49 protein-coding genes (1 of these 49 running past the window's edge) are annotated in these 57671 nt (G+C 61.1%); 20 read left to right on the top strand and 29 right to left on the bottom strand.

From position 1 onward, the window contains the following. On the top strand, nt 1-783 hold the 3' portion of the coding sequence (locus PH558_RS12025; RefSeq protein WP_095433113.1) for a Gfo/Idh/MocA family protein. 480 nt of this gene lie to the left of the window's left edge; 783 of the gene's 1263 nt are visible here — the last part of the coding sequence; its start codon lies beyond the left edge, outside the window; it ends in the stop codon at nt 781-783. A gap of 31 nt (nt 784-814) precedes the next feature. On the opposite strand, the gene PH558_RS12020 is transcribed toward PH558_RS12025, so the two are convergent. From PH558_RS12020 to PH558_RS12005, 4 genes are all read right to left on the bottom strand, one after another. Continuing rightward, the gene (locus tag PH558_RS12020; RefSeq protein WP_095436071.1) at nt 815-1402 is read right to left on the bottom strand and encodes a transglycosylase SLT domain-containing protein; all 588 of its coding nucleotides are present in this window, start codon (nt 1400-1402) and stop codon (nt 815-817) included. A 217-nt stretch (nt 1403-1619) separates the two neighbouring features. After that, on the bottom strand, nt 1620-2645 hold the full coding sequence (locus PH558_RS12015) for a hydroxyacid dehydrogenase (RefSeq protein ID WP_095433112.1): 1026 nt from the start codon (nt 2643-2645) through the stop codon (nt 1620-1622). Further along, a complete protein-coding gene (locus PH558_RS12010) occupies nt 2642-4498 on the bottom strand; it encodes a DUF2264 domain-containing protein (RefSeq protein WP_285204525.1) in 1857 nt (618 codons plus the stop codon). The genes PH558_RS12015 and PH558_RS12010 overlap by 4 nt, the downstream gene beginning before the upstream one ends. A gap of 41 nt (nt 4499-4539) precedes the next feature. After that, the gene (locus PH558_RS12005) at nt 4540-5562 is read right to left on the bottom strand and encodes a LacI family DNA-binding transcriptional regulator (protein WP_285204520.1); all 1023 of its coding nucleotides are present in this window, start codon (nt 5560-5562) and stop codon (nt 4540-4542) included. A gap of 151 nt (nt 5563-5713) precedes the next feature. Here PH558_RS12005 and PH558_RS12000 point away from each other — a divergent pair, with 151 nt between their 5' ends. After that, nucleotides 5714-7009 carry an ABC transporter substrate-binding protein gene (locus tag PH558_RS12000; protein ID WP_285204515.1) on the top strand — a complete coding sequence of 432 codons (1296 nt, stop codon included), beginning with the start codon at nt 5714-5716 and terminating at the stop codon, nt 7007-7009. Between the two features lie 255 nt (nt 7010-7264). On the opposite strand, the gene PH558_RS11995 is transcribed toward PH558_RS12000, so the two are convergent. From PH558_RS11995 to PH558_RS11950, 10 genes are all read right to left on the bottom strand, one after another. Beyond that, the gene (locus PH558_RS11995; RefSeq protein ID WP_285204513.1) at nt 7265-8119 is read right to left on the bottom strand and encodes a 5'-nucleotidase, lipoprotein e(P4) family; all 855 of its coding nucleotides are present in this window, start codon (nt 8117-8119) and stop codon (nt 7265-7267) included. Between the two features lie 285 nt (nt 8120-8404). Further along, nucleotides 8405-10135, bottom strand: coding sequence for an ABC transporter substrate-binding protein (locus PH558_RS11990; RefSeq protein WP_095433107.1), 1731 nt, complete (start codon nt 10133-10135; stop codon nt 8405-8407). Between the two features lie 126 nt (nt 10136-10261). After that, complete coding sequence (locus PH558_RS11985) at nt 10262-10549, bottom strand: DUF2160 domain-containing protein (protein ID WP_069611580.1); 288 nt, start codon at nt 10547-10549, stop codon at nt 10262-10264. Between the two features lie 12 nt (nt 10550-10561). Next, complete coding sequence (locus PH558_RS11980) at nt 10562-11434, bottom strand: carbohydrate ABC transporter permease (RefSeq protein ID WP_285204983.1); 873 nt, start codon at nt 11432-11434, stop codon at nt 10562-10564. Nucleotides 11435-11481: 47 nt separating this feature from the next. Continuing rightward, on the bottom strand, nt 11482-12354 hold the full coding sequence (locus PH558_RS11975; protein ID WP_069611582.1) for a carbohydrate ABC transporter permease: 873 nt from the start codon (nt 12352-12354) through the stop codon (nt 11482-11484). A gap of 2 nt (nt 12355-12356) precedes the next feature. Continuing rightward, nucleotides 12357-13427, bottom strand: a complete 1071-nt coding sequence (locus PH558_RS11970) for an ABC transporter ATP-binding protein (protein ID WP_285204507.1) — start codon at nt 13425-13427, stop codon at nt 12357-12359. Nucleotides 13428-13436: 9 nt separating this feature from the next. Next, complete coding sequence (locus tag PH558_RS11965) at nt 13437-14519, bottom strand: ABC transporter ATP-binding protein (protein ID WP_285204504.1); 1083 nt, start codon at nt 14517-14519, stop codon at nt 13437-13439. Between the two features lie 773 nt (nt 14520-15292). Then, the gene (locus PH558_RS11960) at nt 15293-15934 is read right to left on the bottom strand and encodes a ThuA domain-containing protein (protein WP_015341580.1); all 642 of its coding nucleotides are present in this window, start codon (nt 15932-15934) and stop codon (nt 15293-15295) included. 24 nt (nt 15935-15958) lie between these two features. Continuing rightward, entirely contained in the window at nt 15959-17059 is a 1101-nt protein-coding gene (locus tag PH558_RS11955; RefSeq protein ID WP_285204503.1) for a Gfo/Idh/MocA family protein, read from the bottom strand. Nucleotides 17060-17099: 40 nt separating this feature from the next. Beyond that, nucleotides 17100-18302, bottom strand: a complete 1203-nt coding sequence (locus tag PH558_RS11950; RefSeq protein ID WP_095433100.1) for an ROK family transcriptional regulator — start codon at nt 18300-18302, stop codon at nt 17100-17102. Between the two features lie 221 nt (nt 18303-18523). On the opposite strand from PH558_RS11950, the gene PH558_RS11945 reads away from it, so the two are divergent. The 4 genes from PH558_RS11945 (at nt 18524) to PH558_RS11930 (ending at nt 22770) form a co-directional block, all read left to right on the top strand. Then, nucleotides 18524-19825, top strand: a complete 1302-nt coding sequence (locus PH558_RS11945; protein WP_285204500.1) for an ABC transporter substrate-binding protein — start codon at nt 18524-18526, stop codon at nt 19823-19825. 72 nt (nt 19826-19897) lie between these two features. Then, nucleotides 19898-20836, top strand: coding sequence for a carbohydrate ABC transporter permease (locus tag PH558_RS11940; RefSeq protein WP_095433098.1), 939 nt, complete (start codon nt 19898-19900; stop codon nt 20834-20836). After that, a complete protein-coding gene (locus tag PH558_RS11935; RefSeq protein ID WP_285204497.1) occupies nt 20829-21677 on the top strand; it encodes a carbohydrate ABC transporter permease in 849 nt (282 codons plus the stop codon). Before PH558_RS11940 ends, PH558_RS11935 begins: the two co-directional genes overlap by 8 nt. A 22-nt stretch (nt 21678-21699) precedes the next feature. Then, nucleotides 21700-22770, top strand: coding sequence for an ABC transporter ATP-binding protein (locus PH558_RS11930; protein WP_285204495.1), 1071 nt, complete (start codon nt 21700-21702; stop codon nt 22768-22770). On the opposite strand, the gene PH558_RS11925 is transcribed toward PH558_RS11930, so the two are convergent. From PH558_RS11925 to PH558_RS11905, 5 genes are all read right to left on the bottom strand, one after another. Continuing rightward, on the bottom strand, nt 22767-23144 hold the full coding sequence (locus PH558_RS11925; RefSeq protein ID WP_095433096.1) for a DUF427 domain-containing protein: 378 nt from the start codon (nt 23142-23144) through the stop codon (nt 22767-22769). The genes PH558_RS11930 and PH558_RS11925 overlap by 4 nt on opposite strands. A 122-nt stretch (nt 23145-23266) precedes the next feature. Next, a complete protein-coding gene (locus PH558_RS11920; protein ID WP_483314146.1) occupies nt 23267-23923 on the bottom strand; it encodes a TetR/AcrR family transcriptional regulator in 657 nt (218 codons plus the stop codon). 162 nt (nt 23924-24085) lie between these two features. Then, complete coding sequence (locus PH558_RS11915) at nt 24086-25957, bottom strand: M23 family metallopeptidase (RefSeq protein WP_285204492.1); 1872 nt, start codon at nt 25955-25957, stop codon at nt 24086-24088. A 132-nt stretch (nt 25958-26089) separates the two neighbouring features. After that, on the bottom strand, nt 26090-27448 hold the full coding sequence (locus tag PH558_RS11910) for an Nramp family divalent metal transporter (RefSeq protein WP_113407916.1): 1359 nt from the start codon (nt 27446-27448) through the stop codon (nt 26090-26092). Between the two features lie 476 nt (nt 27449-27924). Then, nucleotides 27925-28674 carry a tryptophan 2,3-dioxygenase family protein gene (locus PH558_RS11905; protein WP_285204484.1) on the bottom strand — a complete coding sequence of 250 codons (750 nt, stop codon included), beginning with the start codon at nt 28672-28674 and terminating at the stop codon, nt 27925-27927. A gap of 149 nt (nt 28675-28823) precedes the next feature. Between PH558_RS11905 and PH558_RS11900 the strand changes: the two genes are divergently transcribed. Next, the gene (locus PH558_RS11900) at nt 28824-29294 is read left to right on the top strand and encodes an Lrp/AsnC family transcriptional regulator (RefSeq protein WP_285204482.1); all 471 of its coding nucleotides are present in this window, start codon (nt 28824-28826) and stop codon (nt 29292-29294) included. Between the two features lie 95 nt (nt 29295-29389). On the opposite strand, the gene PH558_RS11895 is transcribed toward PH558_RS11900, so the two are convergent. Continuing rightward, nucleotides 29390-30004 carry a single stranded DNA-binding domain-containing protein gene (locus tag PH558_RS11895; RefSeq protein WP_285204480.1) on the bottom strand — a complete coding sequence of 205 codons (615 nt, stop codon included), beginning with the start codon at nt 30002-30004 and terminating at the stop codon, nt 29390-29392. A 312-nt stretch (nt 30005-30316) separates the two neighbouring features. On the opposite strand from PH558_RS11895, the gene PH558_RS11890 reads away from it, so the two are divergent. After that, the gene (locus tag PH558_RS11890) at nt 30317-30469 is read left to right on the top strand and encodes a hypothetical protein (RefSeq protein ID WP_168192536.1); all 153 of its coding nucleotides are present in this window, start codon (nt 30317-30319) and stop codon (nt 30467-30469) included. A 17-nt stretch (nt 30470-30486) separates the two neighbouring features. Here PH558_RS11890 and hutC read toward each other — a convergent pair whose 3' ends face one another. Further along, the gene (gene hutC, locus PH558_RS11885) at nt 30487-31206 is read right to left on the bottom strand and encodes a histidine utilization transcriptional repressor HutC (RefSeq protein ID WP_113407996.1); all 720 of its coding nucleotides are present in this window, start codon (nt 31204-31206) and stop codon (nt 30487-30489) included. Between the two features lie 79 nt (nt 31207-31285). Then, a complete protein-coding gene (locus tag PH558_RS11880) occupies nt 31286-32629 on the bottom strand; it encodes a formimidoylglutamate deiminase (protein WP_285204479.1) in 1344 nt (447 codons plus the stop codon). 101 nt (nt 32630-32730) lie between these two features. On the opposite strand from PH558_RS11880, the gene hutI reads away from it, so the two are divergent. From hutI to hutU, 3 genes are read left to right on the top strand one after another with little or no spacing between them, the layout of a single operon-like run. After that, nucleotides 32731-33999: an imidazolonepropionase gene (gene hutI, locus PH558_RS11875; RefSeq protein ID WP_095433091.1), complete on the top strand. Its 1269-nt coding sequence runs from the start codon at nt 32731-32733 to the stop codon at nt 33997-33999. After that, entirely contained in the window at nt 33996-35531 is a 1536-nt protein-coding gene (gene hutH / locus PH558_RS11870) for a histidine ammonia-lyase (RefSeq protein WP_285204478.1), read from the top strand. The genes hutI and hutH overlap by 4 nt, the downstream gene beginning before the upstream one ends. Before the next feature lies 1 nt (nt 35532). Then, nucleotides 35533-37218: a urocanate hydratase gene (gene hutU / locus PH558_RS11865; RefSeq protein WP_285204476.1), complete on the top strand. Its 1686-nt coding sequence runs from the start codon at nt 35533-35535 to the stop codon at nt 37216-37218. Between the two features lie 19 nt (nt 37219-37237). On the opposite strand, the gene PH558_RS11860 is transcribed toward hutU, so the two are convergent. Further along, a complete protein-coding gene (locus PH558_RS11860) occupies nt 37238-37624 on the bottom strand; it encodes a type II toxin-antitoxin system VapC family toxin (protein WP_285204475.1) in 387 nt (128 codons plus the stop codon). Next, nucleotides 37621-37884: a type II toxin-antitoxin system Phd/YefM family antitoxin gene (locus PH558_RS11855; RefSeq protein ID WP_285204474.1), complete on the bottom strand. Its 264-nt coding sequence runs from the start codon at nt 37882-37884 to the stop codon at nt 37621-37623. Before PH558_RS11855 ends, PH558_RS11860 begins: the two co-directional genes overlap by 4 nt. Before the next feature lie 90 nt (nt 37885-37974). Between PH558_RS11855 and PH558_RS11850 the strand changes: the two genes are divergently transcribed. From PH558_RS11850 to PH558_RS11835, 4 genes are all read left to right on the top strand, one after another. Beyond that, nucleotides 37975-38538, top strand: a complete 564-nt coding sequence (locus PH558_RS11850) for a HutD/Ves family protein (protein ID WP_285204959.1) — start codon at nt 37975-37977, stop codon at nt 38536-38538. An 80-nt stretch (nt 38539-38618) separates the two neighbouring features. Beyond that, nucleotides 38619-39281: a sulfite oxidase-like oxidoreductase gene (locus PH558_RS11845; RefSeq protein WP_285204473.1), complete on the top strand. Its 663-nt coding sequence runs from the start codon at nt 38619-38621 to the stop codon at nt 39279-39281. A gap of 190 nt (nt 39282-39471) precedes the next feature. Next, the gene (locus PH558_RS11840; protein WP_285204472.1) at nt 39472-40911 is read left to right on the top strand and encodes an MFS transporter; all 1440 of its coding nucleotides are present in this window, start codon (nt 39472-39474) and stop codon (nt 40909-40911) included. 102 nt (nt 40912-41013) lie between these two features. Further along, the gene (locus PH558_RS11835; protein ID WP_285204470.1) at nt 41014-41319 is read left to right on the top strand and encodes a hypothetical protein; all 306 of its coding nucleotides are present in this window, start codon (nt 41014-41016) and stop codon (nt 41317-41319) included. A 23-nt stretch (nt 41320-41342) separates the two neighbouring features. On the opposite strand, the gene PH558_RS11830 is transcribed toward PH558_RS11835, so the two are convergent. Then, nucleotides 41343-41738 (bottom strand): type II toxin-antitoxin system VapC family toxin, encoded by a 396-nt coding sequence (locus PH558_RS11830; protein WP_285204466.1) that lies wholly within the window; start codon nt 41736-41738, stop codon nt 41343-41345. Next, nucleotides 41738-41965, bottom strand: coding sequence for a type II toxin-antitoxin system VapB family antitoxin (locus PH558_RS11825; RefSeq protein ID WP_095433083.1), 228 nt, complete (start codon nt 41963-41965; stop codon nt 41738-41740). Before PH558_RS11825 ends, PH558_RS11830 begins: the two co-directional genes overlap by 1 nt. 166 nt (nt 41966-42131) lie before the next feature. On the opposite strand from PH558_RS11825, the gene PH558_RS11820 reads away from it, so the two are divergent. Then, a complete protein-coding gene (locus tag PH558_RS11820; RefSeq protein WP_285204463.1) occupies nt 42132-43322 on the top strand; it encodes an acetyl-CoA C-acyltransferase in 1191 nt (396 codons plus the stop codon). A 179-nt stretch (nt 43323-43501) separates the two neighbouring features. On the opposite strand, the gene PH558_RS11815 is transcribed toward PH558_RS11820, so the two are convergent. Further along, nucleotides 43502-43738, bottom strand: coding sequence for a hypothetical protein (locus PH558_RS11815; RefSeq protein ID WP_285204462.1), 237 nt, complete (start codon nt 43736-43738; stop codon nt 43502-43504). Nucleotides 43739-43788: 50 nt separating this feature from the next. After that, nucleotides 43789-46296 (bottom strand): heavy metal translocating P-type ATPase, encoded by a 2508-nt coding sequence (locus PH558_RS11810; RefSeq protein WP_285204461.1) that lies wholly within the window; start codon nt 46294-46296, stop codon nt 43789-43791. A 171-nt stretch (nt 46297-46467) separates the two neighbouring features. Between PH558_RS11810 and PH558_RS11805 the strand changes: the two genes are divergently transcribed. From PH558_RS11805 to PH558_RS11790, 4 genes are all read left to right on the top strand, one after another. Continuing rightward, entirely contained in the window at nt 46468-47577 is a 1110-nt protein-coding gene (locus PH558_RS11805; RefSeq protein WP_285204460.1) for an RHE_PE00001 family protein, read from the top strand. Between the two features lie 213 nt (nt 47578-47790). Beyond that, complete coding sequence (locus PH558_RS11800) at nt 47791-49302, top strand: efflux RND transporter periplasmic adaptor subunit (protein ID WP_285204458.1); 1512 nt, start codon at nt 47791-47793, stop codon at nt 49300-49302. Then, a complete protein-coding gene (locus PH558_RS11795) occupies nt 49299-52418 on the top strand; it encodes an efflux RND transporter permease subunit (RefSeq protein WP_285204456.1) in 3120 nt (1039 codons plus the stop codon). The genes PH558_RS11800 and PH558_RS11795 overlap by 4 nt, the downstream gene beginning before the upstream one ends. Next, nucleotides 52415-55522, top strand: coding sequence for an efflux RND transporter permease subunit (locus PH558_RS11790; RefSeq protein WP_285204455.1), 3108 nt, complete (start codon nt 52415-52417; stop codon nt 55520-55522). The genes PH558_RS11795 and PH558_RS11790 overlap by 4 nt, the downstream gene beginning before the upstream one ends. Before the next feature lie 162 nt (nt 55523-55684). On the opposite strand, the gene PH558_RS11785 is transcribed toward PH558_RS11790, so the two are convergent. Then, nucleotides 55685-57671, bottom strand: a 1987-nt coding sequence (locus tag PH558_RS11785) for an efflux RND transporter permease subunit (protein ID WP_285204454.1), incomplete at its 5' end; no start/stop codon positions are given.

Here is a 57671-nt window from a genome sequence, read left to right as displayed (position 1 = left end):
CTCGACACCAGCCATGGTGCCGATTACTTCCGCCGCTGGCATGCTTATGTCGAAAATTCCGGCAGCCTCTTCGTTCATAAGGCGACGCATCATTTCGACCTTCTGAACTGGTATCTGGATTCCGATCCGGAAACGGTCGCCGCCTTTGCCGATCTCAAGCATTATGGCCGCAAAGGCCCGTTCCGCGGCGAGCGCTGTCGCACCTGTCGTTTCAAGGACGAGTGCGACTATTATCTCGATATCAGCGCAACGCCGCTACTCGAAAGCCTCTATGAAGACCCCTCATCCGTCGACGGCTATGTGCGCGATGCCTGCGTATTCCGCGAGGATATCGATATTCCGGACACGATGGTGGCATCCATCCGCTATCGCAACGGCGTCAATGTCTCCTATTCCCTTAATACCTACATGCCGATCGAAGGGCATCACATCGCCTTCAACGGACACAAGGGCCGCATCGAGCTGCGCCAATACGAGAAGCAGAACTGGACGACACCGCCGGCAGACGAGATCGTCGTTATGAAGAATTTCGGCGATGTCGAGCGGATATGGGTACCGCATTCATCCGGTGGGCATTATGGCGGCGACGACCGGCTGCGCAATATGCTCTTGCGCTCCGGCCCGAATGACGAGCTCAAGCAGCGGGCCGGCTCGCGGGCTGGAGCGATGTCGGTTCTCTGCGGCATTGCCGCGCTGCAGAGCAGCCGCACGGGTCAGCAGGTATCGGTTGCCGATATCTGGGGCGAAGATGGCGGGTTGAACTTGCTGGAGCCGAGGCCTTAAAGCCGCGGTATTGAGTTTTCCCGTTTCGAGATCAGCTGCAGCTCGGCAGTTGCTGAGCGTAGATCCGCGTCATGCCGTTGAAGCGCTTGGCGCCGGCAAGGGCGGTTCCATTGCCGCGCCACGCTCCCTGCAGATAGCCTTTGGCGCCGGAATAATAGGCGAGATAGAGATCGTAGGAATCGTTCAGGGCAATGCCGGTCTGCAGGTGCGTCTGGTAGTGATACCAGCCGACGAAGTCGATGGCGTCGGCGAAATTGGTGCGGCTCGCCGTCCAGTTGCCGGTTTCGCGCTTGTACTTGTCCCACGTGCCGTCAAGCGCCTGTGAATAGCCGTAAGCCGTCGTCGGGCGCTTCCAGGGAATGAAGCCGAGCAAATAGCGCCGCGGCGGGCGGGCGCGCGGCCGGAAGCCGGATTCGGTATAGATCGTCGCCATCAGGATTGGCACGGGCACGCCGTATTTGCGTTCAGTGCGTTCGGCAGCCCGCTGCCAATTGTTGAACCAGCCGTCGCGCTGGTCGAAGATCGCGCAGATGTTGCGAGTATGGCGGGGTGCGGTGGCGCAGCCCGCCAGCACGCCGAGCAGCATTACGGCCAGAATGGAAAGGACGCGGCTACGCATTACTAGAACCTCTTCATTGCTGCGCCGTGCGTCTTCCGGAGGCACACGATACGCAGCAACAACCTGCCGGCGCATGGTCCTTTCCAAAAATTCGAAACCGAGCTTTTGACGGACACACGCTCATGAGATTGCTAGCGCGGAATGATTAAAAACGGGTTGTTTGTCTGTGCCGAAATGGGGCGATTTCAGGGTGTTTTCATGGATTTGCTGCGTCGCATCATGCCATCCGCGCCATATCCTCGCGACGGATTTCATAGAGGAGCGGCTTGCCTTCGATAAAGCGGATGGCTTCGTCGACCGCCATCTCACCGAGGCGAGTTCGCTCCAACCCGACGGCACCGGCAATATGCGGCGTCAGGAAGACGTTCGGCAGCTCGTAAAACGCCGAGGCGGCTTCTGGAATTTCCGGATCGGTGACGTCGATGATCGCGTCGATACGCCCGGTCTTTAGCACGCCGATCAGGGCCGCTTCATCGACCAGTGCGCCGCGTGCCGTATTGATGAACGTCGCCCCTTTTTTCATTAGCGAGAGGCGTCGGGCGTTAATCATGTGCCTTGTGGCAGGCAGCGAGGGTGCATGCAGGGAAACGATATCGGCCGATGCCATCAGCGCGTCCAGCTCGGCCTTTTCGACGCCGAGGCGTGTCGCTTCGGCCGCATCGATCATCGGGTCATAGAGCAGGATGCGGTAATTGAAGGGCGCCAGCAGCTCGATCACCCGCCGGCCGATCCGCGAGGCGCCGATGATGCCGATGGTGCGGCCGTAATTGCCGATGGCTTCGGCCTGCATCGGTACCGTCCGCTGGCGATTGCGGTCGGCAACGTAGAAGTCGCGAAAGCGAAAGACCTTCTTGCCGGCAAAGATGATGGCCGCAAGCGTAAATTCGGCGACCGGAAGCGCATTGGCCTGGGCGGCATGGCTGACCAGGATGCCGCGATCGAAGAGGCTGTCGCCGAGCAGGCCTTTCACCGTGCCGGCGGCGTGGACCACCAGCTTCAGATGCGGCGCCTTTGCGAGCGCAGCAGCATCGATCGTCGGAGCGCCCCAGCCGGTGATCAGGATTTCGGTTTCCGCGAGCAGCTTGGCCACACGCTCGTCGTCGAAGCTTTGCATCGGTGCGGCATCGAGCACTCGACCGATAGTATCGAGGCGCTGAATAAGTGCGTCTGGAAGAACATGCTGCGTGCGCGATGGTTGCATGGCAAATGCGATGGCCGGACGGCCGGAGAGGGATTGCGTCATGGCAGGCGACCCGGTGCCTTGATGGCGCTGACCGTGATGCCTTTGTCTTTGACGAGGGCGCGTAAGGCATCGATATCGGGTTTTGCGGGTGGCTTGTTCCAGGCGTGATTGACGGCGGACGGGTCTTTCTCCGCAAGCACGGCAGAGACGAGAATGGTTTCGCCGGCCGGAATGGTGCTCCGCAATTGCGGCACCAGCGTTTTGGAAACGATGAGGTTGGTGTTCGGCGGCGCCTTCTGCGCGACGCCTTCGCGTGGGATCGTCGAGCCTAGGTCGAGAATGCCGCTGAAATCTTCTTCGCCTATGGCAGAGGCGGCACCAGTGGCGGAGGAGAGCGTGTCGGCTTCGAAATCCCGCCGCGCGATGGCAAAGCCGCCTTCGGCCGTCTGCAGCGGCCGTGGCGTGGTGATCCTGTGCAGGCGGATGTGCCAGGGCGCGGCCGGCATCAGCCAGGTCTCTACTGTCACGTCCGGATAGGGGGACCATTTGGCGTAAAGCGTATCCCCGGCGAGCTTCGCCTCTTCATTGGTTTCGCGCACGCGATAGTGTAGGCCGTCGTCGCTGAAGGCGAGCATGCTGTCGAAGGCGCCGCCGGCAAAGATGCGCTCGTCGCTTTCGACGCTGAAGCCGTAGCGGACGGAATAGGCGAATTTCGAGTATTTCTCCGCGCCGAAGCGCATCTGCTGGTTTTCCTGGCCGGAGGAGAGTGCAACGACATCATCCTTGTTGCGCATCAGGACCATGCCGGGATGCTTTTGCGGGATGATAGCCGGCTCACTCTCCGTCAGCTTTTCTTCTGCAGCCCAGAACGGATGCGTTTCGGGAAGTGCCAGCGGCAGGAAGGCCTTGAAGGCCCAATAGGGTGAGCTGGCGGAATTGTAATTCTCCGACATCAGCAGGTTGGGATAGGCAAAGCCGATCGGCAGGGTGCCGTCGCGATGGGCTATCGGCTTGTCGGCCCACCAACGCAAATGGCGTAGGCACAGGCCCTTGATTTCGCCCCAAGGCAGCGCCTCGACATCGGCAAAGGCGAGCGCCGACCAGAAGCCGGCGCAGGCGAAGCGATAGGTCAGGCTGCGGCCGAAGGGTATCGTGGCGCCATCGGGCGCGAACCAGTGACGGAAATCCTTGGCGAAGAGGATGGCGCGCTCGCGGTAGCGCTCGGAGCGGTCATCATTGACGAGCTTGGAATAGATCAGCCCGTAAAAGTGCATGGCGAAGGGAATGTAATGATCAATGCGGCGGACATTGCCGTCGCGATACCAGCCGTCAGCGATATAGAAGCCGTCCAGCTCGTTCAGATAGGTTTCCGTCAGGCTGCGGTCGAAGGTGGCGCCGAGTCGGTCGAGAGCGATATCCACGAAGATACGGAAGAATTTCCAATTATTGTCGGCGTAGTCGAAGGCGCGGGCGTGCTTGAGATAGGCGATCAGATTGTCGCGGGCGCGCCGATCGAGCGGTTCCCAGATCTTTTCGGGCACGAGCGCCAGCGCAAAGCCGAGGGCGGCGAGCTCGACCATGCGCTGATCGCGGCCATTGACCGTGCCCCAATATTCCGGATGCTTCGGGTCGACGCCGTTGGCGAGCCCTGCGGCGTAACGATCCCAATGGCGGAAGTCGCCGCCGCCGGCGCCGAGCGGCGCCAAGCCCCAGAGGGGGCGGGCGAAACCCTCGAGATCGGCGGCTGCGCGGTCGAAATGAGCGCCTGCGCCATCGATGCGGACGCGGGCATTGCCCTCGGAAAAATAAGGCAACAGCGGATCGAACAGGTCAGTCAGCGCGCGGCGCATGTCCGGGAGAGTCTTCAGCGGGTTGCCGGCAAGCGGATTGGAGCTGGCGGGGTCATAGATCATCGGTTCGGCCTTCTCGATCGTTTCCGCGGTGGGATTGAGCTTCAGGTTTCGGGTGGCAGCGTGCCGCCGGCGATCGGCGGAACGCCGTGGCAGATGTGGCGGGCCGGCGCATCGCGATCGCGGAAGCGTGCGATCATCAGGCCGATGGCTTCCCGGCCAAGGGCAGCGCGGTCGACGCGCATGGTTGCCAGCCGCGGATTGGTCATCAGGGCACAAGGAAGATCGTCGAAGCCGACGATGGCGAAATCCTCCGGCACCCGCAGGCAGGCTTCAATGACGGCGTCGAGCACGCCGACGGCGATGAAATCGTTCATGCAGAAGGCGGCGGTATAGCCTTCGCCTGCGGCAAGGATCTCGGCGGTCTTGTCGTGGGCCTCCTGGCTGGAGCTGCCGCTGAAATTCATCGGCACGATGCGGCCTTCAGCACTTTCCACCGAAGCGATCGCCGCCTCGAAGCCGCGGATGCGCTCGCGGATCGTTTGGCGATGCGAGCCGGTCAGATGCAGGATGCGGCGATGGCCGGCATCGAGCAGGCGCCTGGTGGCATTGTAGGCGCCGAAGAAATTCGAGGGCGAAACGCCGTCGAAGCGCAGCTTCGGGTCTGTGCCGTTGACAAGCACGGTCGGCGTACCGCTGGTCTCAAGCCACCGGCAGAGCTCTTCCGAGGGGTCAATGCCGACGAGAAAGAGGCCCTCGGCACCGGCGCTCTGCAGATATTCTTTCACCAGTTCCGGTTCCGTCCTTGCCTCGCGGATGAGGCGGATGTCGAAGCGCATGCCGCGCTCGGCAGCGCCTGCGCGCAGGCCCTCCAGAATACCCTCATAGAAGACGCTCAAGCCGCCGGTGACGCTGTCGCTGGCGATCAATGCCAGGCCGCCGGCCGCCGTCTCGGCTGAGGTCTTCAGCGGATAGCCGAGATCGCTTGCCACCTTGAAGATGTGTTGGCGGATCGTCTCGCTGATGCCGGGTTCATTGGTGAGGACCCGCGACACCGTCGAGACGGAGACGCCGGCGGCGGTGGCAATGTCTGCCTGCCTGATGCGTTTGGAGCGAATATCGTTCATATCGCAAACGCTATGCAAAATTATGCAAATTTGCAATAGAAAGATTTTTTATTGCACTATGCAATGAAGTTGCATATCGTCGTGCTGACTTGTCCGTAGAAGGCGTCGGGGAGATCGCTGCGGATGACAACGCAAGAGAAGGAGGAATCTCATGCGCATGAATCGTCGTTCTTTCATGATCGGAGCTGCCGGAACCGCAGCTGGCCTTGCCTTCGGGGGAAGCGCAATGCCCGCCTTTGCCGATACGACGCAGCTCCGGGCCATGTGGTGGGGCTCGCCCGATCGCGGCAAGCGCACCGTCGCGGTGGCCGAGCTGTTTCACAGCAAGAATCCCGATCTGTCCGTCATCGGTGAGAGCATCAGCGGTGACGGCTACTGGGCGAAGCTTGCCACGGGCATGGCCAGCCAGAACATCGCCGATGTCTTCCAGCTCGAGCCGAGCACGATCTCCGACTATTCCAAGCGCGGCGCCTGCATGCCGCTCGACCAGTTCGTGCCCTCGACGCTGAATGTCGACAGCTTCGGCAAGGACGTGCTGAAGCTGACCACGGTCGACAACAAGCTTTACGGCGTCGGTCTCGGGCTGAATTCCTTCGCGATGTTCTATGACGAGGACATGTTCAAGAAGACCGGCCTGACGCCTCCCGGTCCGACGACGACATGGGCCGAATATGCCGATCTCGCCGTGGAAATGACCAAGGCTGCCGGCAAGCGTGGCTATTGGGGCGGCCCTTATGGCGCGCGCTACAATTATGTGCTTGATGTCTGGCTGCGCCAGCGCGGCAAGAGCCTCTTTACGGAAGAAGGCGGGCTCGGCTTCGGTGTCGACGATGCCAAGGAATGGTACAGCTACTGGGAAGAGCTGCGCAAACGCGGTGGTACGGTCTCCGCCGATGTGCAGACGCTCGACCAGAACGTTATCGAAAGCAATTGTCTGGCGCTCGGCAAATCGGCCATCGGCATGGCCTATTCCAACCAGCTCGTCGGCTATCAGCTTGTCGTCAAGAGCAAGCTCGCCGTCACCATGCTGCCGCGTGAGAAGAAGGATGGCCCCTCTGGCCATTATTATCGCCCGGCGCTGATCTGGAGCGTGGGTGCCACCAGCAAGAATGGCGAAGCGGCAGCCAAGTTCATCAATTTCTTCGTCAACGATGTCGAAGCCGGCAAGATCCTCGGCGTCGAACGCGGCGTGCCGATGTCGCCCGCCGTACGCGCCGCCATCCTGCCGACGCTCAATCCGGTGGAGCAGCAGACGGTGCACTATATCGAGCTGTTGAAGGATCAGGTCGGCACTTATCCCGTGCCGGCGCCACTCGGCTCCCAGGAATTCGACGCGAACGTCGCCCGCCCTGTCGCCGACCAGCTCGCCTTCGGCAAGATCACGGTCGCCGAGGCAGCGCAGCGGCTGGTGGAGGAAGGTGCGGCGAAGTTGAAGCGGAAGGGGTGATTGATAGTTGGCTATGTGGATGACGGTCAGGCTAATTCGGTTTTGCCTTGATTTTGTGCCTGGCCCCTCACCCCAACCCTCTCCCCGCAAGCGGGGCGAGGGGGTATCGTGCCTCACTTAGCTTCAGTCTGTTTGACGATCGGCGGCTTCTTGATCGTCCCTTCTCCCCGCATGCGGGGAGAAGGCTAGGATGAGGGGCCAGGCACAAAGGTCCCACAGACTTGAACGCGCCTGGCAATCACTCTCGAAAGACGCCTACTTCCCATCCCAGGGCTTCAGGGCATCCTGCTTCATCCTGCGCTGTTCTTCCGGCGGCAGCTTGTAATCGCCCTTGTAGGGTGCGCTTTCGAACGAGCCATAGGTCGGATTTGCGATGGCGATCCAGTCGTGGCCGAAATGCGCCTTGTTGGCCTCGAACACCTTCTGCCGCTCCTCGACGGTTCCTTTGTAGTCGTCGGTGAAGTCGCCGAAATTGTCGCCGAACATCAGGAGAATGCGATAGTTCTTGGCGATGAAGGCGCGGCGCGTGCCCTTGGCCGAACCCCAGTCCGGCTGCTCCTTGGCGCTCAGGAAAGTGTCGACATTGTCGCCCATCGGAAAACCGAGGCGCTTCATTTCTTCAACGGTCGGTCCTTCCTCATCGGCGGTGCGGTTGGTCACGTAGAAGACCTTCACGCCTTTTGACGCTGCATATTGGGTAAATTCCACCGCGCCGGGAATCGGCTTGTCCTGCTGGGCATTGACATATTGCGTCCAGGTTTCAGGCTTGAAGCTTGTACCCGTCGTGATGTTACGCGCCTGATAGGGCGAGGTGTTAAGGATGGTGTCGTCGACATCGAGGATGATGGCGGGTGGAAAGTCCTGGAAATTACCTGTCTGCTCAACCGGAGCTGCGGTCCAGTTCTTCTCGGCCAGCGCTTCGTCGAGCCTGATGCGGCCGAGCGCATAGGCACCAAGCGCGTTGGCCTGCGCCTCCACCGAGGTCTGATCCCAAAGAACGGCATTGAGATTGTCGTCGGGCATGGCGGCCGGCAGATCGGCGGCCAAAGCCGGCAAGGCGGACGCAAGGCCGATCACGAATGTCAGGCGCCCTATATATCTATTTTCCACTCCGTTCTCCTTTATGAAATTCTGGAAATCAACTCATTGCATCAACGATTTCAAACAGGCGTCAAAGTCTTGACCCGGATAAGGATAGTTTGCGCGTAGACGGAATGTGTCAAGTATATGACAGCTGGCGGATCCGGGTTCAGTTGATTTTGATTTGCGGCCCACTATACCAAGCGCTTTCATGCGGCGTCGTTTTTGACAAAGGCCGTGCTGGAGCTCTGAAACAATAAAAAATGCCGGGGTCCTTTCAGACCCCGGCACTGCCGCATCTCCAAGTGCGGTTGCTTATTTCTTCGCGTCGGCCCAGCTCTTGACCAGTTCGTCATAATTGACGGTGATCGGCTTTTCTTTTTCGTTGGCGATCTTCAGTTGCGGAGCGAGATGGCCGTTCTTCACGGCATCGGCGTTCCAGTAGGCAAGATCGTGCTCTTCGGCGAGCTTCGGGCCGATGTCGCCCTGAACGCCTGCACGTTCCAGGCGCTGCATGACGCGTTCCTGGTCGGCGCAAAGTGCATCCATGGCTCCTTGCGCATCCTTGGCACCGGAAGCGGCATCGCCGATCGCCTGCCACCAGAGCTGTGCGAGCTTCGGATAGTCAGGAACGTTCGTGCCGGTCGGCGACCACTGCACGCGGGCCGGCGAGCGGTAGAACTCGATCAGACCGCCGAGTTCCGGCGCGCGCTTGGTGAAGCTCTTGTCGCGGATGGTGGATTCGCGGATGAAGGTGAGGCCGACATGGCTCTTCTTCACGTCCACCGTCTTCGAGGTGACGAACTGCGCATAGAGCCATGCGGCCTTGGCGCGATCGACGGGGGTCGACTTCATCAGCGTCCAGGAGCCGACGTCCTGATAGCCGAGCTTCATGCCGTCCTTCCAGTAGACGCCGTGTGGAGACGGCGCCATGCGCCACTTCGGCGTGCCATCCGAATTCATGACCGGCAGGCCGGGCTTGACCATGTCGGCGGTGAAGGCCGTGTACCAGAAGATCTGCTGGGCGATATTGCCCTGGGCCGGAACCGGGCCGGATTCCGAGAAGGTCATGCCTTGCGCTTCCGCCGGAGCATAGGCCTTCAGCCAGTCGAGATATTTCTGGATCGAATAGACCGCAGCCGGGCCGTTGGTGTCGCCGCCGCGGGCGACGCAGGAGCCGACAGGGCGCGAATTGGCATCGACCTTGATGCCCCATTCATCAACCGGCAGACCGTTCGGCAGGCCCTTGTCGCCGTTGCCGGCCATGGAAAGCCAGGCATCGGTGAAGCGCCAGCCGAGCGACGGGTCCTTCTTGCCATAGTCCATATGGCCGAAGACCTTCTTGCCGTCGACATCGCGACCGGTGAAGAACTGGGCGATATCCTCATAGGCCGACCAGTTGACCGGCACGCCGAGCTCGTAGCCATACTTGGCCTTGAAATCGGCCTTGTTCTTCGGGTCGTTGAACCAGTCGTAACGGAACCAGTAGAGGTTGGCGAACTGCTGGTCGGGGAGCTGATAGAGTTTCTTGTCGGGAGCAGTCGTAAAACTGGTGCCGATGAAATCGGCGATGTCGATGCCCGGATTGGTGACGTCTTTGCCCTCGCCAGCCATCCAGTCGGTCAGGTTACGAACCTGCTTGTAGCGCCAATGCGTGCCGATGAGGTCGGAATCGTTCACCCAGCCGTCATAAAGGTTCTGGCCGGTCTGCATCTGGGTCTGGATCTTCTCGACGACGTCGCCTTCCTGGATGACGTCGTGAGTGACCTTGATGCCTGTTATGGCGGTGAAGGCCGGGGCGAGAACCTGCGATTCATACTGGTGCGTCGTCAGGGTTTCCGACACGACCTTGATTTCCATGCCCTGGAAAGGCTTGGCCGCATCGATGAACCACTGCATTTCCTTTTCCTGGTCGGCGCGCGAGAGCGTCGAGAGATCGCCGATCTCCTTGTCCAAGAATGTCTTGGCTTCGTTCATGCCGGCGTGCGCCGTGCCGGCCAGGGCCAGCAAGGCAACTGCCGTTGTCGTCAAGAGATGCCGTCGCATATATTCCTCCCTACAGGTTGCGAGTGCATTGTCAGCCAGCCGGATTTCCGGCCATCTGTATCGATTTGCCTTACTGCTCCGCATGACCGGATGGGCAACGGGGCGGTAACGGTTTGAATTTCCGCGTCAGACCAGGCGGAAGACGCCGATGGCGTAGACCACGGAAAGAGCGAGAGCCCACCACAGGCTTGGGCCTCCCAGACCCAGCCAGGCGAGATGGATGAAGGCGGCGCCGAGCAGCGAAATGAACAGCCGGTCGCCACGCGTCGTTTCGAAGCGCAGAATGCCGAGGCGCGGATGGCCGCCGGGCGAAACATACTCCCACACAGCCATGCCGATCAGCAGCAGCAGGATCGTCGCGAAAAACAGCGCCGTCGGCAGCGTCCAGGCCATCCAGGAAAAGTCTGTATTCATGGTGGTTTTCCTTCAGACGCGGCCGAGCGCGAAGCCCTTGGCGATGTAGTTGCGGACGAAATAGATGACGAGAGCGCCGGGAACCAGGGTCAGTACGCCGGCGGCGGCCAACAGGCCCCAGTCCATGCCGGCGGCCGAGACGGTGCGCGTCATGATGGCGGCGATCGGCTTGGCATCGGTCGTGGTCAAGGTGCGGGCGATCAGCAGTTCCACCCAAGAGAACATGAAGCAGAAGAAGGCGGCGACGCCGATGCCGCTTGCGATCAGGGGAATGAAGATCTTGATGAAGAAGCGCGGGAATGAATAGCCGTCGATATAGGCGGTTTCGTCGATTTCCTTCGGCACGCCGGACATGAAGCCTTCGAGGATCCAGACCGCCAGCGGCACGTTGAACAGGCAGTGCGCCAGCGCCACGGCGATATGGGTATCGATCAGGCCGAAGGCCGAATAGAGCTGGAAAAAAGGCAGCGCAAAGACCGCCGGCGGCGCCATGCGGTTGGTCAGCAGCCAGAAGAAGACGTGCTTGTCGCCGAGGAAGCGGTAGCGCGAGAAGGCATAGGCTGCGGGAAGGGCACAGGCGACCGAGATCACCATGTTCATGACGACATAGGTGATCGAGTTGATGTAGCCCTTGTACCAGGACGGATCGGTGAAGATGATGGTGTAATTGCGCAGCGTCGGCTGATGCGGGTAGAGCGTCAGGCCGCTGACGATCTCCTCATTGGTCTTGAAGCTCATATTGACGAGCCAGTAGATCGGCAACAGCAGGAAGATGATGTAGATCGTCGGCACCAGCCACGCCCACCGCCCTTTTTCGCCGTGACGGCGGGCAACCTGCGTGCCCGTCGCAACAGTCGCATTTGCCGCGGCATCGGAAGCGGCCATCTTGTGCATCGCGGCGGCATCGGCCGTGGTGGATAGAGGTTTGCCGCTCATCGGCTCGCTCCCGCATCGTAATTGGTCATGACGGTGTAGAAGACCCAGGAGAGCAGCAGCACGATCAGGAAGTAGATCAGCGACATGGCTGCGGCAGGGCCGAGGTCGAACTGGCCAAGCGCCATCTTCACGAGATCGATCGACAGGAAGGTGGTGGAATTGCCGGGGCCGCCGCCTGTCACGACGAAGGGTTCGGTGTAGATCATGAAACTATCCATGAAGCGCAGCAGCACGGCGATCAGCAGCACGCGGTTCATCTTCGGCAGCTGGATATAGCGGAAGACGGACCAGCGCGAGGCGCCGTCGATCTTGGCCGCCTGATAGAAGGCATCTGGAATGGAGGCAAGGCCGGCATAGCAGAGCAGCACGACGAGGCTCGTCCAGTGCCAGACGTCCATGATGATGATCGTCGCCCAGGCGTCCGCCGGATCGGAGACGTAGTTGTAGTCGATGCCGAGATTGACGAGAACATAGCCCATCAAGCCAATGTCGCTGCGGCCGAAGACCTGCCAGATCGTGCCGACGACATTCCAAGGGATCAGCAGCGGCAAGGCCATCAGCACCAGGCAGACGGGAACGCCGATGCCCTTCTTCGGCATATTGAGCGCGATGAAGATGCCGAGCGGCACTTCGATCGCCAGGATGACGAAGGAGAAGATCAGGTTGCGGATCATCGAATCCCAGAAACGCCCGGAATGGAGGATCTCTTCGAACCACTGCGTGCCCGCCCAGAAGAATTGATTGTTTCCGAAGGTGTCCTGCACCGAATAGTTCACGACGGTCATCAGCGGAATGACGGCGGAAAAGCCGACGAGCAGCAGAACCGGAATGAGCATGAACCAGGCTTTGTTGTTCCAGGTCTTCTCCATCGTCAGGCTCCCATCTCGATGCGCCAGGAGTCGGCGTAGATATTGATGCCGGCGGGATCGAAGGCGATGTGCGGCTCGGCCGGCACCGTCTGGTCCTCGCCGATGACGGCGACGATGTCTTGGCCGTCGAGCTTGGCGCGGACCACCTTGCGGCGCCCGAGATCCTCGACCTTGGTGACGGTAGCGGGCATGCCCTCGCGGCCGATGCGGACGAATTCGGGGCGGATGCCGAGTTCGGAACGGCCGGCTCGCTTTTCTTTAGGCGCGCCGGGCAGCGCGATCGTGCGGTTGCCGATGCGCGCGCTGCTGCCTTCGATTTCGACAGGCATGACGTTCATGCCGGGCGAACCGATGAAATAACCGACGAAAGTATGGCGCGGGCGCTCGAAGAGATCGTTCGGCGTGCCGATCTGCACCACCTCGCCATTGTACATGACCACCACCTTGTCGGCGAAGGTCAGCGCCTCCGTCTGGTCGTGGGTGACATAGACCATGGTGAAGCCGAAGCGGCGGTGGAGCTGCTTCAGCTGCGAGCGCAGCACCCACTTCATGTGCGGGTCGATGACGGTCAGCGGTTCGTCGAACAGGATGGCGTTCACATCCGAGCGCACGAGGCCGCGGCCGAGCGAGATCTTCTGTTTGGCATCGGCCGTCAGGCCGCGCGCCTTGCGATGGGCACTGTCGGAAAGGCCGATCATCTCGATGATTTCATCGACCTTGCGCTTGACCTCGGCTTCCGGAACGTGCCGGTTGCGCAGCGGGAAGGCGAGATTGTCGTAGACGGTCATCGTGTCGTAGACGACGGGGAACTGGAAGACCTGCGCAATGTTGCGCTCCTGGGTCGACAGCCGGGTCACGTCCTTGCCATCGAAGAGGATGCGGCCTTCGGAAGCCTGCACCAGACCGGAAACGATGTTGAGAAGCGTGGTCTTGCCGCAGCCGGAAGGGCCGAGCAGCGCATAGGCGCTGCCGTCCTCCCAGCTGTGGTTCACTTCCTTCAGCGCATAGTCGGCGTCGGATTTGGGGTGGTCGTTGTAAGCGTGCCTGATGTGGTCGAGATCGATGCGGGCCATGGTCCCTCCTCAGGCGGCTTGTTGCAGGGCGGGAGTGACGGCGGCACCATCGGTGTCGAAGACCATGATGTGGCGCGGATCGATATACACATCGATCGCATCGTCGACATCGATATCCTGCACGCCCTGCGTCAGCATTACCCAGCGCCGGCCGGCAAAATCGATATGGATGAAGCTCTCCGAGCCGGTGATCTCGGTCACCATCACCCGTGCCGGAGCGGCAACGGCCTCCGGCGTCTGCGGCGCAAGCGCGAGATGATGCGGCTGGAAGGCGATCGTGTAGCGGCCATCCGGTCGGTCTTCCAAACCTTTTGGTACGGGCAGGCGTATATTGCCATCAAGCGCGAATTCGCGGCCGCGCTTGTCGAGCGTGATCGTGTTGAGCGGCGGATCGGCAAAGGTGGTGGCGGTAATCAGGTCCCGGGGATTGCGGAAGACATCGATCGTCGGTCCGAATTGCGTGATGCGGCCTTCCGCCAGGGTCGCGGTATTGCCGCCGAGAAGCAGCGCTTCGGACGGTTCTGTGGTTGCGTAGACGAAAATCGCACCGGATTCGGCAAAAATCTTTGGCAGTTCGGCCCGCAGTTCCTCGCGCAGCTTGTAGTCGAGATTGGCAAGCGGCTCGTCCAGCAGAACCAAGCCGGCATTCTTGACGATGGCGCGCGCAAGCGCCGTGCGCTGCTGCTGACCGCCAGAGAGGCTCAACGGCAGGCGATCAAGGAAGGGGCCGAGACGCAGAAGGTCGGCAGCCTTTTTCACTTCCTGGTCGATGATAGCGGCACTCTTGCCGCTCAATCGCATCGGCGAGGCGATGTTGTCGTAGACGGTCATGGCGGGATAGTTGATGAATTGCTGGTAGACCATGGCGACGTTGCGACGCTGCACCGGCTGACCGGTTACATCGGCGCCGTCGACATGAATCGTGCCCGTGGTCGGCTTGTCGAGGCCGGCCATCAGCCGCATCAGCGACGTCTTGCCAGACAGCGTCGGCCCCAAGAGCACGTTCAGCGTGCCGCGCTGCAGCGTCAGATTCGTTTCTGCAATATGCGTTTCGCCGCCGACAGACTTCGATACGCCCCTGAGTTCAAGCACGATAGATTCCTTCCATGCGCCGCATATCGATGCTGCCGCGAGGATCGCGAAGAGACTGATCCGTCCGGAAATGCCGTCGCCGGGCGGTGTCCATTGCTGAGATTATGGTTGTCGGGAGGTGGATTGTGCCGATCCGTTTGCGGAAATATCGCGCCGGCAAGAATTGCGCCGCACGACGTCAGTGGCGGTGCGGCCGATGCCGCAAACCAAGCCGTTTTCCGTATTGATCTGATTTTCGGACAATTATTCCTCCCCTTGTTTCGATTTGCATCCCTCACGCGAAAACCGAAACAAGAATGACGATAAATGAAGATAAAGGAATGTCAAACGAAAACTGACCGCGTTTCAGTTTCGCTTCATGAATCCTGTCTCGGATGTGTTTTAGCGATTTATTATCAATCTGGTAAGCAATTGATCGGAATTGCAAATGGAGGCTGACGCATCTTCCGATGCGTCCACGCGCATTGGGGCCGAACGGAGCCTGGTCGCTCGTGCTGACAGTCGTACGATCAAAATGGGGAGCGAAGCCTGGCACGGAATGTGAGGCAGGACCTCCTACGTCGAGGTGAGGAGATAAGGGCGGTTGATAGTTGGCTGCAGGATGCGGGATGGAAGCCCCTGCCCAAGCTCCGTTCACGGTGGTCCCGCCTGCTCATCATTTGCTCGAAACGATGAAAACCGCCGTGCGCGCGAATCGCGCCATCATCGGGTTTGCCGATGCAGAACCGCCCCTCAAGCATTTGAGGAGCGGCAATTTTCGCAACAGACGGGGCTTAGCGCGCGGCCCAGTTGGCGCCGCGACGGAAGATGGTCTTCATCTGCGGCACGTCGAATTCCTTGGCCTGGTGGCCGAGCGAGGAATAGAAGACGCGGCCCTTGCCGTATTTGCGCTTCCATGCGACCGGCATGACGACGCCGTCGATCCAATAGGCATGGTCGCCGGTGAAAGTGGTGGTCGCCAACACCTCGTTCGACGGGTCGACATGCATGTAATATTGCTCCGACGTGTAGGGGAAATCGGTGATCCCCTCCATGATCGGATCGTCCGGCCGCGTGATATTGACCGTATAGTCGATGATGTTGCCGGGATGGGCGACCCACTGGCCGCCGATGATGAACTGATATTCGACGCTTTCGCGGAAACTATCGCCAGCACCGCCATGATAGCCGGCTATGCCGACGCCGCTTTCGATCGCAGCGGCGAGGTTCTTCACCTCTTCCTTCTCGATCTTCGACATGGTGACGATCGGCACGATCAGGCTGAGATCGTGGATCGAGGGATCGGCGAAGGCCTCGGTGCTGTTTTCGAGATAGACCTTGAAGCCGTCCTCTTCCAGCATGTCGCGGATGATGTGGGCGCATTCCTGGGGTTCATGGCCGCTCCAGCCGCCCCAGACAATAAGTGCTTCACGCATGATGATCCTCCTGAAATTACTTGATTAGCGGCCGATCTGCCCGTCCACCAGGGATTCGGACAGAGGGGCGGGACGCTCCGTTTGCGTCGTGATGGCGACCGTACGGCCCGTATCGGAAGCCGTCTGGAAGGCTTCCATGACTTCGAGCACATGCAGCGCCAGGCTGCCATTGGCGCGGTGCGGACGGTTCGAGCGGATGGCATGCGCCATGTCGGCGACACCGAGCGAACGGTAATTGCCGTCGGCATAGGGCGCGGTGATCTCGCGCTCGGCAAATTCGCCGCCCTTCTTCAGAAACTCCACCGGGCCGCCGAACCGGTTGGGATCGGGCACGATCAGCGTGCCTTCGGTGCCGTAGACTTCGAGCGGCACATGCTTGTGGCCGGCGACGTCGAAGCTCATGCCGATCTGGACGACGGCGCCACTCACAAAGGCCATGACGCCGGCGACATGCGTCGGCACATGCACGGGGATGTGCTCGCCGTTACGCGGCTCGCTGGTGATGATGCGCTCCTTGCGTGGCGTCACCGCAAAGCCGGCGACCTGCGAGACGGGGCCGAGCAGGTTGACGAGATCGGTGATGTAATAAGGGCCCATATCGAGCATCGGGCCGCCGCCGACTTCATAATAGAAAGCCGGATTCGGATGCCAGCGTTCGTGCCCCGGGCACATGAAGGTGGCGGTGCCGCCCACGGGGATGCCGATCGCCCCTTCGTCGATGATGGCGCGCGCCGTCTGGTGGCCACCGCCGAGGAATGTGTCGGGCGCGGCGCCGATCCGCAGCCCTTTGGCGGCAGCGGCATCGACGAGCTTCTTGCCTTCGGCGAAATTGATGCCGAGCGGCTTTTCCGAGTAGGTGTGCTTGCCGGCATCCAGCGCCTGCAGACCGACGGCGACATGCGCCTTCGGAATGGTCAGGTTGACGATGATCTCGATCGATGGGTCCGCCAGCAGGTCGGCGATGTCGACCGCCTTCAGACCGAATTCGATGGCTTTTGCCTCGGCGAGGTCGCGATTGAGGTCGGCAACGCCTTTGATGTCGAGAATGGGAAAGGATTTCATGGCGGTGAGATAGGCGCCGGAAATATTTCCGCAGCCGATGATGCCGATGCCGACCTTGTTCATAGATTTCCTCCAGATGAATTGTCTTTGCTGCCCTGCGAAATCAGAGAGCCGGTGCCGGCCCCGTCGTTCCCCAGGGCGATTCGTAGAGTTCGCGCAGTGCCACGACCGCCGCACCTTGCGCCCAGGTCTCGTCGGTGGACTGGTCGAAAACCAACTCGGTGACGCCCCTGATCGATGGCGGGATGGCCAGCGAATAGGCCTCCCGTAGGCTCTCGAGGAAGGGCTGTCCGAGCGCCAGGCTCGAACCCACGAGAATGACCCGCGGCGGGGCAAACAGCGTGACGATGTTGGCGAGCGCCATGCCGCAGGCCTCGCCGGCACGAATGGCCGCGCTGATGAGCGTGTTGTCCTCGGCATCTATCAGCGTCTTGGCATGCGCCATTCCGCGGCCGAGGCGGATGGCTTCGGCAAAACGGCCGCTTGGCTGGTCGCCGAGAATGGCGCTTTCGCCGGCAAGGCTTGCCAGACGAATGATGCCCTGTGGTCCCATGCCTAGGACGAGATCGCCGAGATTGTGGCTGAGGCCGCCGGCGCCGCGAAAGAGCTGGCCGCCATGCAGCACGCCGAGCCCCAGCGTCTGTTCCAGCGACACCAGCACCATGTCATCCAGGTCTCGTGCCTTGCCGAACCAGTGGTGCGCGAGCGTGATGGCATGTGCATCGCTTTCGACGATGGTGGTCACGCCCAGCCGTTCCGACATTTCCTTGGCGAAATCGACGCCGGCTTCTCGGAAGATAGGGCTGGTGCGGACATGGCCGGTGCGATGCTCGACGACGCCGGGCAGGCCGAGGCAGACGGAATCGATCTCGTCGAGCGCCAGATTGGCATCGACGACGCAGCGGCGCACGCCATCCTCCAGGAGATCGGCAATGACGCCGATCGGCTGCCGGTCGACACGCAGCGCCAGTGTCAGCGTCGAGAGAACCTCGCCGCAAAAGTCCGTCACGACAAAGACCATGCGATTGGCGGCGATTTTCGCACCGACGACGCGCGCGGCATCCGGGTTGAGCTCCAGCATGACGCGGGGCCGGCCGCGGCTGGCCGCCTCGCGCAGGTCGCCTTCGGTGCGGGCCAGGATCAGCCCGTCATCCAGCAGCGAGGCCGTGATTGCCGAGACTGTGGTCGTCGAAAGCTGGGTGCGGTCGCTGATTTCGATACGTGCAATGGAGCCCGCCCGCCGGATCGTATCCAGCACATTGAAGCGGTTTATCGCCCGCATAAGCTCGGGATCTGCTGTTTTCATGAGAATGGCGCCGAATGACGGACCCGCTCGGCTGCGGCCTGGTATTTTTAACGGAGTGCGAATTAAATAGCCTATGGCCATTGCCCAATGTCAAGCCATTTCGCAGACGATCTGCCAAAAATTTAGCAATGACGGTTGACATTTCAGCAAAGCTCCGTTGAATTATTCCGCATAAGGGAAAAAATATTTGAGGCTCTTGGTTCCCTTGGGAGGAGAAAATCATGATCCATCTACGTGGGGCCAAAGCCCTTCGCATCGCGGCTGTCGCCGCTACGACCGGCCTGGCGATTCTCGCTGGCGCAACGGGCGCGGCTGCCGACACCGTCGTCAAATGGCTGCATCTGGAAACCGATCCAAACTATGTCGCCGTCTGGCGCAAGATCGCGGATCAGTATGAGGCCAAGCATCCCGGCACAAAGATCGAGATGCAGTTCCTGGCCAACGAGGCGTTCAAGGCGAAGCTGCCGACATTGCTGCAATCGAAGGATGCTCCCGATTTCTTCTTCAGCTGGGGCGGTGGCGTGCTGAAGCAGCAGCAGCAGACCGGCACGCTGCTCGACCTGACCGCGGCGATGAACGCCAAGGATGGCGCCTGGCTGAAGAGCTATAATCAGGCGGCCGTCAAGGGCCTGACCTTCGATAACAAGATCAGCGCAGTACCCTATAAGCTCGGCACGGTTTCCTTCTTCTACAACAAAGCCCTGTTCGCCAAGGCCGGTGTCGATGCCAGTGCCATCAAGACGTGGGACGATTATCTGGCCGCGGTCAAGAAGATCAAGGCTGCCGGTATCGCGCCGATCGCCGGCGGCGGCGGCGAGAAGTGGCCGATCCATTTCTACTGGAGCTATCTGGTGATGCGTGACGGCGGTCAGCAGGTCTTCAACGACGCCAAAAACGGGAAAGGCAACGGTTTCAACGATCCGGCGATCATCAAGGCCGGCGAGCAGCTTGCCGAGCTCGGCAAGCTCGAACCCTTCCAGCCCGGCTATCTCGGCACCACCTGGCCGCAGGCGCTCGGCGTTTTCGGCGACGGTAAGGCTGCGATGATCCTCGGCTTCGAAAATACGGTTGCCAACCAGCGCACCAATGCCGGCGACGGCAAGGGCCTGGCGGATGACAATATCGGCCGCTTTGCCTTCCCTGCCGTAACCGGCGGCGCCGGTCTTCCCACAGACACGCTCGGCGGCCTGAATGGCTGGGCGGTTACGAAGAAGGCCCCGCCCGAGGCACTCGATTTCCTCGCTTACCTCACCAATGCCGAAAACGAGCGCACCATGGCACAGGCCGGCATGATCATCCCGGTCGCCGTCGGCGCCGAAGATGGCGTGAAGGGTCCGCTGATGCACGAAGCAGCCGACCAGCTCGCGCATTCGACCTGGCATCAGAATTTCTTTGACCAGGATCTCGGCCCCTCGGTCGGCCGCGTCGTCAACGATGTGGCTGTCGGCATCGTCTCCGGCCAGATCACGCCGAAGGATGGCGCGCAGCAGGTCCAGGACGCCTTCGAGCAGGATCAGCTCTAGTGCCTTCTGGCGCCGGCCTCTCCCTTGTGCCGGCGCCGATTCTTCTTTGAACTGCAACTGTCGAGACTGCCCATGACCGATGTCAGCGCCACGACCGCCATGCCCTCCGTCGCAAGAACGAAGGTCGCAGCGAAGCGAAAATCGCCAGCCGCGCGCGGCCGCTTGCCCGTCATCCTGCTATTTCTGCCGCCGGCTTTGCTGCTCTTCACCATCTTCGTCATCCTGCCGATGGGGGAAGCGGCCTGGTACAGCCTCTATCGCTGGAACGGCTATGGTCCGCCGACCGAATTCGTGGGTCTGCGCAATTTCCAGGTGCTGTTCAAGAATGGCGCTTTCCTGACGTCGCTCAAGAACAATGCTCTGATCATCGTCGTGTCGATCGCGATCCAGGTGCCGCTTGCCATTTGGCTGGCGACGATGCTGGCGCATCGCATTCGCGGCGTCGTTCTTTTCCGGCTGATCTTCTTCCTGCCTTACGTGCTGGCCGAAGTGGCCGCCGGTCTGATCTGGCGCTTCGTCTATGACGGCGACTACGGCCTGTTTGCCGCGATCGCACATTTCCTCGGCACTCCGACACCCTATGTGCTCGCCGACAAGGATCTCGCGATGTACGCCGTGCTCGGCGTGATCGTGTGGAAATATTTCGGCTTCCACATGATGCTGTTCATCGCTGGCATGCAGTCGCTCGACAAAAGTGTGCTGGAAGCGGCCGAGATCGACGGTGCCACCGGCTGGCAGAAGTTCCGCTACGTGACGCTGCCACTGCTTGGCTCGACGCTGCGTCTTTCCGTCTTCTTCGCCGTCGTGGGATCGCTGCAGCTCTTCGACATGATCATGCCGCTCACCGGCGGCGGCCCGTTCAATTCGACCCAGACGATGGTGACCTTCCTCTACAATTTCGGTGTCACCCGCATGCAGGTCGGCCTCGGCAGCGCCGTCGGCGTCGTGCTGTTCGTGATCTGCGTCACCCTCGCCTTCGGCTACAAACGGATATTTATGCGCAATGACTGATATGGCCTCATCCGTTCGACTGACCACCGGCACGAAGATCTATCTCTATGTGTCACTGACGATCATTGCCGCGATCGTGCTGATCCCGCTGCTGACGACCGCGCTCGGCGGCTTCAAGACGCTCGGCGATCTCCGTACCAATCCCTTCGGCCTACCGGCCGAGTGGCATTTCGAGAATTATACCGGCATTCTGTTTGGCGACCGCTACTGGCGGCAGATGATGAATTCGCTGATCATCGCCGTTCTCACCGTGTTCCTGACACTGTCGGTATCGGCCATGGCGGCCTTCGCCTTCGCGCATGTGAAATTCTTCGGCTCGAACTTCCTGCTGAACTATTTTCTCATCGGTCTGATGTTCCCGGCCGCCACCGCCATCCTGCCGCTCTTCATCCGCATCCGCGATCTCGGCCTGCTCAATACCTATTGGGGCGTGGTGCTGCCGCAGGTGGCGTTCGGCCTCGGCATGAGTATCCTTCTCTTCCGGAACTATTTTCGAAACCTCCCGGAAGAATTGTTCCAGGCGGCCTTTGTCGACGGTTGCGGCTATATCCGCTTCTTCTGGCATATCTCGCTGCCGCTTTCGCGGCCGATCATCGCGACCGTCAGCATCATCTCCTTCGTCGGCAGTTGGAACAGCTACATTCTGCCGCTGATCATGTTGAACTCGGATTCGATCTATCCCTGGCCGCTCGGCATGATGGTCTATAGCGGCGAATTCGGCACGGAATGGGAACTGGTGCTCGCTTTCATCACGCTGACCATCCTGCCCACCGTCATCGTCTTCTTCCTGGCGCAGAAGCACATCATTGCCGGCCTCACCGCCGGCGCCGTGAAATCCTGAGCCTTACTGGAGCGCAAACAACATGGCATCCGTCGAACTGCACAACATCCACAAGGCCTATGGGGCTCTGACCGTCATCCACGATATCTCGCTTTCGATCGAGGACGGAGAGTTCATCGCGCTCGTCGGCCCCTCCGGCTGCGGCAAGTCCACGCTTCTGCGGATGATCGCCGGGTTGGAGGAAATCACCGATGGCGACGTGTCGATCGGCGGACAAGTTGTCAACGCGATGACGCCGCGCGAGCGCAACATCGCGATGGTCTTTCAATCCTACGCGCTCTATCCGCATATGACGGTCGCCGAGAATATGGGCTTCAACCTGAAGCTCTCGGGCGAGACCAAGCAGGTGATCGAGCAGCGGGTCAATGAAGCCGCGCGCATGCTCGATCTCACCAAGCTGCTCGACCGTAAACCGGCGCAGCTTTCCGGCGGGCAGCGCCAGCGCGTCGCCATGGGCCGCGCCATCGTGCGCAACCCGGCCGTCTTCCTCTTCGACGAGCCGCTTTCCAATCTCGATGCGAAGCTGCGCGTGCAGATGCGTTCGGAAATCAAGGCGCTGCATCAGAAGGTGCAGACCACTTCGATCTATGTCACCCATGACCAGATCGAGGCGATGACGCTTGCCGACCGCATCGTCGTCCTCAATCAGGGTAAGATTGAGCAACAGGGCACGCCGATCGAGCTTTATCGCAAGCCGGCCAATCTCTTCGTCGCCGGTTTCATTGGCTCGCCGGCCATGAATTTCCTCGACGGCGTGATCGAGGGCGTCGATGGCACGCCGGCTGTGCGGCTGAAGGACAGCACGCCGATTCGCATCGCCGGAGAGCGTAAGGTGAAGGCGGGTCAGAGCGTGAAGGTTGGTTTGAGGCCTGAGCATCTTAGCCTTGCAAGTGCCGGTTCGCCCCTTACGGGTCAGACGCTGCTCGTCGAGCCCACAGGCGCCCAAACGCACGTGCTCTTCGATCTTGCCGGCGAACAGGTGACGGCTGTTGTCGATGGCGAGGCGCCGGTGCGCTATGGGCAGCCGCTGAATGTCTCGGTGAACCCGGAGCAGGTCTATGTCTTCGACGCCGCGAGCGGCCTGGCTCTTTAAGTTCTCACATCGATGGAATCGACGCGATCGGGATAGAAGGCCATGTAATCCTTGATCCGGCTGACGGATGCATAGGGATTTTCGTAAGTCCATATGGCGTTCACCGAACGCTCGCCGCCGGCCGGAATGCTATAATAGGAGCATTCGCCCTTGTAGGGACAGTAGGTTTCGTGGCTGGTCCTTTCCAGCAAGGACATGTCGACATCCCTGCGGGGGATATAGATGACGGCCGGATAGGATGCTTCCTTGAGCGACAACGCCTCATGCGTATCGGCGATAACCTTGTCGGCGACGGAGACGATGACATGGGCCTGCTTGTCCTCGATCGTGATCGGATGATCCGGACCGGGGATCTTGACTGCTCTTTCGGACATTCCTGCTCTCCTCAGCTTTGATGACAGTCAGCAGAATTTGGTTCTGTCGCGACTTCTGCGGCAGAACCAAACTCACCTGACGATCTCAGTTTAAGGGGATATAGGAAGCATCCTGCCGATTATCAGGTCCCCTGCGACCCTGGCGTTTTCAAGGCCCCCCAGCGTAGGCCATCCATCAGCAGACGCACGAGGCGGCGGGATCGGTCGTACCATTCCGGTGAATCGGGCATGGAATAGGTGCCGGAAAGTGCCTGCAGAACGTCCGTGCTGTCGACGTCGGTGCGGATCGCGCCGGCGGCGACTGCGCGGTCGATGAGGCTTGCGAGCACGACCGGCACCTTGCCATAACTGTCGGCGAAGAGCTTGGAATTGCTGTTGAAAAGGATGCGAAGGCTGTCGGCCATGCCCCGCTTCGTCGCGATGTAACCGACGAAGCGATGCATCCATTCCTCCAGAGCTTCATCCGGTGGGCGCTCGCGTGAAAGTTCCTCGGCGGCATCGCACAGTGCTTCGACTTCGTGATGATAAACCGCTTCCACCAGGTGTTCCCGGCTCGGAAAATGGCGATAGAGCGTGCCGATGCCGACATCCGCGCGGCGAGCTATGTCTTCCAGGGAGGCGGCGGTGCCGTGGCTGGCGAAAGCTTGTGCTGCAACTTCGATCAGCTTGTCATAGTTGCGTCGCGCATCGGCGCGCAGACGCCTGCTTTCATTCGGCAGCATGGGCTTTGGTTCCGGCAACGGCTTGCGCGCCAATTTCTGCTCCTTGCGGGTTACCATGTGAGGATATCCGGCATCGTGTCAGATAGTGCGCGGCGATATCTTCTCCATCGCGAAATATAGAAGGATTGTTATCGCATTCGTCATCGAGGCGCCATTACCGCCAGCGGGAACCGGGCTTGCAAGGATCGGGAAGGACGTTCGTGCGGATTTCTGGCCGGCTTATGGAGACGGCGCGCCGAAATGGCTCGGTCCAAAGCCCGGTCCCAAATTCGGCCCGAAGTCCGATCCTGAATTCGGCCCGAAGCTCGGCCCCTGCTCGAAGTTGGCGAAGGGGGCGGAGGGATTGTCACGGGCCGGCGGAACGTCGAGGTAGCTCATGATGTTCTCGACGTGGTTGACCTGTGAGCGCAGGCTGTCGAGCGACTTGCCGGTCAGATTGGTGCCGGCGGGCAATTGCGCTGTCAGCGGATTTTCGTAACGTCCGTTGACGCGCAGCTCGTAATAGAGATGCGGGCCGGTGGAGTAGCCCGTCGAGCCGACATAGGCGATGACCTGGCCCTGGGTGACGCGCTGACCGACGCGCAGATCCGACGGCGTTGCCGAAATATGGGCATAGGTGGTCTCGTAGCCGCCGTCGTGGCGGATGCGGACATATTTGCCGTAGCCGGTTTCCCAGGAGATCTTTTCGACGACGCCGTCGCCGGCGGCCTGGATGGGGCTTCCCATCGGCGCACGGAAATCGACGCCGTTGTGGAATTTCTTCACGCCGAGAATGGGATGGATACGCCAGGCAAAGCCGTCACCAAGCGTACCATTCGGCACGGGCCGATGCACGAGCGACTTCGCGATCGAGTGACCGCTCTCGTCGTAGAATTCCGAGGGGCCTTCGCCTTCATTCTTATGCAGATAGAAACGATGCGTGTCGCCGTCGGCATGGAATTCGATGAACATCAGTTCGGTCCGGCCGTCTTCCGCCTTGCGGAAGAGCAGGTCGACGCTGTCCGGAGCATCGTCGATGCTGGTGAGCGAAATGCCCTTGGCCTTGGCGAGCTTGATAAGTTGCGAGGCATATTCCTTGGTCAGGCCGGCTCTTTCGAGCTTGTCGCTGACTGCCCGCTCGTCCCTCTCGTCGACACCCTTCAAATCGACCGCGGCAACCTCCGTCGAGGATGGAGCGTCGGCCTGGCTCTCGCTGTAGAGCGTGGAAAACAGCCTGTCATTGGCCATCGGCACAAAGCCATTGGCATCATCACGGGCAACGACACGCTCCGGCGTCTTGTCGCCGCTGAGGCGGGCCATGATCAGCTTCGGGCGGGCATTTGGGCCCTTTTTTTCAAGCAGGAGTTCCAGGCTGTCGCCGGGGGAAACGGTATCGGTTTCCAGCGCACGCTGCAGCTCGTCGCCGGCGTCGCTGCCGAGGCCCGCAGACGCCAGGATATCCTGAAGATCCTGCTTGTCCTTTGGCATGGAAACGAGCCTGTGGAACTCACGGCCGGCTTCGCCGGTCGTCGCACGCGATACGCTGACGTTCAGCGGCACGCCGCGAACCGGAAAGCGAGAGCGGCGCACGGCATCGTAATGCGTGGTCTGCGGATAGATGCCGTGGCGGATATCGGAAAGCGAAGGCGGCGAAAATGCCACATTGTCGGCGCGCTCGTCGCCGTAGGAGGCATTGATAGCGCCGCCGCCGTCACGCGCTAGGGCGGTTTCGTCGGATTTGAAGACCAGTGTCGTGCGATGATAGGTGAAAATGCGGGTTTCGCCGCTGGATAGTTTTTCGGCCACCTGCGCAAAGCGAGCGCCGTCGAAACGCTGTTTTGCCGCCAGCCGGCTGGCTTTGCGCATTGCTGGCTGAGAGAGCGCGAGCTGCGCGGTGCGCACCGGCGTTGCCCGTTCTATCGTATGATGCGCCAGCAAGGGATAGAGCACGGTTGCGAGCAGGCCGAAGGAGGCGGTGCCTGCGAGACCGATGGCGATCAGGTGGCGAAGATGGGCGGAGCGCGGCAGAAAGGGAATATGAAAATCGTGATGCGGCCGCGCCTGGATCGCAGCCTCTGCAGGAAATTGAACGCGCAATGGACTTTCGGCCATGAAGTGAGGAACCCTGCAGATTGCTGTGGGCCCAAACTAGGGCAAATCATGGCAAAATCTAGGCAAATATTACGAGTCAGTTAACTGCCGTGATCGTCCACAGGGCGAGATTCGCGCGTTCAAGATGATTCGTCAACCGAAGATGGTGTCGTAGAGCAGTTTGAAGTTCAGCGCCAGGATGATGGCGGCAACTATCCAGGATAGAATGGCGATGCTTCTGGAGACGACGAAACTACCCATTTTCTCGCGATTCGTGACGAATTGGACCAGTGGAATGACGGCAAAGGGCAGTTGCATGGAGAGAACGACCTGACTCAGCACGAGCAGGTTCGCAGTGCCTTTTTCACCATAAATAGCGGTTACGAACACAACCGGAATAATTGCGAGGCCGCGCGTCAAAAGTCGCCTTGCCCAGTGCGGAATCCTGAGCCGGAGAAAGCCTTCCATCACGATCTGGCCGGCAAGCGTCGCCGTTACGGTCGAGTTGAGGCCGGATGCGAGCAACGCGATCGCAAAAAGGGTGGAGGCGATACCGAGGCCGAGCAGCGGCGACAACAGCTCGTAGGCCTGCCCGATCTCGGCGACATCGGAATGGCCGCTGGTATGGAAGGCGGCGGCTGCGACGATCAGGATCGCGGCATTGACGAAGAGCGCCAGCATCAGCGCGACGGTGCTGTCGATCGTTGCCCATTTGATCGCATCGCGGCGACCCTCTTCGGTGCGCTTATAGGCGCGGGTCTGGACGATGGAGGAATGCAGATAGAGATTGTGCGGCATGACCGTCGCACCGATGATGCCCATGGCGATATAGAGCATCTCGTGATTGGTGACGATTTCGGGCGAGGGGATGAAGCCCTGGAGGATCGCCGCCACCGGCGGTGCGGCTGCGGCGATCTGGATGGCAAAACAGATGGCGATGACGGTCAGCAGCGCGATGACGAAAGCTTCGAGGTAGCGGAAGCCCTTGCTCATCAGCAGCAACAACAAAAATGCGTCGAGCGCGGTGATCAGCGCGCCGCCGATCAGCGGAATTCCGAAGAGCAGCTGCAATGCGATCGCAGTGCCGATGACTTCGGCAAGATCGCAGGCGATAATGGCGAGCTCACAGGCAAACCACAGCGCCAGATTGACCGGCCGCGGATAGTGATCGCGACAGGCTTGGGCGAGATCACGGCCGGTGGCGATGCCGAGCCTTGCGGAAAGCGCCTGCAGCAGGATCGCCATCAGGTTCGACAGCATGATGACGGTGAGAAGCGTGTAGCCGAACTGCGCGCCGCCGGCGAGATCGGTCGCCCAGTTGCCGGGGTCCATATAGCCGACGGAGATCATGTAACCGGGGCCGACGAAAGCCATCAGGCGTCGAATCCAGCTGCCGCCATGCGGAACCTTAACCGTGGCATTGACTTCGGGAAGGCTCGGACGATCGTCCTCGTCGCGCCTGGCAAACTGCCATGCGCGCTCCTGTACTGCGGCTTCCTGAACTTGTGTCATGCGGGGCTCCGGGAGGATCATGCTATGAGACTACTAAATAAATATGACCGATATCAAAATTATGCAATAGGCTATATTTCAATGGTCATTGCATCCCGCCCGGCCGAGGCCATGACCTGCCGTTCGTTTGCCGATGGGCCGGGCGTCGAGGCGGCCAGCGCTGCTAGAGTATTTCCGCTTTCTTCGAATTGCGAAAACGTTCTATCTTATTGTTTTCAGGCAAATTCTTGCGGAAACCGCTGCGCACTTTTCCCGGAAATGCTCTAATGCCTGCGCCCTGAAGGAAAGGTTGGATCAACCAGGGACGAGCGGCGAGACGGTGTCGTTTTGCCATGACGGATTTACATGACGGGTCGATCCATCTTGGAGCGAGAGAGCCGGGGCTTGGCGCAGCTCGCTCAATCTCGTCCGGAGTCTCGTCTGTGCAAGGAGGTCCTCCGCCACCGAAGCGGCGGAAGGCGGTCGCCGGTCAGAGCCTATTCGGCGGCGTCGTGCTTGGAAATGGAATCGCGGACGACGCCATATTGGCCACCCCAGCGATCGGTCATTTCGTGGCGAATATCCCATAGATCGGGGAAGAAGCGATGGCGCGTGCCGGCCTGCAACAGCTCGACGGGACGACCTTTCAGCGATTTCGAGCCGAGGCCGATGGAACGCTGGATCAGATAGATGTGATTGGCGCGGAATTTCTGGAACAGTTCGTCATATTCGACCAGCGCTTCGGCGACCACGTAGCTGTCGCCGTGATCGTATTTAACGTCATAGATATCAGCGACCGTCAGGCCGGCGGCATCGAGATAGTTTGCCTTGAAGGCCTGCCAGAGATCCGGCGGCATGCGCAGCAGAAACCCGAAGCCGGGCGATTCCTGGCCGCTGCCATTGCCGAGTTGCAGACGGATTTGCTGATATTCCTTCGGGGACATGGTTTCCAGAAGATCGAGCTGGGTCGTCATCATGCGCATGATCCGGTGCACGCGGCCCATAAGGGTTACGACGCGATGCGTATTGCGCTCCTCCATGAAGCCGATGACATCGACCAGTGTGTAGGCCATCAGCTTCATCCAGAGTTCTTCGACCTGATGGACGATCTGGAACTGCAATTCGTCGCCGTTGACCATGCCGTTCAGCGGCTTCTGACAGGCGAGCAGCTTGTCGCACTGCAGGTAGACGCCATAGTCGCGCATTTCGGGCGCCTCGATGCGCGCGTAATAGTCTTTCTTCTGCATCTTCGTTCCCTTTGTTCCGGCTTTCGGCCGTCCAGCATATTTGCTCACTTTCAAGGATACGAAATTCAGCTTGAACATTGTTCCTATTTGTCATCCATTTCTGAAGAAATGGAGTACGATCGATCATTCTTACGGCTATGGAGAGAACGATGGAATTAGATGCCCTAGATCGTAAGATCATTACCGCGCTGGAGGTCGATGCCCGCCTCTCCTTTGCTGCGCTTGCCGATCTGGCCGGTCTCAGCAAGACGCCATGCTGGAAGCGCGTAAAAGCGCTGGAGGAAGCGGGTGTGATCCGGGGATACAGGACGCTTCTCGATCCGGCCAGGCTCGGTTTCGGGCTGGAGGCTTTCGTGCAGGTGTCGATCGATGTCGAGCGCTTCGATGCGTTTGAGGCCGCCGTGCGCCGCCATCCGTTGATCTGGCGCTGTCATGCGACGACGGGCGAGGCTGATTATCTCCTGCATATTCTGGCGACCGATATGGCGGCGCTCGACCGGTTGCTTCGGCAGGAGCTCAATCGGCTGCCGGGCGTCCGGCATACCGTGACGTCGATGTCGACGCGGGAGATCAAGTCGGACATTTCGTTGGCCGAGGCCATGCAGCATGTCGGCGAATAACTATCGGCCGTCGTCATATCGCATCGAGGCGACGACACGGCCATCAGTCGTTCGCCGACATCGACAAGAGAAAAGGAGTTGCTGGATCGAAGCAATCACATCGGCGGCACGGTGCCGTTGAGGCCGACGGCAACCCGGTCGGCGGAGACGGTGGTTTCGCCAGTTTGCTCGCCGATGATGAAGACGCCGGCGCCGGGCTTCAGATCGGCTTTCTTCGCGAATGTCAGCGTCACGACAGGCGTGCCATCCGGCACTTTGATCTTGCGTTCGCCACCCTTGTAGCTGAGCGTCAAGGTCGGGCCGCTGACCGAGGTCACGGCATTGGTGACCGTAGCATTGGTCATCGAGCCGTTCGGCGCCGAATCCCAGGGGCGGTCGCCTTCGCCGGTTCCCTTCATCGAGGCCGGGAAGATGACCACTTCGATCGCGCCATTGATGCCGCTATCGGTCGGCTGCGAGGCGATGCCGACGAAATCGCCGGGCTTGATGTCGCTGATAGCAGCCTTGACGACGCCACCGACGCTCCAGCCCGATTTCAGCGCGACTGTCACGTCCTTGCCGTCGCGGGACTTGACCTTGAGCGTATCGCCATCGAGGCTTTCCACGGTGCCGCGCACCCTTACACGCTCGGCGGCCTGGGCGCTTTGAAACGCGGCAAGCGTGGCGACGGAGAGCGTCAGCGCAGCCGCGATCAGACGTTTGCGATCCATGGGTGGAGTCTCCCTTGAGATATCGGCCGAGCGATGCGCCGGTCGTGCTTGATAAGAAGGCTGAAATTGGTCGACGGAAGCCGCGGAACCGGCTTCGAAGCCATACACTTCGCGATCCTATGCGCCGCTTCCATCACTCGCCATTCAAACAAGCGTGAGATTGCCGTCTCGTCCGGCGCGGGCAGAAATTCCTGGAAAAGGTCATTTTTTCGCAGAACATCAAGCATTGCTTAACGTTTGACGTTAGACTGGGCTGGTTATCTCGAATTCCCTATCGCGCGTTGCGCTGGGCTGGGGAGATTGGAGAACGAAATGACCGCGATTCGTCCGCTTCTGATCGGAATCCTCCTGATTCTGGCATTGGTTCTGATTGCGCTCAGTATTCTGCTAGTCGATCCCCACCAGCCTGTCCGTCAATCCGACAACCTCATTCCGCCGCCGACAGAGTCGCCGCAGCGTCCCTAAGTGGGTGCCGGGAATGGTCAGCTCGCCGGTGTAAAGCGTGCCACGAGGCTGTGGCGATCACCGGGATAGGTGAGGCGGACATGGGTTATCGGGCCGGCGGCGCTCCAGGTGCGCCGCTCGACGACGAGGCATGCCGTCCCTTTCTGGATATCGAGGTTGGCGGCGGCGTCGCCTTCGGCCGATATTGCGCGGATCTGATGTTCGGCGGTGCTCCACGGCACCTGGTTGAGCAGCCAGGGACCAGGCGGCAATGTCTCGAAGTCTGCCTTCGCCGCTTCCGGCACCGCGTCGAGATTGATGACACGATTTTCCAGGCAGAAGGGGCGCGGGCCGGCATAATGGATGCAGGTGATCTCTATCACCGGGATAGAGCCGACGAACTGCAGCCTGCGCGCGTCCTCCGACCGTCCGCGCCGCTCGGCAAGCTTTATCAGCCTGTGTGAATAGGGCAGGTTGAGCGACAGGACCTCGGACTTGATGTCATGAATCTCCAGTACGGCAGATTGTGCCTGCGGATGCGTGACGAAGCTGCCCGAGCGCTTTCGCCGCTCGATCAGACCGGCACGTGCGAGCTGGGTCAGCACCTTGTTTACCGTCATGCGCGAGCAGTCATACTGCTCCGCCAGGTCCATCTCGAACGGGATGCGATGCCCTGGAGGCCAGGCGCCGGAAACAATCCGGCCCTCGATATCGCTGAGGATGCGCTGATGGAGGGTCGCCTCTTTGCTCGTGGTCATGCCACCCATCTGTTCCGTGTGAGACATGGGATTTCCCGCAAGTTATTTAGGGGTCAATCGATGGGAGGAAAAGCGGTTTTTAATCGATAAGCTCGGCCATCGCCTTGCGGAATCGCGCCGAGATCGCCTCCCGCTTGATATGATGACCGCCTTCGACCTGCTTGTGGCCCAGCGCCCAAACACCATCGACCTTGACGCCGCCGGCGAAGGTCCAGTGATCGAGAAGCCGATCGCCGGAGACATAGGGCACCGCACTCACATCAAGCGAAACGATATCGGCGTGATTACCGACGACGAGGCCGGCCGGTGCCTTGAGAGCCGCGCCACCGCCCGCCAGAGCGCCGTCGAACAGCATGCGGGCGGTCGAACCGCCGGTCTCGGCGATAACGTTGCGGGCACGCAGCGCCAGGCGCTGCGAATATTCGAGCTGCCGCAACTCCTCGGGCACCGAAATCAGGATGTTGGAATCCGAACCAATACCGTAACGACCACCTTCTTCGAGGAAGAGCGGTGCAGCGAAAACGCCGTCGCCAAGATTGGCCTCGGTGATGGGGCAAAGGCCGGCGACTGCGCCGCTCCTTGCCATGCGCCGGGTTTCATCCTCGGTCATATGCGTGGCATGGATCAGGCACCAGCGCTCATTGACGGGCGCATTATCGAGCAGCCATTGCACCGGCCGGGCACCCGACCAGGCGATGCAGTCCTCGACTTCCTTCACCTGCTCGGCGACATGGATGTGGATCGGCCCATCGCCGGCGATCGGCACGAGCCTTGCCAGCTCTTCCGGCGTCACGGCGCGCAGGCTGTGCGGTGCGATGCCGAGTTCGGCGCCGGGCAGGCGGCTCGTGACCGTACGGCAGCCGGCCATCAGCGCTTCGAAGCTCTCGATCGAATTGATGAAGCGGCGCTGGCCGTCGATGGGAGCGGCGCCGCCGAAGCCGGAATGGGCGTAGAAGACGGGCAGCAGCGTCAGCGCAATGCCGGTCTCAGCGCTGGCGGCGCCGATGCGCTCGGCCAGCTCGGCGATGTTGGCATAATGGCTGCCGTCCTTGTCATGGTGCAGATAGTGGAATTCGCCGACGCGGGAGAAGCCGGCTTCCAGCATCTCCATATAGAGCTGCGCGGCGACGGCCTCGACGTGATCCGGGGTCATCGACAGGGCGAATTTGTACATGACGGTACGCCAGCTCCAGAAGCTGTCGTTGGCCGGGCCGCGGACTTCGGCAAGGCCAGCCATGGCGCGTTGGAAAGCGTGGCTGTGCAGGTTCGGCATGGCAGGCACGAGAACACGCTGCCTGTCGTCACCGGCTTCGGGCGCAACATCCGTCGCGATCTCGGCGATGCGGCCGTCTTCGAGGGTCAATCGCACATTCTCGTGCCATCCGTCGCCAAGCAGTGCGGCGCGTGCATGAAGTCTCGTCATGGTCTCACCCTTTCCTTTCGGACGCGGAGTCCAAAATCCCTCTTGTCAGTCTTTCGATTATGTATATACATTATGAGCCAACGAGGAAAGGCGTAAAGCTGATGGGTGGGAACAATTTTTCCGAAGATGGCCCCAACGATGGCAAGGAAAACGGCGCGGCAGCCCGCGTCTGGCGCAACGGTCGCCTTGCGAGCTTGAAAGAGGGCGAGGCCCGGCTCGGCACGATCGAGAAGGGCGCTATCCTGACCAAGGGCGGCCGTATCGTCTTTGCCGGCCATGAAGCCGATCTGCCTGATACGTCCGATGCTGAAATCATCGATCTCGAAGGGCGCTGGGTGACCCCCGGCCTCGTCGACTGCCACACGCATATCGTCTATGGCGGCAATCGCGCCCGCGAATTCGAGATGCGCCTGGAGGGCGCGAGCTACGAAGAAATCGCCCGCGCCGGCGGCGGCATCGTTTCCTCCGTCAACGCGACGCGGGCGCTATCGGTGGACGAGCTTGTTGCTACCGCTTTGCCGCGCCTCGACACGCTGCTGTCCGAAGGCGTAACGACAATCGAAGTGAAGTCAGGCTACGGCCTCAACATTGAATCCGAGTTGAAGATGCTGCGGGCCGCACGCAAGCTCGGCGAAGTTCGCCCAGTTCGCGTCGTCACCTCCTATCTCGGCGCGCACGCGACCCCGGTGGAGTACAAGGGCCGCAATGGCGATTATATCACTGATGTCGTGCTGCCCGGCCTGAAACAGGCGCATTCCGAAGGTCTTGTCGATGCTGTTGATGGCTTCTGCGAGGGGATTGCCTTTTCGACGGGCGAAATCGCCCGCGTCTTCGATCTTGCCAAATCGCTCGGTATTCCGGTGAAGCTGCATGCCGAACAGCTTTCCAATCTCGGTGGCGCCAAGCTTGCCGCCTCCTATGGTGCACTTTCAGCCGATCATGTCGAATATCTCGATGAGGATGGCGTCAAGGCGATGGCTGCGGCTGGCACGGTTGCCGTGCTGCTGCCTGGTGCCTTCTATGCCATCAACGAGAAGCAGAAGCCGCCGGTTCAGGCCCTGCGTGATGCGGGCGTTTCGATCGCCATCGCCACGGACTCCAATCCCGGTACCTCACCGCTGACCTCGCTGCTGTTGACCATGAACATGGCTGCTACCCTTTTCCGCCTGACGGTCGAGGAATGCATTGCCGGCGCGACGCGCGAAGGCGCTCGCGCCCTTGGTCTCCTCGCCGAAACGGGCACACTCGAGGCCGGCAAGTCGGCCGATTTTGCCATCTGGGATGTCGAAAGCCTGGCGGAGCTCGTCTACCGCATCGGCTTCAATCCCCTCCATGCACATGTTTTCAAGGGAAAGAGGTTCAACCGATGACTGTCGTTCTCCATCCGGGTTCCGTCTCGCTGCAGCAGCTGGCGACGATCTATTGGAGCGGTGAGCCGGCTAAGCTCGAAGCGTCCTTCGACGCGGGCATCGCCAAGGCCGCGGCCCGCATCGCCGAAATTGCTGCCGGCAACGCGCCGGTCTATGGCATCAATACCGGCTTCGGCAAACTGGCATCGATCAAGATCGACAGTGCCGATGTCGCCACACTTCAGCGCAATCTCATCCTCTCGCATTGCTGCGGCGTCGGGCAGCCGCTGCCTGAAAACGTCGTCCGCCTCATTATGGCGCTGAAGCTTATTTCGCTTGGACGTGGTGCCTCCGGCGTTCGGCTGGAACTCGTGCGGCTCATCGAAGGCATGCTCGAAAAGGGCGTCGTTCCCGTCATTCCCGAAAAGGGTTCCGTCGGCGCGTCCGGCGATCTTGCGCCGCTGGCGCACATGACCGCTGTCATGATGGGCCATGGTGAAGCCTTTTATGCCGGCGAGCGGCTTTCCGGCGCGGCAGCGCTCGAAAAGGCCGGTCTGACACCGGTCGTGCTTGCCGCCAAGGAAGGGCTGGCGCTCATCAACGGCACGCAGGTGTCGACCGGCCTTGCGCTTGCCGGTCTCTTCCGTGCCCATCGTGCCGCCCAGGCCGCCCTCATCACCGGCGCTATGTCGACGGATGCGGCGATGGGTTCTTCCGCCCCCTTCCATCCCGATATTCATACGCTGCGCGGCCATAAGGGCCAGATCGATACCGCCGCTGCCCTTCGCGGCCTGCTCGCCGGTTCGATGATCCGCCAAAGCCATATCGAAGGCGACGAGCGTGTGCAGGATCCCTATTGCATCCGTTGCCAGCCGCAGGTGGACGGCGCTTGCCTCGACCTGCTGCGTTCCGTCGGCCGCACGCTCGAAATCGAAGCCAATGCCGTCACCGACAATCCGCTGGTGCTTTCGGACAATTCCGTCGTTTCCGGTGGCAATTTCCACGCCGAGCCCGTCGCTTTCGCGGCCGACCAGATCGCTATTGCCGTCTGCGAAATCGGCGCGATCGCGCAGCGCCGTATAGCGCTGCTCGTCGATCCCGCGCTTAGCTACGGCCTGCCGGCGTTCCTTGCCAAGAAGCCGGGCCTGAACTCCGGCCTGATGATTGCCGAAGTGACCTCGGCGGCACTGATGTCCGAAAACAAGCAGATGTCGCACCCGGCCTCGGTCGACTCGACCCCGACCTCTGCGAACCAGGAAGACCATGTCTCCATGGCCTGCCATGGTGCGCGCCGCCTGCTTCAAATGACCGAAAACCTCTTTGCCATTATCGGCATCGAGGCGCTGACGGCCGCCCAGGGTGTCGAGCTGCGCGCGCCGCTGACGACCAGCCCGGAACTGACCCTCGCCATTGCTTCGATCCGCGCCGCCGTGCCGTCGCTGGAAGAGGACCGCTACATGGCGAACGACCTGAAAGCCGCCAGCGAGCTTATCGGCTCCGGCGCGCTCAATGCCTCGATTTCAACCGACATCCTGCCCTCCCTGGAGATGTGACATGACCAATCCACGCCATAATATCCGCGAAATCCGCGCGCCTCGTGGTCCGGAGCTCAATGCCAAGAGCTGGCTGACCGAAGCGCCCTTGCGCATGCTGATGAACAACCTCGATCCTGATGTTGCCGAGAACCCGAACGAGCTCGTCGTCTACGGCGGCATCGGTCGCGCCGCCCGCACCTGGGATGATTTCGACCGTATCGCCGCGACGCTGAAGACGCTCAACGAAGACGAGACGCTGCTGGTGCAGTCCGGCAAGCCGGTCGCCGTGTTCCGCACCCACAAGGATGCGCCGCGCGTGCTGATTGCCAACTCCAACCTCGTGCCGCACTGGGCGACCTGGGATCACTTCAACGAGCTGGATAAGAAAGGCCTTGCCATGTACGGCCAGATGACGGCCGGCTCGTGGATCTATATCGGCACGCAGGGCATCGTGCAGGGCACCTACGAAACCTTCGTCGAAGCCGGCCGCCAGCACTATAATGGCAATCTCAAGGGCAAGTGGATCCTAACCGGCGGTCTCGGCGGCATGGGCGGCGCGCAGCCGCTGGCGGCCGTCATGGCCGGTGCCTGCTGCCTCGCCGTCGAATCGGACGAAACCCGCATCGATTTCCGCTTGCGCACCCGTTACGTCGACGAGAAGGCATCGAGCCTCGATGAAGCGCTGGCCCTGATCGACAAGTGGACAAAGGCCGGCGAAGCCAAGTCCGTCGGCCTGCTCGGCAATGCCGCCGAGATCTTCCCTGAGCTGGTGAAGCGCATGAAGGCCGGCGGTCCGCGCCCCGATATCGTCACCGACCAGACCTCCGCTCACGATCCGCTGAACGGCTATCTGCCGATCGGCTGGACGGTGGCCGAACACAGGGCCAAGCGTGAGAGCGACCCGAAAGCCGTCGAAGCTGCCGCCCGCGCCTCGATGAAGGTGCATGTCGAAGCCATGGTCGCCTTCTGGGATGCGGGCGTGCCGACGCTCGACTATGGCAACAATATCCGCCAGGTCGCCAAGGAAGAGGGTTTCGAAAACGCCTTCGCCTTCCCGGGCTTCGTGCCGGCCTATATCCGCCCGCTCTTCTGCCGCGGCATCGGTCCGTTCCGCTGGGCTGCCCTTTCGGGCGATCCCGAGGATATCTACAAGACCGACGCCAAGGTGAAGGAGCTGCTGCCCGACAACAAGCACCTGCACAATTGGCTGGACATGGCGCGCGAGCGCATTTCTTTCCAGGGCTTGCCGGCGCGCATTTGCTGGGTCGGTCTCGGCGATCGCCACCGCCTCGGACTTGCCTTCAACGAAATGGTCAGGAATGGCGAGCTAAAGGCGCCCGTCGTCATCGGCCGTGACCATCTCGACTCCGGCTCGGTCGCTTCGCCGAACCGTGAGACGGAAGCCATGAAGGACGGCTCGGATGCCGTTTCCGACTGGCCGCTGCTTAACGCCTTGCTCAACACCGCATCGGGTGCCACCTGGGTATCGCTGCACCACGGCGGCGGCGTCGGCATGGGCTTCAGCCAGCACTCGGGCATGGTCATCTGCGCCGATGGCACGGATGATGCGGCCAAGCGCCTGGAGCGCGTTCTCTGGAACGACCCGGCCACCGGCGTCATGCGCCACGCCGATGCCGGCTACGACATTGCGCTCGACTGGGCCAAGCAGCAGGGCCTGCGCCTGCCGGCCATCCTGGGGAATTGATGAGACGCGCTTCCCGGCCTCAGTATTTTCGATTGAGGCCGGGATAACGCAAGATGGTTTCGTCGACGGTGATCAACGGAATGCCTTCGACAATAGCCTGAGCGATCAAAATGCGATCGAATGGATCTTTGTGAAGAGGTGGAAGCCCGGCAATTGCGATCGTGTGTTCGCTGATGATCGGCAGCTCTTTGTAGCCAGCCTCCATTAGCTTATAACGCAACCGAAATGGATCGGTATGAAAATCGCTTCGCCCCGAACCATGTTTGATCGCGACCTCCCAAATACTCGCAGGGCTAAAGAGGAGCTCGTTTTCATCGTTATCGATGAGCGTTCTCACCTCTTGCGAGAGAAGCGCGATATCACCGGCCGCCCAGATGAGAATATGCGTGTCGAGGAGGAATCTCATTTGTTGGCGATGTCGTCTCGATTGCCGTAAAACATCTCTTCGATTTCATCAGCCATCATGGTGTCGAAATCTTCGGGAACCACGATCTCGCCTTTCATGAAGCCGATGCGGCGCTTCTTTGGTGCATCCTTCTCCTCAAGGGGAACAACTTTCACCATCGGTTTCCCCGCCTTGGCGATAATGAAGGCTTCGCCCTTGGCGGCTTTTTCGATCAGCCGCGACAAATGCGTTTTCGCCTCATGAATATTGACGGTTTCCATAGCAGGCTCCGAATGGACTTAGTCCATTAAACTTAGTTTACTCCGAATCGAATTGCAATGATGGGACAAGAATAGATGGCAATGCCGAAAATCACGCTTCTCCGCAGCGATAGTCACCGTCGTATGCCCTGGAAAAACGGCGGCGGGGAAACGGTGGAGATCGCCGTTTCGCCAGAGGGCGCCGTGCTTGCCGACTTCGACTGGCGCGTCAGCATGGCGACCGTTGCCACGGACGGGCGGTTCTCGGTCTTTCCCGGCATAGATCGCACGCTATCCATTCTCGATGGCGAAGGCATGACGCTCTTCATCGAGGGCCGCGCGCCTGAACGTCTCACACAGGCAAGCGAGCCGCTGCCCTTTGCTGCCGATGCACCAACCTCGGCGACATTGATCGATGGCACGATCACCGATCTCAATGTCATGACGCGGCGGGACTGTTTTACGCATTCCGTGCGGCGTGTTGCTATAGATGGACATAGGGAGATCGCTTTCGAGATCGGGACCAATCTGGTTCTTTGTCATCGAGGCAATGCCAAGGTCGATGGCATGGCGCTTGCCGTGGGCGATTGCCTTTTGATTTCCAACGACAGCGCCGGGCGGCACTCGATCTCGGGCAAGGCGCAGCTGTTCCATATCGCCATCGCGGCAATATAGTCGGCTATCTGCTGTTCCTTGACTTGACACCCGCCCAGCTCGGTCATCCTATTTCTGTCTAGTAGAAAGAGGATACCGGCATGAGCGACGATCAGATCCCCGCCGATAGCAAGCTCACAACATCCAAGCGCCGCTGGGCGGCGGAAGGCAAGTTTCTGACGGGGCGCGTCAGCCGGCCCGAAACAGAGCGGCTGCCGCCGGGGCAGCATCTCGTCAAGAACTGGCCGGTGCTCGATCTCGGCGTGCAGCCACAGATTTCTCGGTCGAGTTGGCGGCTCGATGTGATCGGCTTCGTGGAAAATCGGCTCAACTTGGATTGGGCCGCTTTCCAGGCGATCGAGCAAAGCACCTGTGTCAGTGATATCCATTGCGTGACGACTTGGTCGCGCTACGACAATCGCTGGGAAGGGGTTTCGACGCGTGATCTCCTCGATCTCGCCATGCCGACGGCCGAGGCACAGCACGTGTTGCTGACGAGCTATGACGGCTATACCACCAACCTGCCGCTTGCTGATTTCGCTGCCGAGGATGCGATCCTCGCGACCGCCTGGGAAGGCCAGCCGCTGACAGTCGAACATGGCGGCCCGATGCGCCTCGTCGTGCCGCATCTTTACTTCTGGAAGAGCGCCAAATGGCTGAACCGCATCGAGCTCATCGGTGCGGACAGGGCCGGCTTCTGGGAGAAGAACGGCTACCACATGTATGGTGATCCGTGGCGGGAGCAGCGTTACTCGGACGATTGACGCTCCCGGCGCCTTGCGGGTGAGGTGGCTTGGCTCTCTGGAATCGCGGTTCTTATGTCACCGTGTCAATTTTTGATGGCGACGGCTGGGTTTGTGGCTTTGCAAGCCACCATCATGGGCGTATTCAATGATCGTATGATTACGGCCGGCATGCACGGCTCCTTTGAACGCCAATCTCCGAATTCAGATTATGACCATTGCCCGGACTATAGAAGAGCCTACCGAAGCAAGTTTCGGCCGGCAGTCCCGTATCATCGCCTTCGTCGTCGCCGTCTCCTTCTTCATGCAGATCCTGGACGGTACCATCGTCACCACCTCGCTGCCGCAGATGGCGAAAACCTTCGGCGTCGAGCCGGTTTCGATGAGCATCGGCATCACGGTCTATCTGCTGACCATGGCTGCTTTCGTGCCGCTGGCCGGCTGGGCTGGTGATCGCTATGGCGCACGGCGAGTGTTTCTGGCGTCGATCACCATCTTCACCGTAGCATCGCTGTTTTGCGGTTTTTCAGGCAACTTGACCGAGTTCATCATTGCCCGTGCCGTTCAAGGTATCGGCAGCGCGCTGATGACGCCCGTGGGACGTATCATCGTGCTGAAGAATGCTCGCAAATCCGATCTGGTGCACGCGATGTCGATGATCACCTGGCCGGCACTGACCGCTCCGGTTATCGGCCCCGTACTCGGCAGCTTCATCACCACCTATTTGAGCTGGCATTGGAATTTCCTGATCAATATCCCGATCGGCATTATCGGCCTTGGTCTCGTCCTGCGCTTCGTGCCGGATCAGCGAGAGGAAAAGGTCGCTCGCCTCGATTTCATCGGCTTCCTGCAATCGGCGGCGGGGCTGACCTTCCTGCTTGCCGGCCTCGAATTTGTGGTGCAGGGCACGACGGGGCTGGCGCCCAGCATTGGGTTGATCGCTGCAGGCGTGGTCTTCTCCGTCATCGCCACCCGGCATTTCATGACGGTCGATGCGCCCTTGCTCGATCTCTCCGCCTTCAAGGTGCAGACCTTCGCCATGTCGACGCTTTCGGCCGGTACGGCGAGCCGTGTGGCGATCAACGCGACGCCGTTCCTGATCCCGCTGCTCTTTCAGGTCGGTTTCGGTCGTACGGCGATCGATGCGGGCACTTATCTGCTGTTCTATTTCGCCGGCAATCTCGGCATGAAGGCGATCACGACGCAGATGCTGAGGATTTTCGGTTTCCGCAACGTGCTCATCGTCAATGGGCTGATCTCGTCGGCCAGCATTGCCGGATGCGCGTTTCTGTCTCCATCGACGCCAGACGCGTTGATATATTGCCTACTATTCATCGCCGGCCTGTCGCGTTCGATGAACTTCACGGCGCTGAATACGCTGGGGTTTGCCGATATCCATGCCGCGCAGCGCAGCTCCGCTTCCACATTGTCGAGCATGCTGCAGCAGGTTTCGCTGCTGCTGGGCGTTGCCGTCGCTGCCGCCGTTCTCAATCTCTCGCGCACGATTCATGGTGGGGAAACACTCTCGCTCATCGATTTTCGCTGGGCTTTCCTCATCATTGGCCTTATCGGTGGCATCTCCGCATTGCGTTTTATCAGCCTGCCGCATGCTGCCGGCGCAGAGGTATCCCGCCATAAAGTGAAGACCTGATCAAACCTTCAAATTCTTAACGATATTGACAGGCAAGCCGCTGTAAAATGGCCTGCCGGTTCCCATATGAAATCCGCGTCAACTCCCACAGGAGGCAGTCCCATGCTGCTCAGAACCCTCGCTATCACTGCTCTCATCGTCGGCATGTCCAGCGCCGCCATGGCCGAGCAGGTGCACAAGCATCATCCTAAGCGCGTCAATGTCGAGGCGTTCCAGGCCGATGTCGGCAGCGTCGACCATTCGAAGGATGCAATTCTCCCGGATGGCACCATCAACACCGACCCGTCCGTGACTGGCCCGATCCGCGCCGGCGACTCCATTTCCCGTCTGCAATGCGCCGCTGCCCCCAACTCCGTCGGCGCTCGTTCGAGCACCTATAGTGCGGGCTCCGCTTCGCTTTGCCCGTAACGGCGTGATGGCTCGAGCTGGTCTTAAGCCAGTTCGATATCCGTCTGCTTGAACCGGTCGCTTTTCGACAATAGCGGCTGGCGATAATAGCGAGCGCAGGCATAGCTCATGCAATCATCAAGGCTGAGGTGTGCCGCATGGGCGCCTTGGCCATAGCGCTCGTAAGCTTCCGTTGCCAATGCGGCGGCGCGTGGCGGCACCGCAAGCAGTTGAATGTTCATGAGCTGCAGAAACATGCGGACAGCTTCGCCGGCCTCGGTCGGCGACAATCCTAAACTATCGGAGACAAGGATTGCGGTATTTGCTGCGACAAGCGGCGAGGTCATTCGCGCGGTTGCCGGCTGCATGCGGATGGCAAAGGCGCGCGCCTCCTCCTCGTCGGTCATCATCGCCGACAGCACTGAAGCGTCGATAAACATCAAATCTCTTCCGCTATGCCGGCGCTTTCGCTTTTGGCGATGGCCTTCTGTTTGAGATTGCGGCAGAAAGCCACGGCGACGTCGGCAAGGGCCGGTTTGGTCAGCTCCTCATCCAGCGCCTTCTGCAAGGCAAGCCGCACGGCTTCCGTCTTGGTGGCGGCCTTGGTCAGCGCCTGGTAGCGGCGCGCCAATCGGTCTATGGCATCGTCCTTGATGTAAAGCGGCATGGAATATCCCTTCAAATCCTATGGATATCCTTAAGCTCCGTACATAGTGAGGGCAATCATATCCGCCGGTGATTGCATCCCTTTCCTGCGATATTTAGATGACGATCATCATCTAACGTGATAGGAGTGGTGCGAAGATATGGTTTGCTGACCGTGAGGAGATGTCATGCCCGCTACCGATCCCATCGTCATCGTTTCCGCCACGCGCACGCCGCTCGGTCGCTTCCAGGGAGATCTTTCGTCCCTGCAGGCGCACGAGCTGGGCGCGCATGTCATCCGCGCGGCGCTTGCGCGTGCCGGTCTTTCGGCGGAGAGAGTGGATGAAGTTCTGTTCGGCTGCGTCCTGCCAGCGGGGCAGGGACAGGCGCCGGCCCGGCAGGCTGCGCGCGGGGCTGGCCTGCCGGATGCTGTCGGCGCCACCACCATCAACAAGGTCTGCGGCTCCGGCATGAAGGCGACCATGCTGGCGCATGATCTGCTTCTCGCTGGTTCGGCCTCGATCACCGTTGCTGGTGGCATGGAATCCATGTCGAATGCGCCCTATCTGCTGGCTAAGGCACGCGGCGGCTATCGCATGGGCCATGACCGCATCTTCGATCACATGATGCTCGACGGGCTCGAGGATGCCTATGAGAAGGGCCGTTCCATGGGCGATTTCGGCGAGCTGGCAGTCGAGGCCTATCAGTTCAGCCGCGAGGATCAGGATGCCTATGCGGTCGAGACTCTATCGCGCGCCCGTGCCGCAACGGAGAACGGCGCCTTCGAAGCCGAAATCACGCCAGTTTCCGTCATGGCCAAGGGTGGTCCGGTCACCATTGCCAAGGACGAGCATCCGCAAAAGGTCTCGCCGGAAAAAATCCCGGCGCTGAAGCCCGCCTTCCGCAAGGATGGCACAATTACCGCTGCCAGTGCCTCGGCCAATGCCGATGGTGCGGCAGCGCTCATCCTGACGCGCCGTTCGCTCGCCGAGCGCGAGGGATTGCGCATTCTTGCCGAGATCAAGGCGCATGCGACGCATTCCCAGGAGCCGGCCTGGTACACTACCGCGCCGATCCCGGCGATCCGCAAGCTGCTCGACAAGACGGGCTGGAAGATCGGCGATGTCGATCTCTTCGAGATCAACGAGGCCTTCGCCGTTGTCGCCATGGCAGCTGCCAAGGAGCTCGGCATTGCACGCGATCGTCTGAACATCAATGGCGGCGCATGTGCGCTTGGCCACCCCATCGGCGCCACCGGGGCGCGTCTCATCGTGACGCTGCTGTACGCGCTCGAGCGTCAGGGTGCGAGGAAGGGCGTTGCGGCGCTCTGCATCGGCGGCGGCGAGGCAACGGCGATTGCTGTGGAGCGGGTTGGGTGACTGTAGTGATGTAGCGGCTGGACAGGCATGCCTATTGATGCCGCGCCTGCGACTATGGCCTCTCATCCTAGCCTTCTCGCCGCACGCGGGGAGAGGGGGTGAGGGGCAGTGTGGTACGCTCTCTCCGCGTTGCTAAACATAGATCAGGTCGTAGACGTAGGATTTCGCATCTTTCTTGCTTACCCATTCACCTTCAGGTGGATGATCGGCATCTTGTTCGGGGAACGGCACATTCCACGGCCTGCCGAGAAGGCCTCGTCATCCCAGGCGCCCCAGCCAAAGCCAGGCTGAAAGCTGATCCAGAGATCGGAGTCCTCTCGCTGGTAGCCAATCTTTCCGTCAGGCAGCTCTTTGCGGTGAAAAGTGTAAATCAGGTGGTCGCTCTGCCGCTTCAGCTGAAATCGATCCGTGTTCATGCCTCCTCCATTCTTTTGTTTGGGTTACGAACACCGACCTCCGGAAGTTTTCATTTCACCAGCCGCAGCCGGAGTGCGTTGGCGATCACCGAGACCGACGACAGGCTCATCGCGGCTGCAGCGATCATCGGCGACAGAAGCAGGCCGAAGACCGGGTAGAGCACGCCGGCTGCGAGCGGCACGCCGAGCGCATTGTAGCCGAAGGCAAAGGCAAGATTCTGCTTGATGTTGCGGATGGTCGCTTCCGATAGGTGACGCGCCCGTACGATGCCGTTGAGATCGCCCTTCACCAGCGTAATGCCGGCGCTTTCCATGGCGACATCGGCGCCCGTGCCCATGGCGATGCCGACATCGGCTGATGCAAGCGCGGGAGCATCATTGACGCCATCGCCCGCCATGGCAACGATGCGGCCCTCGGCCCGCAACTCGTCGACCAGCGCCTTCTTGCCTTCCGGCAGCATATCCGCGCGCACCTCGTCGATGCCAAGCTCTCTGGCGACGGCGGCGGCGGTCTTGCCGTTATCGCCGGTCGCCATGACGATCGTCAGGCCGCTTTCATGCAGCGCCTTGATGGCGGCTGCCGTGGTCGGCTTGATCCGGTCGGCGACGGCGACGAGGCCGGCCAGCTTCCTGTCGATGGCGACGAACATGACGGTCTTGCCCTCGCCGCGCAGGCGCTCCGTCTCGGCTTCCAAGGCATCCGTCGAAACCGCAAGGTCGGACATCATCGCGGCATTGCCGAGCGCGATCGTAGAGTCGCCGGCGCGGCCCTCCACGCCCTTGCCGGTCACCGCCGCAAAGCCGGATATCTCGACGAAGCGCGCCCCGCGTTCCTCGGCGCCGGCAACAATGGCTTCAGCCAGCGGGTGTTCGGAGCCGCGCTCCAGGCTGGCGGCGAGCGAGAGGAGGCGTGCCTCGTCCGTGCCTGTCGCGGGGACGATGTCGGTCAGGTTCGGCTTGCCCTCGGTCAGCGTACCCGTCTTGTCGACGATCAGCGTGTCCACTTTCGCAAAGCGTTCCAGAGCCTCGGCATCGCGCACCAGCACGCCTTCCTGCGCGCCGCGGCCGGTGGCGATCATGATCGACATGGGCGTTGCCAGTCCAAGCGCGCAGGGGCAGGCGATGATCAGCACGGCGACGGCGGCCAGCAGCGCATGCGCAAGGCGCGGTTCCGGCCCGACAAAGGCCCAGACGACAAAGGCGATGATGGCCGCCGCGACGACGGCGGGCACGAAGATGGCGGAGACGCGGTCGACCATGGTCTGGATCGGCGCGCGCGAGCGCTGCGCCTTGGCAACGAGTTCGACGATGCGCGACAGCGTGGTCTCGGCGCCGATCTTCTCGGCCTGCATGATCAGCGTGCCGTTTCGGTTGATCGTGCCGCCTGTCACCGCATCGCCCTTGTCCTTTTCGACCGGCAGGGGTTCGCCCGTGATCATCGATTCATCGATGGTGGACTGTCCCTCGACGACGGAGCCATCCACAGGGACGCGCTCACCGGGACGCACGCGCAGCCGATCGCCAGTCTGGATATCGTCGACGGGTACATCGGTCTCGCTTCCATCGGCGCCGATGCGCCGCGCCGTCTTGGGTGCAAGGTCGAGCAGCGCGCGGATGGCCGAGCCGGTGCGCTCGCGCGCCTTCAGCTCCAGCACCTGGCCGACAAAGACCAGTGCAACGATGACGGAAGCCGCCTCGAAATAGACCGGAACGCTCTCGCCATGCGCACGGAAGCCCAGGGGAAATAGGCCGGGGGCGAGCGTGGCGATGACGCTGTAGACATAGGCGGTGCCGACGCCGAGGCCGATCAGTGTCCACATATTGGGGCTGCGGTTGACAAGCGAGTTCCAGGCGCGGCGGAAGAAGGGAAGAGCCGCCCAAAGCACGACTGGCGTTGCGAGGACAAGCTCGACCCAGGTGGCGATCGGCTCGCCAATCCAGTCGCGAATGGGCAGGCCGATCATCGGCCCCATGCTGATGGCAAGCAGCAGCAGCGACAGCGCGGCGCTGATCCAGAGCCGGCGTGTGAAATCGGTAAGTTCCGGGTTCGGGCCTTCATCGGCCGTGGGAACACCCATCGGCTCCAGCGCCATGCCGCATTTCGGGCAATCGCCGGGATGGTCGCTGATGACCTCGGGGTGCATCGGGCAGGTATAGAGCGTGCCTTTCGGCACCGGCTTTGGCGCGGGTCTGTTGCCATCGAGATAAGCTGATGGCTCCGCTTCGAACTTCGCCTTGCAGCTGGCTGAGCAGAAATAGAATTTCTCACCCTCGTGCTTCATGAAATGGCGGGCGGTGGCGCGATCGACCACCATACCGCAGACGGGATCTTTTGCTGTGAGATAGTTTTCCGGTGCAGCCTCGAATTTTGCGCGGCAGCCATTGCTGCAGAAGTGGAAAATACGGCCGTGATAATCCATCGACGGCTTACCAGCATCGGGATTGACGGTCATGCCGCAGACGGGATCGCGGATCACCACATCCTGAATGTCGGCATCATGATGATGGTGATGACCGTGGCCATGATGGCCGTGATCGTGCTCGTTGTGCGGTGCCATGTCATACTCCTTTGCCCGAAAGGGCGTCGGAAAGCCTTATGAACCTTCCCATCGCTGGAAGGTCAAGGCGGAAAATAGTGATTGCCATCCACAGTTCACAGGGTTGCCTTCCTATCTCGCCGCGGACGGCGATGATAAGTTCCGTAAGATCGATGCAATGATGTGATTCCAATGCGATATGATCTAACCACACTGCCGCTTGCCGCGCTTCTGCCCGCCATCGTCAAGGCGGAGGATATGTTGGCACGGCTGGATGAGCGTGTCCTGAGGCATGCGGTGGCGGATGGTTTTCGCGAGCGCGGGCACTTTTTCGATGCCGCAGGCGCGCTCTGGGTCGGCGGCGAACTCGTGCATGTGGAGGATCTCGTCCTGCATGATGCGCGCATGGATACGCGCACACCGACGCACGAGCTGACCATCGCCCATGCGGTGCTGCGCAGCCGTCGCCGCCTTTGGACCGCCGATCCTTCCTGGGGCCTGGAGCCGGCCGGTCTTGCCGTCTTACGCGGGGATGTCGGCGAAACCGAAGACACCATTTCGCCGCGTTCGACGCGTGCCCCGGCCATAGAGCCCGACGAGCCAGTGGACGAGGAAGACGATTTCGGCGTTGATTTCGCCGAGATCGACGCCATTCTCGCCCGATCCGACAAGATCCTGAATGGCGGCGTTCCGGAAGCGCGGCAGCCGACCGTTGATGTTGATGATCCCCTTGCACTCATCCGTGATGAGGATTGGGATGAGGATGAGCGGCTGGAGAGCTGGCGCGCTGTCATTCGCGAGGCTGATTTGCTGCCGCCCGCTCTCGGCGCCGCGGTGCTTTTCGATGCCTGGGAGCGAATAGAGCCACTGCGACGGCAGCATTGGCTCGGCGGCTTGCTGGTCAGCGCCTATCTGCGCAGCCGGGGCAAGGTCACATCCCATCTCTTTTGCCTGAATGTCGGCCTGAAAGCCGTCCGTCACGACCGCCGGCGTGCGCCAGATCGCACCACGCGGCTGACAGCCTTTATGGAGGCCATGGCACTTTCGGCCGATTCGGGCCTGAAGGAGCTCGATCGCCTTTCGCTTGCTCGGCTGCAGATGGAGCTCCGGCTCAAGGACCGGCGGTCCAACAGCAGCCTGCCCGAAGTCATCGATATCGTGCTGTCGCGGCCGATCGTTTCGGCGAAGATGATCGCGCGTCATGTCGGCGTCACCTCCAGAGGTGCGCTCAATCTGGTGGCTGAACTCGGCCTGCGCGAGATGACGGGCCGTGGTCGCTACCGTGGCTGGGGCGTGCTTTGATGCGCTGTAGCGGCCTGTGCGGGTAGACGCATCCACCTTGCAACCACAACCCTAGTTTTTCGTCCAATGTTACAGTTTGTTACGCTAAGTGGCGCTAAAATGGACAAAATTTAATGGCCATACCAAATTCCTAAGCGGCACGATGCAAGCTAAGGTCGCGCCATGAATATCGGGGGATCGCCGATCACCCGGGCTTTGAGGAAAGGTGCGTGAATGGCTCGGACGTTTCGGGTCGTCGTGTGGTTGGCTGTGATTGGCGCGGTTGGGTATGGCGCCTATGCGACCCGCGATCGTTGGCTTGGGCCGGCAGAGAAGCTGCTCGGCTATCAGAACGCGGCTGCGCCGGGAGAGCAAGCCCAGGGTGAGCGCCGCGGCGGTCAGGGGCAGGGCGGCGGCAGCGGCAGACGGCGCAGCATGTCGCAGTTCAGCGGACCGGTTCCCGTACTTGCTGCCGATGCGACGACGGCCGATGTCCCCGTCTACATCAACGGCGTTGGGTCGGTTAAGGCGCTGAATACAGTGACGGTGCGCGCGCAGGTCAGCGGACGAATCGTCGAAATCAATTTCGTCGAGGGGCAGGATATCAAGAAGGGTGATGTCATCGCCCGCATCGACGATTCCGTCTACAAGGCGCAGCTCGATCAGGCGATTGCCAAGAAGGCGCAGGACGAAGCCCTGCTCGCAGGCGCCCAGCGCGATCTCGTCCGCTATCAGCTGATGGTGAAGAGCGCCTCCGGCACGCAGCAGCAGGTCGATACGCAGACCTCGTTGGTGGCCCAATATACAGCACAGGTCCAGGTGGATGTGGCAGCCATCGAGAGCGCGCAGGCAACACTCGATTATACGACGATCAGGGCGGCCTTCGATGGGCGCACCGGCATCCGCAACGTGGACGTCGGCAATCTCGTCAGCTCGTCCGATGCGACCGGTATCGTGACGCTCTCGCAGATCAAGCCGATCTCCGTGCTGTTTTCCATTCCGCAGCAGCAGCTTGCCCGCGTCAATGCGGCCAGTGCGGCCGGAACGCTTGCCGTCCAGGCCATGGGCAATGACGGCGAGACGGTGGTCGACAACGGCTCGCTTGGCGTGGTCGACAATCAGGTCGATCCCACTACGGGTACGGTCAAGCTGAAGGCTAATTTCCCCAACGACAAACTGGCGCTGTGGCCAGGCGCCTTCGTCAATGCCCGCCTGCTTGTGGAGACGCTGAAGAGCGTTACCGTCATTCCGAGCGGCGCCGTGCAGCGCGGACCGAACGGCACCTTCGTCTATATCATCGGCCAGGATCAGACCGTTGCGATGAAGCCGGTCAAGGTGCGCCAGCAGGACGATACGCTTGCGGTCATCGCCGATGGTGTGACGCCCGGCGATAAGGTGGTGACGACCGGTTTCGCGCGGCTTCAGAATGGGTCGAAGGTGCAGATTTCGGCCAATCCGGATCAGGCTTCGCCGGCTGCTCCGTCAACTGACAATAACGGACAGCCTGTTGCAGAGAACGATCAACAGAATGCTGCTCCAGGCACCGCGAATGCGGGCGAACGTCCGCATCGCCGCCACAATGGCCAAGGCGGCCAGGGTGGGCAGGGCGGTCAGAGTGGTGCTGGCGGTCATAATGGCCATCGCGGCCAGGATGGTCAGCCTGGCGCCGCTGGCGAGCAGGGTGCGGATACGGGCGGCGGCTCGGCCTCTAACAATTCCTCCGCGACGCCGACGCAGCAACAATGAACGTCTCGTCGCTCTTCATCTCCCGGCCGATCGCCACCTCGCTCCTCGGGGTGGCGGTGCTGTTGGGCGGCATTCTCGGCTTTCTCTTCCTGCCGGTCGCGCCGTTGCCGCAGGTGGATTTTCCGACGATCCAGGTGACGACGCAGCTTCCGGGTGCTGATCCCGATACGATGGCGGCGCTGGTGACCGCACCGCTGGAGCGGCCGCTCGGCCAGATCCCGTCGCTGGCTTCGATGACCTCATCAAGCGCCTTTGGCATCAGCCAGATCACGCTCCAGTTCGATCTTGGCCGCGATATCGATGGCGCGGCGCAGGATGTGCAGGCGGCCATCAATGCCGCCGGCTCGACCCTGCCGCGCACGCTTCCCTATCCTCCGACCTATTCGAAGGTGAACCCCGCCGATACGCCGATCGTGACGCTGGCGCTGCGCTCCAACAGCTATTCGATCCGCGAGCTCAGCGATTTTGCCGATACCATGATGGCGCAGCGCCTGAGCGAAGTGTCGGGCGTCGGCGACGTCAATATCCAGGGCGGCGTCAAGCCCGCCATCCGCATTCAGGCGGATCTGCCGCGCCTTGCTTCCTACGGACTTGCCCTGGAGGATATCCGCACCGCCATCACCAACGCCAGCGTTGCCGGCGCGAAGGGTTCGCTCGACGGCACACAGCAAAGCTTCACGCTTGCCGCCAACGACCAGATCGTCGATCCGAACGTCTATAAATCGGTCATCGTCGCCTACCGCAACAGCGCGCCGGTGCAATTGAAAGACGTCGCGACTGTCGTCGAAGGGCTGGAGAACAATCGAGTCGGCGCCTGGTATCAGGGACAGCCCGCCGTCATTCTCGATATCATGCGCCAGCCGGGCGCCAACGTCATCCAGACCGTCGAGAATGTGCTGAAGCAGATCCCGAAGCTGAAGCAGGCCATGCCGGCCGGTATTTCCCTCGATATCGTCAATGACCGTACCGAGACGATCCGGGCTTCGATCCACGATGTGCAATGGACGCTGGTCATTTCCATCGGCCTCGTCATTCTCGTGGTTCTGCTCTTCCTGCGGACGATGACGGCGACCTTCATTGCCGGTGTCGCGCTGCCGCTGTCGTTGATTGCGACCTTCGGCGTCATGTGGTTCGCCGGCTTCAGCCTCGATAATCTCTCGCTGATGGCGCTGACCATCGGCACCGGCTTCGTCGTCGACGATGCCATCGTGATGATCGAGAACATCGCCCGCCATATCGAGGAAGGTGAAAACCCGATGCAGGCGGCCCTGAAGGGTGCCGGCGAAATCGGCTTCACGATCATTTCGCTCACCGTCTCCCTGGTTGCGGTCTTCATTCCACTGCTCTTCATGACCGGCATTGTCGGCCGCATGTTCCGCGAATTTGCACTGACGCTCACCATCGCCGTCGTCGTGTCGGCCGTGGTCTCGCTGACGCTCACGCCGATGATGTGCGCGCGCATCCTGCGCAAGCCGAAAGAGCATCAGGGCGGCTTTCTGGCCGGTGCCGACCGTTTCACCGACTGGATGGTTGAAGGCTATCGGCGCAGCCTTGTCTGGGCCGTGGATCGCAGCCGTCTCATGCTGCTGGTGACGGTGGTGACGCTGGCTGCGACGATCGCGCTCTATGTCGTCATCCCCAAGGGTTTCCTGCCGGCGCAGGATACGGGCCTCATCACCGCCGTCATCGAGGCCGAACCGACGACCTCCTTCGAAACCATGAAGCAGATCCAGGCTGATGTGACCGACCGACTGCGCAAGGATCCGGATGTTACCGGCGTCGTTGCCGTCATCGGTGCCAGCGCCAGCAATCTGACGCTGAATACCGGTAATCTCAGCCTTGTCTTGAAGCCGCGGAGTGAGCGTAATGCGTCCGCCGATCAGATCATCGAGAGGATGCGCGGCGAGGTGACGGGCTTGCCCGGCATTCACGTCACCTTCCAGAGCGTCCGCGACATCTCGATCAGCACCAGGGCCAGCCGTGCGCCCTACCAATATACCCTTACGGGCACGGATACGAATACGGTGGTCGACTGGGCGCAGAAGCTCGCCCAACGGCTGCAGGAAAGCCCGAAGCTGTTGGATGTCGCTTCCGAAGTGGAGATGGGCGGCGGGCGCATTTTCGTCGATGTCAATCGCGAGACCGCCTCGCGGCTCGGCGTGTCTATGCAGGCCGTCAGCGATACCCTGAACGACGCCTTCGGCCAGCGGCAGATCGCGACGATCTATGGCCAAGCCAACCAGTATCGTGTCATCCTGGAGGCGGCACCGCAATATCAGTCGGATCCGAAATCGCTCGACAAGCTCTATGTCGCCGGCGCCAGCGATACGCAGGTGCCGCTCAACGCCTTCACGACGGCGAGTTTCACGACCGCGCCGCTGGTCATCAGTCATGACGAGCAGTTTCCGGCCGTGACGCTCAGCTTCGATCTCGCCAAGGGAGCCTCGCTCAGCGATGCCGTCCTCGAGATCAAGGCGGCGGAGCGGGATATCGAGATGCCCGACAATATCCAGCGCAAATATTCCGGCGATGCCGAAGAGTTTGCCTCCTCGCTTGCGGGTGAGCCCTGGCTGATCCTGGCGGCGGTCGTGACGATCTATATCGTGCTTGGCCTGCTCTATGAGAGCGCGGTCCATCCCGTGACCATCCTGTCGACGCTGCCTTCTGCCGGCGTCGGCGCGCTGCTGGCGCTGATGCTGTTTGGGCAGGATCTGTCGATCATCGCCCTGATCGGCATCGTGCTCCTGATGGGTATCGTCAAGAAGAATGCAATCATGATGATCGACTTCGCGCTGGAGGCGGAGCGCAAGGAGGGGCTCGAACCGCGCGAGGCCATTCTGAAAGCCTCGATCCTGCGTTTCCGGCCGATCATGATGACCACGCTTGCAGCGCTCTTCGGCGCCCTGCCGCTGGCGGTGGCCCACGGCACGGGTGCGGAGCTGCGCATTCCGCTTGGGATCACCATCATCGGCGGTCTCGTGCTATCGCAGCTTTTGACGCTCTATACGACGCCGGTGATCTATCTCGCCTTCGAGCGCCTGCGCGCCAAGATCGTCGGCCGCACCAGCGGCATGCCGAGCGCCGAGATGAATGAATTGGCGGGTGACGAGACATGAACATCTCCGAGCCGTTTATCAAACGCCCTGTCGGGACGACGCTTCTGGCGATCGGGCTGGTGATCCTCGGCATCGTTGCCTATCGCTTTCTGCCGGTGGCGAGCCTACCGACCGTCGACCTTCCCACAATCGTCGTCTCCGCCAGCCGTCCGGGCGCCGATCCCGCCAGCATGGCGGCGAGCGTTGCAGCGCCGCTGGAACGCCATCTCGGCACGATCGCCGGCGTGACGCAGCTGACATCGGTGAGCTCGCTCGGCTCGAGCACCATCATCGCGCAGTTCGATCTCTCCCGCAGCGTCGATGGCGCCGCGCAGGACGTGCAGGCGGCGTTGAACGCGGCGGCGACCGATCTGCCGGGCGATCTGCCGACCCTGCCATCCTTCCGCAAGATCAATCCCGCGGCAGCGCCCGTCCTGATCCTGGCGTTGACCTCGGACAATGTGCCTGCGAGCGCCATCTACGATGCCGCCGACACGGTGGTCGTGCAGCGCATTTCGCAGGTCGATGGCGTCGGCGGTGTGACCGTGAGCGGAGCCGACCAGCCCGCCATCCGCGTCCGGCTGGATCCAGACCGGCTTTCCGCCATGGGCCTGTCGCTCGATGCCGTGCGCACCGCGATCGTCAATGCCAACGTGCTCGGCCCGTTCGGCTCGATCGATGGGGCTTCGGGTGCATTCTCCCTTGCCGTGAACAGCCAGTTGCGGACGCCGGAAGCTTACGGACGGATCATCGTGCAGAGCGGGGATGGCACCGCCGTTCGCCTCTCCGACATCGCCACTGTCGAGCCCGGGGTGCGCAACAGCCGCTCGGATGCCTGGTATGACGGCAAGCCGGCAGTGCTGCTCAATATCACCAAGCAGGCGGATGCGAATGTCATCGCCACCGTCGATGGCGTCAAGCAGCTGATCCCAGAATTGCAGCGGCTCATTCCCGCCGGTGTGAATATCTCGATTCTCTCCGATCGCACCACGACGATCCATGCCAGCGTCAACGACATGCAGTGGACGCTGCTTGCCACCATCTGCCTGGTCATGGCCGTCGTCTTCGTGTTCCTGCGGCGCACTACCCCCACAGTCGCTGCTGGCGTCACTGTGCCGCTGTCGCTTGCAGGCACTTTCGCCGCGATGTGGCTCTTCGGGCTGTCGATCGACAATCTCTCGCTGATGGCGCTTGCCGTATCCGTCGGCTTCGTCGTCGACGATGCCATCGTCATGATCGAGAATATCTATGCCAATCTGGAAACGGGCATGAAGCCGATGCGGGCAGCGCTCGAAGGCGCCAAGCAGATCGGCTTCACGGTCATCTCGATCAGCCTGTCGCTGCTTGCCGCCTTCATTCCACTATTCTTCATGGGCGGCATCGTCGGCCGCTTCTTCCAGACCTTCTCGCTGACGCTCGGCTTTACCATCGTCGTTTCGACGCTCGTGTCCCTGACACTGACGCCGATGATCTGCGGTCATCGCCTGCGCCAGCATGATATCGACGCCCGGCCAGGCCCGTTCGGCCGTATCGTCGAGGGCACGCTGGGCGCCATTACCGGCTTTTATGGCCGGACGCTACGGGCGGTGCTGCATCACCGTTTCCTTTCCGTGGTCGTCATCATCGCCTGCGTGGTCATGTCCGGCTATCTCTATGTCAAGGTTCCGAAGGGCTTCATCCCGCAGGACGATACCGGCTTCATCCAGGGCGGAACGCAGGCTGCGACCGATATCTCCTATCCCGCCATGGTCAAGCTGCAGCAACAGGCGGCGGATATCGCTTCGAAGGATCCCGCCGTTTCCGGTATCGGCTCTTCCGTCGGCGGTGGCGGCTTTTCCAGCTCCATCAACCGCGGTCAGCTCTATATCTCGCTGAAGCCGGAATCGGAGCGTGCGCCGACGGCCGAGGTCATAGACCGGCTCCGCAAGCAGCTGATGGCTGTTCCAGGCCTCAGCACTTTCCTGTTTTCGCCGGGCGATATCCGCGCCGGCGCGCGCCAGTCGCAATCGCAGTATCAGTTCACGCTCTGGGGCGCGAATTACGACGAGCTGGTGGAATGGGCGCCCAAGGTGCTGGAGCGGATGCAGGCCCTGCCGGGATTGACCGATGTCGCGACCGACAGACAGCCCAACGGCCTGCAGGCGACCGTCAATATCGACCGCAGTCTGGCCTCCCAGCTCGGCGTGAACATCCAGTCTATCGATTCCGCGCTCAACAATGCCTTCGCGCAGCGGCAGATCTCGACGATCTACACGCAGCGTAACCAGTATCGCGTCGTGCTGGAGGCGGACCCGAACTATGCGCTCGATCCGCATGATATTTCCAAGCTCTACGTGCCCGCCTCCGGCGGTACACAGGTGCCGTTGAGCGCAGTGGCGTCGATCGACCGCACGCTGGCGCCGCTGGTGGTCAATCACCAGGGTCAATATCCCTCCGTCACCATCTCCTACAATCTGGCGCTCAATACGCCGCTGCAGGTCGCCAACGATGCCATCCAGAAGGCGGTGCTGGACATGCATCTGCCCGACACGCTGCATGCGGATTTCGCCGGCGATGCGGCGAGCGTCACGCAATCTTCCGGCAGCCAGCCGCTCTTGCTGCTGGCGGCACTGCTGACGGTCTATATCGTCCTCGGCATCCTCTATGAGAGTCTGGCGCATCCGCTGACGATCATCTCGACGCTGCCGTCCGCCGGTCTCGGCGCGCTGCTGGCGCTTGCGATCAGCGGTACCGAGCTGACGATCATCGCCTTTATCGGCATCATCCTGTTGATCGGCATCGTCAAGAAGAACGGCATCATGATGGTGGACTTCGCGCTGCAGGGCGAGCGCATACTCGGCCTGTCCTCGGAAGAGGCCATCTATCAGGCCTGCCTCAAGCGTTTTCGGCCGATCCTGATGACGACGCTGGCAGCATTGATGGGCGCCATCCCGCTGATCATCGCCACCGGCCCCGGGTCGGAGCTGCGACGCCCGCTCGGGATCACTATCGTCGGCGGCCTCGTCGTGTCGCAGGTACTGACGCTCTATACCACGCCGATCATCTACCTGATGCTTGCCAAGCTACATGCAAAATGGTCGCCGAGGGCGCAAGCCACGGTGCCGGTGCCTGCCGCTTCGAGCTGAGACGGTCCCAGCTCTCACATTCCAGATCGCGTTCTTGACACTGCTTTTTGGCTACTGTTGGGCCAGGAAAGCAAAAGGCTCCGGTGTGGTGATGCCGGAGCCTTTTGTTCGAGGCTGGATTAAAACCGCCCGCTTCTCGATGCCGGAGCGGGCAGTGTTTCGCTAATGCGTGGTGCCGCCATCGGTTGCAGGCGTCTCCTGCGTTGTCACCGGGCCGACCCTGCCCTTGAAGATACGGCGGACGGAGACGAAGAGCAGCGGGATGAAAAAGATGCCGAGCACGGTCGCCGAAATCATGCCGCCCATGACGCCGATACCGATCGAGTTCTGGCTACCGGAACCGGCCCCGTTGGCGATCGCCAGCGGCAGCACGCCGAGGATGAAGGCGAGCGAGGTCATCAGGATCGGTCGCAAGCGCTGGCGGGATGCTTCCAGCGTTGCGTCGATCAGGCTCTTGCCCTGGTTCTGCTGCTCGATGGCGAATTCAACGATCAGGATGGCGTTCTTTGCCGCCAGGCCGATGGTCGTTAACAGGCCGACCTTAAAGTAGACGTCGTTCGACTGGCCGAAGATGGTGGCTGCCAGCAGCGCGCCGAAGATGCCGATCGGGACCGACAGCATGACGGCAAGCGGGATCGACCAGCTCTCGTAGAGGGCGGCAAGCGCCAGAAATACCACCAGAATGGAGATGGCATAGAGCTGGGTTGCCTGGTTGCCCGAAAGCTTTTCCTGAGCGGACAGGCTGGTCCATTCGTGGCTGAAGCCCGGCGGCAGGCTCGCCATGATCTTGTCGATCTCGTTCATGGCGTCGCCCGAGGAGACGCCAGGCGCCGCGGAGCCGAGGATTTCGACCGCGGACGAGCCGTTATAGCGCTCCAGACGCGGTGAACCGTAGGTCCATTCGCCGCTCGAGAAAGCGGAGAACGGCACCATGTCGCCGCCGGAATTACGCACATACCAGCGGCCCAGGTCTTCGGGCTGCATGCGGAAATCCTTGTCGGCCTGGACATAGACCTTCTTGACGCGGCCGCGGTCGATGAAGTCGTTGACATAGGTGCCCCCCCAGGCCGTCGACAGCGTCGTGTCGATATCCGAAAGGCCGATGTTCAGCGCACTCGCCTTTTCCTGGTCGATGTTTACGGAATATTGCGGCGTGTCCTCCTGGCCGTTCGGACGCGTTCCGAACAGCTTGTGGTTCTGTGTGGCTGCGCCAAGCAGCTGATTGCGGGCCGCTATGAGCGCTTCATGGCCGGCGCCGTTGATATCCTTGATGAAGAAGTCGAAGCCGCTCGAGCTGCCGAAGCCGGGGATTGCCGGCGGTGCCAGCGCAAAGACGCTACCGTCCTTGATCTTGGAAAAGGCTCCCATGGCACGACCGGCGATGGCTTGTGCCTTCGACTGCGGCGTCTTGCGCTGATCGAAATCCTTCAACCTGACGAAGACGAGACCGACATTCTGGCCCTGACCGCTGAATCCGAACCCGGCGACCGCAAATGCGCCCTCAACATAGTCCTTCTCATTGTTGAGATAATAATCTCTCACCTGGTCGAGCACCGCCCAGGTACGGGAATCCGTGGCGCCTGGAGGCAGCTGGATGGCCGTCAGCAGAATGCCCTGGTCTTCGTCCGGAAGGAAGGAGCTCGGCAGGCGATTGAAGAGATAACCGACACCGACGCCGATCAGGACGAATATCAGCAGAAAAACGGCGGTCATGCGAATCATGCGGTGTACGCCGCGCTGATAGCCGCGTGTTCCCCGCTCGAAATTGCGGTTGAACCAGCCGAACACGCCCTTTTCCTTCGCACCATGTTTGGGCTGCCTGAGAATGGTGGCGCAAAGAGCTGGCGTAAGGATCAAGGCGACGATGACGGACAGCACCATCGCCGAGACGATCGTCACCGAAAACTGCCGGTAGATGATGCCGACCGAACCGGAGAAGAAGGCCATCGGGATGAACACGGCCGACAAGACCGTGGCGATGCCGATCAGCGCGCCGGTGATTTCCTGCATCGACTTGATCGTCGCCTCGCGTGGCGACAATCCCTCTTCTTCCATCACGCGCTCGACGTTTTCGACGACGACGATGGCGTCGTCGACCAGAAGGCCGATCGCCAGCACCATGCCGAACATTGTCAATGTGTTGATGGAA

This window comes from Rhizobium pantanalense (assembly GCF_030182525.1).
Lineage (GTDB): Bacteria > Pseudomonadota > Alphaproteobacteria > Rhizobiales > Rhizobiaceae > Rhizobium.
The sequence above is the reverse complement of the archived record's forward strand: the minus strand, read 5'-3'. Positions and strand labels throughout refer to the sequence as shown.

Coding starts and splice junctions, on each gene's coding strand:
- PH558_RS12020 (WP_095436071.1), bottom strand. CDS start 1,402: ATGCGTAGCCGCGTCCTTTCCATTCTGGCCGTAATGCTGCTCGGCGTG.
- PH558_RS12015 (WP_095433112.1), bottom strand. CDS start 2,645: ATGACGCAATCCCTCTCCGGCCGTCCGGCCATCGCATTTGCCATGCAA.
- PH558_RS12010 (WP_285204525.1), bottom strand. CDS start 4,498: ATGATCTATGACCCCGCCAGCTCCAATCCGCTTGCCGGCAACCCGCTG.
- PH558_RS12005 (WP_285204520.1), bottom strand. CDS start 5,562: ATGAACGATATTCGCTCCAAACGCATCAGGCAGGCAGACATTGCCACC.
- PH558_RS12000 (WP_285204515.1), top strand. CDS start 5,714: ATGCGCATGAATCGTCGTTCTTTCATGATCGGAGCTGCCGGAACCGCA.
- PH558_RS11990 (WP_095433107.1), bottom strand. CDS start 10,135: ATGCGACGGCATCTCTTGACGACAACGGCAGTTGCCTTGCTGGCCCTG.
- PH558_RS11985 (WP_069611580.1), bottom strand. CDS start 10,549: ATGAATACAGACTTTTCCTGGATGGCCTGGACGCTGCCGACGGCGCTG.
- PH558_RS11980 (WP_285204983.1), bottom strand. CDS start 11,434: ATGGCCGCTTCCGATGCCGCGGCAAATGCGACTGTTGCGACGGGCACG.
- PH558_RS11975 (WP_069611582.1), bottom strand. CDS start 12,354: ATGGAGAAGACCTGGAACAACAAAGCCTGGTTCATGCTCATTCCGGTT.
- PH558_RS11970 (WP_285204507.1), bottom strand. CDS start 13,427: ATGGCCCGCATCGATCTCGACCACATCAGGCACGCTTACAACGACCAC.
- PH558_RS11960 (WP_015341580.1), bottom strand. CDS start 15,934: ATGCGTGAAGCACTTATTGTCTGGGGCGGCTGGAGCGGCCATGAACCC.
- PH558_RS11955 (WP_285204503.1), bottom strand. CDS start 17,059: ATGAACAAGGTCGGCATCGGCATCATCGGCTGCGGAAATATTTCCGGC.
- PH558_RS11950 (WP_095433100.1), bottom strand. CDS start 18,302: ATGAAAACAGCAGATCCCGAGCTTATGCGGGCGATAAACCGCTTCAAT.
- PH558_RS11945 (WP_285204500.1), top strand. CDS start 18,524: ATGATCCATCTACGTGGGGCCAAAGCCCTTCGCATCGCGGCTGTCGCC.
- PH558_RS11940 (WP_095433098.1), top strand. CDS start 19,898: ATGACCGATGTCAGCGCCACGACCGCCATGCCCTCCGTCGCAAGAACG.
- PH558_RS11935 (WP_285204497.1), top strand. CDS start 20,829: ATGACTGATATGGCCTCATCCGTTCGACTGACCACCGGCACGAAGATC.
- PH558_RS11930 (WP_285204495.1), top strand. CDS start 21,700: ATGGCATCCGTCGAACTGCACAACATCCACAAGGCCTATGGGGCTCTG.
- PH558_RS11925 (WP_095433096.1), bottom strand. CDS start 23,144: ATGTCCGAAAGAGCAGTCAAGATCCCCGGTCCGGATCATCCGATCACG.
- PH558_RS11920 (WP_483314146.1), bottom strand. CDS start 23,923: ATGGTAACCCGCAAGGAGCAGAAATTGGCGCGCAAGCCGTTGCCGGAA.
- PH558_RS11915 (WP_285204492.1), bottom strand. CDS start 25,957: ATGGCCGAAAGTCCATTGCGCGTTCAATTTCCTGCAGAGGCTGCGATC.
- PH558_RS11910 (WP_113407916.1), bottom strand. CDS start 27,448: ATGACACAAGTTCAGGAAGCCGCAGTACAGGAGCGCGCATGGCAGTTT.
- PH558_RS11905 (WP_285204484.1), bottom strand. CDS start 28,674: ATGCAGAAGAAAGACTATTACGCGCGCATCGAGGCGCCCGAAATGCGC.
- PH558_RS11900 (WP_285204482.1), top strand. CDS start 28,824: ATGGAATTAGATGCCCTAGATCGTAAGATCATTACCGCGCTGGAGGTC.
- PH558_RS11895 (WP_285204480.1), bottom strand. CDS start 30,004: ATGGATCGCAAACGTCTGATCGCGGCTGCGCTGACGCTCTCCGTCGCC.
- PH558_RS11890 (WP_168192536.1), top strand. CDS start 30,317: ATGACCGCGATTCGTCCGCTTCTGATCGGAATCCTCCTGATTCTGGCA.
- hutC (WP_113407996.1), bottom strand. CDS start 31,206: ATGACCACGAGCAAAGAGGCGACCCTCCATCAGCGCATCCTCAGCGAT.
- PH558_RS11880 (WP_285204479.1), bottom strand. CDS start 32,629: ATGACGAGACTTCATGCACGCGCCGCACTGCTTGGCGACGGATGGCAC.
- hutI (WP_095433091.1), top strand. CDS start 32,731: ATGGGTGGGAACAATTTTTCCGAAGATGGCCCCAACGATGGCAAGGAA.
- hutH (WP_285204478.1), top strand. CDS start 33,996: ATGACTGTCGTTCTCCATCCGGGTTCCGTCTCGCTGCAGCAGCTGGCG.
- hutU (WP_285204476.1), top strand. CDS start 35,533: ATGACCAATCCACGCCATAATATCCGCGAAATCCGCGCGCCTCGTGGT.
- PH558_RS11860 (WP_285204475.1), bottom strand. CDS start 37,624: ATGAGATTCCTCCTCGACACGCATATTCTCATCTGGGCGGCCGGTGAT.
- PH558_RS11855 (WP_285204474.1), bottom strand. CDS start 37,884: ATGGAAACCGTCAATATTCATGAGGCGAAAACGCATTTGTCGCGGCTG.
- PH558_RS11845 (WP_285204473.1), top strand. CDS start 38,619: ATGAGCGACGATCAGATCCCCGCCGATAGCAAGCTCACAACATCCAAG.
- PH558_RS11840 (WP_285204472.1), top strand. CDS start 39,472: ATGACCATTGCCCGGACTATAGAAGAGCCTACCGAAGCAAGTTTCGGC.
- PH558_RS11835 (WP_285204470.1), top strand. CDS start 41,014: ATGCTGCTCAGAACCCTCGCTATCACTGCTCTCATCGTCGGCATGTCC.
- PH558_RS11830 (WP_285204466.1), bottom strand. CDS start 41,738: ATGTTTATCGACGCTTCAGTGCTGTCGGCGATGATGACCGACGAGGAG.
- PH558_RS11825 (WP_095433083.1), bottom strand. CDS start 41,965: ATGCCGCTTTACATCAAGGACGATGCCATAGACCGATTGGCGCGCCGC.
- PH558_RS11820 (WP_285204463.1), top strand. CDS start 42,132: ATGCCCGCTACCGATCCCATCGTCATCGTTTCCGCCACGCGCACGCCG.
- PH558_RS11815 (WP_285204462.1), bottom strand. CDS start 43,738: ATGAACACGGATCGATTTCAGCTGAAGCGGCAGAGCGACCACCTGATT.
- PH558_RS11810 (WP_285204461.1), bottom strand. CDS start 46,296: ATGGCACCGCACAACGAGCACGATCACGGCCATCATGGCCACGGTCAT.
- PH558_RS11805 (WP_285204460.1), top strand. CDS start 46,468: ATGCGATATGATCTAACCACACTGCCGCTTGCCGCGCTTCTGCCCGCC.
- PH558_RS11800 (WP_285204458.1), top strand. CDS start 47,791: ATGGCTCGGACGTTTCGGGTCGTCGTGTGGTTGGCTGTGATTGGCGCG.
- PH558_RS11795 (WP_285204456.1), top strand. CDS start 49,299: ATGAACGTCTCGTCGCTCTTCATCTCCCGGCCGATCGCCACCTCGCTC.
- PH558_RS11790 (WP_285204455.1), top strand. CDS start 52,415: ATGAACATCTCCGAGCCGTTTATCAAACGCCCTGTCGGGACGACGCTT.